The following is a 57,671-nucleotide window of genomic DNA, read 5'->3' as shown; positions in this document are numbered from 1 at the left end:
CTCAGCGCCAGGCCAAGACAGGCCGCGCTACGGCCCACAATGTGCTGCAGATCGGGCACGTTATAGAACTCAAGGCGCTGCACGATGCCGAAACGGTCGCGCAGCGGCGATGTTAAAGAACCGGCGCGCGTCGTGGCACCAATCAGGGTAAACGGCGGCAGATCGAGCTTAATCGAACGCGCCGCCGGACCTTCACCGATCATGATATCTAGCTGATAATCTTCCATCGCCGGATACAGCACTTCTTCCACCACCGGCGACAGGCGATGGATCTCATCGATAAACAGCACATCATGCGGTTCAAGGTTAGTGAGCATCGCCGCCAGATCGCCGGCTTTTTCCAGCACCGGGCCGGACGTGGTGCGCAGATTGACGCCCATTTCGTTAGCAACGATGTTAGCCAGCGTGGTTTTACCCAATCCCGGCGGGCCGAAAATCAGCAGATGATCGAGTGCATCGCCACGCAGTTTCGCAGCCTGAATGAAAATCTCCATCTGCTCGCGCACCTGAGGCTGGCCAACATATTCCGTCAGCAGCTTGGGGCGAATGGCACGGTCGAGCGTTTCTTCTTCATTAAAGGAACTGCCCGACACCAGACGATCGGCTTCAATCATGCTTTACCTCAAATAGCTGCGCGCAGGGCTTCACGAATCAGGGTTTCGCAATCCGCATCCGGTTTACCGACTTTGCTGATCATACGGCTGGCTTCCTGCGGTTTATAGCCGAGGGCCACCAGCGCTGAAACCGCTTCGGCTTCAGCATCGTTATTGTCTTGTGCGGCGGAAGGCGTGGTCAACGTGAAGGTTGAATCACCCCCAAACAGATCGCCGTGCATACCAATAAAGCGGTCTTTCATCTCCACAATCAAACGTTCGGCGGTTTTTTTACCCACGCCCGGCAGTTTGATCAGGGAGGCAATCTCTTGTCGCTCAACGGCGGTCACGAACTGCTGGGCCGACATGCCAGACAGAATCGCCAGCGCCAGTTTTGGCCCAACGCCATTCACCTTTACCAGCTCGCGGAACAGCGTGCGTTCCTGCTTGTTATTGAAACCGAACAGCAGCTGCGCATCTTCACGTACCACAAACTGCGTAAAGATGATCGCTTCCTGATTGATCTCCGGCAGCTCGTAAAAGCAGGTCATTGGCATGTGCACTTCATAACCGACACCGTGCGCCTCAATCAACACCAGCGGCGGCTGTTTTTCCAGAATGTTGCCTCGTAAACGACCAATCACCTGAGCAGTTCCTTAATCTGTTAGTAAGCCTGAGTTTATAGCATAAAAAAGGCTGGATGAATATCCAGCCTAACTTAGCGTTTCGTTTCCGCTAACCCGAACGCATGCGCCCGCGCGTCATCACCAATTTCGTATCGCTGATACGTGCCGCATTTTGGCTCATATGGCAATGCGTAATGGCGATGGCCAGCGCATCGGCGGCATCCGCCTGCGGATTGGCCGGCAGTTTCAGCAAGGTTCGCACCATGTGCTGCACCTGACTTTTCTCTGCGCCGCCGGTACCGGTGATGGTTTGCTTTACCTGGCGCGCCGCGTATTCAAACACCGGCAAATCATGATTCACTGCCGCGACAATCGCCGCGCCGCGCGCCTGGCCCAGCTTCAGCGCTGAGTCAGCGTTCTTCGCCATAAACACCTGCTCGATGGCGAAGTAGTCGGGTGAAAACTGCGTGATGATTTCGCTAACGCCCGCGTAGATCAGTTTGAGGCGCGTCGGCAAATCGGTGACGCTGGTGCGGATACAGCCGCTGCCCAGATAGGTAAGCTGGCGGCCGGTTTGGCGGATAACACCGTAACCGGTGACGCGCGAGCCGGGATCGATCCCGAGAATTATCGCCACAGCGCGTCTCCGGTGAGTGGGGTTTTAAGCAACGCCATTACAGCGTTTCTGCGATCTCATCAGAGATTTCACCGTTATGGTAAACTTCCTGCACGTCGTCACAGTCTTCCAGCATGTCGATCAGGCGCAGCAGTTTCGGCGCGGTTTCGGCATCCATTTCGGCTTTAGTTGACGGGATCATCGAGACTTCAGCCGAGTCCGCTTTCAGGCCGCCCGCTTCCAGCGCATCACGCACCGCACCCATCTCTTCCCACGCGGTGAAGACATCAATCGCGCCGTCGTCATAAGCCACAACGTCTTCTGCACCTGCTTCCAGCGCCGCTTCCATCACCGCATCTTCGTCCTGACCTGGCGCGAAGGAGATCACGCCCTTCTTGCTGAACAGGTAAGAAACCGAGCCGTCGGTACCGAGGTTGCCGCCGGTTTTGGTGAAGGCATGACGCACTTCGCCCACGGTACGGTTACGGTTGTCGCTCAGGCACTCAATCATCACCGCTGAGCCGCCCGGACCGTAACCTTCATAAATGATGGTTTCCATGTTGGAATCATCTTCACCGCCCACGCCACGTGCGATGGCACGGTTCATGGTGTCGCGCGTCATGTTGTTAGACAGCGCTTTGTCCATCGCTGCGCGCAGACGTGGGTTAGAACCCGCATCGCCACCGCCCAGTTTCGCGGCGGTGACCAGCTCGCGAATGATTTTGGTGAAGATTTTACCGCGCTTAGCGTCCTGAGCAGCCTTGCGGTGCTTGGTGTTCGCCCATTTACTGTGTCCAGCCATCTTACTTTATCTCCGATCTTATCAATCGCACGGGCTATCTTACTTGCGATCTCGGCTCCCGGCAGTGCTCGCAATCCTCACATACATAAGTACGCTCCGGTTGCTGTGCGCTGGCGGTAACCGACCTCGCTGCGACGATTACGCCCGACTGTTCAATTTTAGTGGTGCAGGTTTCACGTCCTGCTCCGGGTTTAAGGGACGAAGGAATAACTTCGTCGAATTCACGGAATTTAACTGAACTGCCACCGGAAAAACGCGCGGCGGCGAGCATTCAGATAAATTCTTCAATCGCCTGGCGGTTACTCCAGGACTTGGTGAGGGCTGCGGCAGCGGCGGGTTCGAGCCAGCGCGCGGCGAGATGCTCGGTGAGCAGCAGCTCGCGTTCTGCGGGTATGGCCAACCTAAACCAGTGTTCGCGATTGTGCGTGGTGCCCGGTGCGTAACGATGGCGATAGTGCGGGAAGATCTCAAACTCGATTTGCTTGTGGCAATCGTCCAGCACTAACTTTTCGTGCGCAATATCGATGGCGAGTTCTTCTAACACTTCGCGCTGAGCCGCCTGGCGCGGGGTTTCGCCCGCTTCCAGGCTGCCAGTGACCGATTGCCAGAAGCTGTCGTCATCACGTCGCTGCAGCATTAACACCCGGCCGGTATCGCGGGCAAAAATCACCACCAACACCGAAACCGGATGTTTAAAGCCCATTACTTGTTCTCTGTCTTTTCTTTCTTCGGCGCCACCAGAATGCCGAGGTCCAGCAGCGCAGCTGGATTGGCTTCGCTTGGGGCTTCGGTCATCATGCACGCTGCGGCGGTGGTTTTCGGGAACGCGATCACATCACGGATGTTATCGGTGCCGGTCAACAACATGGTCAGACGATCCAGACCAAATGCCAGGCCCGCGTGCGGTGGCGTACCGTATTTCAGCGCATCAAGCAGGAAGCCAAACTTCTCACGCTGCTCTTCTTCGGTGATACCGAGGATGCTGAATACCGTCTGCTGCATTTTACCGCTGTGGATACGCACGGAACCGCCGCCCACTTCGTAGCCGTTAATCACCATATCGTAAGCATTGGCCACCGCTTGAACTGGATCGGTTGCCAGCTGTTCTGCGCTCAGGTCTTTCGGCGAAGTGAACGGATGGTGCATCGCTGCCAGGCCGCCCTCTTCATCTTCCTCAAACATAGGGAAGTCGATCACCCACAGCGGCGCCCAGGCTTTATCATCGGTGATCTGCAGATCGCGGCCCACTTTCAGACGCAGCGCGCCCAGCGCATCCGCCACCACTTTGGCGCGGTCCGCACCGAAGAAGATCAGGTCGCCATCTTGTGCGCCAGTGCGGTTGAGAATGTCTTCAACAATTTCTGCGCTGAGGAACTTGGCAACCGGGCTCTGTACGCCTTCGAAGCCTTTCGCGCGTTCGTTGATTTTCATCCACGCCAAACCTTTGGCGCCGTAGATTTCAACGAATTTGCCGTACTCATCAATTTGCTTACGCGTCAGCGCAGCGCCGCCCGGTACACGCAGGGCAGCCACGCGGCCTTTGGCATCGTTGGCTGGACCGGCAAACACCTGGAACTCCACGTTTTTCAGCAGATCGGCAACGTCCACCAGCTCCATTGGATTACGCAGATCTGGCTTATCTGAACCGTAACGGTTCATCGCTTCCGCAAAGGTCATCTGCGGGAAGTCACCGAGATCCACACCTTTGATGTTGATCCACAGTTCACGAATCAGACGTTCCATCTTTTCACGCACCTGCTCGGCGGTCATGAAAGAGGTTTCCACGTCGATCTGGGTGAATTCAGGCTGACGATCGGCACGCAGATCTTCGTCTCGGAAACACTTAACGATCTGATAGTAGCGGTCAAAACCCGACATCATCAGCAGCTGTTTGAACAGCTGTGGCGACTGCGGCAACGCGTAGAATTTACCTTTATGCACACGGCTTGGCACCAGATAGTCACGCGCGCCTTCTGGCGTGGCTTTGGTCAGCATTGGCGTTTCGATATCGAGGAAACCCTGGTCGTCCATAAAGCGACGCACGAAGCTGGTAATTTTAGCGCGGGTTTTCAAACGCTGAGCCATTTCCGGACGACGCAGGTCCAGATAGCGATACGTCAGACGCGCTTCTTCGCTGTTGACCTGGTTAGAGTCCAGCGGCAGCGGTTCAGCGCGGTTGATGATGTTCAGCTCATGGGCAAACACTTCTACTTCGCCGGTCGCCATGTCGCTGTTTTTGTTCTTTTCGTCACGTGCACGCACGGTGCCGGTGATCTGGATACAGAATTCGTTACGCAGCTCAGATGCCAGCTGGAAAGCGTCCTGACGATCGGCATCAAAGAACACCTGTGCGATACCTTCACGGTCACGCATATCGATAAAAATCAGGCTACCCAGATCGCGACGGCGATTTACCCAGCCGCAGAGAGTGACTTGCTGACCCACGTGAGACAGATTGAGCTGTCCGCAATATTCTGTACGCATAACGTATCCTTTTAACTTCGCCGCTGCTGCCAGACAACATCAGGCCGCGTAACCTTCTGAGATGCTGTCGCAAAAAAGGCGGCTATTATAATGGAAAAACCCAGGCAGGATAAGTGGAGCCCGATCAAAGCGGACAAAACATTATGCTTTATCGCGCTGTTTTTCCTGCCGACATCAAAACAGGGTACATTAAGCCGCCCTTTCCCGCCCCTAAAGGATTCAGGAGTTCGCGTTGACACTTCGCATTGGATTACCGCAATGGCAGCACGCGCAATGGAAACAGTTCGGTATTGAGACCTTAGCCGACTACGCGCAGCTGTTTGGATGTGTGGAAGGCAATACCACGTTGTATGCGCTGCCAAAGCCGGAAGTGGTGCTGCGCTGGCGCGATATGACGCACGACGATTTCCGTTTCTGCTTTAAGTTTCCCGATAGCATCAGCCACAAAGCGGCGCTGCGCGACTGCGATGAGTTGCTGAATGAGTTTTTCCGCTTGCTCGATCCGCTGAGCACGCGTATTGGTCAATATTGGCTGCAGCTGCCGGCGGCGTTTTCTCCGGCTCAGCTCGGCGATCTATGGTCTTTTCTCGACAGTTTGCCACGCAATTTCCGCTACGGCGTTGAGGTGCGGCATCAGGCGTTTTTTGCCAAAGGTGACGCCGAACGCGCGCTGAATCGCGGTTTACTGGATCGCGGGGTGAATCGGGTGATTTTAGATAGCCGTCCGGTGCACGCCTCAACGTCACAAACCGCCGCTGCCGTGGATGCGCGATCGAAAAAGCCGCGCGTGCCGCCGCATGCGGTGCGCACCGGGTCGCAACCAATGGTGCGTTTCATCGGCAGCGATAGCGTGGCGGAGAGCGTGCCGCTGTTTCAGCCGTGGCACAGTAAGCTGCAAGCGTGGCAGCTGGATAGCGATCCGCTGCTGTTTATTCATACGCCGGATATGGGCGAGGTGTTTCCGCTGATTCAGGCATTGTGGCCACAGTTGCAGCAGCTGGAGCCTGGGTTACGCGATCTGCCCGACTGGCCGCAGCAATCGAGCCTGTTCTAGACGCAACGCAAAGGGTGCAGCCTGCCCGCGTTTCTGCCAAAATAGCGCCCTTTCCGTTTTCTCTCCGGACCTTTCATTATGTCTGATCGCGATACGCTATTTTCCGCGCCCATCGATAAGCTGGGCGACTGGACCTTTGACGAGCGCGTAGCTGAAGTTTTTCCCGATATGATTCAGCGCTCGGTGCCGGGTTATTCCAACATCATTTCGATGATTGGCATGCTGGCAGAACGCTTCGTTCAGCCGAATAGCCAGGTTTACGATCTTGGCTGTTCACTCGGTGCCGCCACGCTGTCGGTGCGCCGTAATATTCATGTGCCGGGCTGCCAGATTATTGCCGTGGATAATTCGCCGGCGATGGTGGAGCGCTGCCGTCGCCACATCGATGCTTTCCGCGCGGATACGCCGGTGCAGGTGATCGAAGCGGATATTCAGGATATCCACATTGAGAACGCCTCTTTGGTGGTGCTGAACTTTACTCTGCAATTCCTTGAGCCGCCGGCACGTCTTGAGCTGCTGAAGAAGATTGTTAACGGATTGAATCCGGGCGGCGCATTGGTGTTGTCGGAGAAGTTTAGTTTTGAAGATGCCGATGTCGGCGAGTTGCTGTTTAACATGCATCACGATTTCAAACGCGCTAACGGTTACAGCGAGCTGGAGATTAGCCAGAAACGCAGCATGCTGGAGAACGTGATGCTGACCGATAGCGTTGAAGCGCACAAAGCGCGCCTGAAAACCGCCGGTTTCAAACATGCGGAGTTGTGGTTCCAGTGCTTTAATTTTGGTTCGTTGGTGGCGTTGAAATGATTGAGTTTGGCCGTTTTTATCAGCAGATCGCCACCGGCCCGCTCGCCAGTTGGCTGGAAGTGTTACCGGCGCAAGTCGCCGCATGGCAGCGTGAGAATCTGCACGGTAAGTTCCGCGACTGGGAGAAGTCAGTTGATTATCTGCCGCTGCTGACGCCGCAGAAGCTGGATTTGTTGCACAGCGTGAGCGCCGATGTTGAGGATCTGACCGATCGTCAGCGTCTTGGCATTGAGAATCTGCTGCGCAATTTGATGCCGTGGCGCAAAGGTCCTTATTCGCTGTACGGTACCGAGATCGATACCGAATGGCGTTCCGACTGGAAATGGGATCGCGTGTTGCCGCACATTTCGCCGTTGCAGCATCGCACGGTGCTGGATGTCGGCTGCGGTAGCGGTTATCACATGTGGCGCATGATTGGCGCGGGCGCGAAGCTGGTGGTCGGCATCGATCCGATGCAGCTGTTTTTGTGCCAGTTTGAAGCGGTGCGTAAGCTGTTGGGCGACGATCGTCGTGCGCATTTGCTGCCGCTGGGCATTGAGCAACTGCCGGCGTTACAAGCGTTTGATACCGTGTTTTCTATGGGCGTGCTTTATCATCGCCGTTCGCCGCTCGACCACTTGATGCAGCTGAAAAATCAGTTAGTCAGTGACGGAGAGCTGGTGCTGGAGACGCTGGTGATTGAAGGCGATGAGAACGCGGTGTTGGTGCCGGGCGAGCGTTATGCGCAGATGCGTAATGTGTACTTTATCCCTTCTGCGGCGGCGCTGAAGAGCTGGCTAGAGAAGTGCGGATTTGTCGATGTGCGCATCGCGGATTACGCGGTGACGTCCGTGCAAGAGCAGCGTCGCACCAGCTGGATGACCAGCGAGTCGCTGGCCGAGTTCCTTGATCCGCATGACAGCAGTAAGACCGTTGAAGGTTATCCCGCGCCGTTGCGCGCCGTGTTAGTCGCGCGCAAGCCGTAATGTTTAACGCCGCGATAGCGCCAGCTTCGCGGCGAAGCCAATAAACACGCAGCCCGTCAGGCGATCCATCACTTTCAGCACCGCTGGGCGACGCAGATGCGTCGCAAAGTATTGGCTGCTGCCAATCAGTACCGCATTCCACACCAAGCCAATCACCATGTGCGTCATCGCCATCAGCGTACACCACAGCGGCACCGAAGCGCCCGCCGGAATGAACTGCGGCAGGAAGGTGACGTAGAACACGCCGACTTTGGGGTTTAACAGGTTGCCAAAGAGTCCTCGCGTAAAGCAGGCCACATAGCTTTGCTCTTTACTCTGCGCGCGCTGCCCTTCTTCCGCTTGGGTGCGTGGGTTGATGAGTAATTTGACACCGAGATAGAGCAGATAGGCCGCACCGATCCATTTCAGCAGGTTATACGCCATTTCCGAGGCCAGCAGCAGCGCGCCCAAGCCCAAACCCACCGCAACGCCCCACACCAGACAACCCAGCGTGACGCCAAATGCCGTGGCAGATGCACGTTTCCAGCCTTGCGCAGCAGCCGAGCGCAGCACTAACGCAGTATCAAAACCGGGCGTGAGCGTGAGGATGGTGATGGCGAAGAGGAATGAAAGGATGAGTGTCATGTACGGGCTCCCTGTTTGGTTCACTGCGTTCCAGGCAAAGAATCAGGGCCGCTCCGTAAAGGCGTCGTGAACACGTCCTTGTGGACTCTGCCGCCGCATCCTTGCGGCGGAAGCTTTACTCCGCGGCCCTGATTATTTGCCTTAATGTGGGTTTTGTGTAGTTTGCTTTAATCTTGTGCGGCGGTTTCGTTGGGTGCGTTCCAATATTGGTATTTATAAGCGGAGCTGAGATGGCGTTCAATGGTGCCTTTGGCGAACACTTCGGTTTCATGCAGATAACTGAGCGTGCAGTTGCCCACTTCATCCCACAGCTGACACTCATCCACCGATCGCAGCGTGCTGACTGGCGTGGTCGCGGTGCCGTTCAAACGCAGTTCCCGCCACTGGTTATCGTAGCTGTAAGTATCTTTGCTGCGCGCGCTGGTGGATGAGGTCACCAATCCTTGTGGATTCCAGCGCCAGCTGCTTTCGCCGTTGGTCATGCTATCACTGCCGCGCGCCACGCTTTTTTCCACTCTGAACTGTTTGTCATAGCGATACGTAGTGTCAGTAAAGCCATCTTTGCCCATGCTGGTGAATTTATCGGATGAGCTGACGATGTTGCCATGCTGCCCGATTTGCCAGCTGATGGTGCCCTGACGGTTATCGACCACTTCCTCTTGTCCCGCTTTGATCACTTTGACCATGTAGGCATATTCCGCCACCCAGCCGCGCTGAACGCGGGCGATATGCTGTTCCATCGTCAGCAGGACGTTGCCTTCATTTTTGTCGTAGGAGATATCGGCCACCATCAAATCGCCGCACTGATCAAACTGGCCAAGTACGCGCTTTTGCGAGTTCACATCTTTGCCAAATTCGCCCGCCACCACCTGACGCACTGCGCCTTTGGCATCGCCGCCCAGCATGATCCAGTTGTTGCTGCTGGTGATGTTTTTGCTCATCGGCGGACACGCCGTGCTGACCGCCAGCGCGACACCGCAGTACGGGAGAAGCAGCATTAAAACGGTACAAGGGATGGATTTCATGAAGGTTATCCGTACGAAGCCATAGCGTAATCAAAGCATCATTTACTCGATCACGCTATCTCCGCGGGAATGGCAGATAAAAAGAACCCCAGTTAGAAGAACTGGGGTTGGTACTTGCAAACATCACGTCGTTGGGACTGGCGTGCTGCGCGGCAAAATCGGGGTGAATTCAGGCTACCCGGACGGCGCTCAACTGCGTCATGCTTTTCATGGCTTCAACCACATCACCATCAACGCAATAGCGACTGAATTCATCGGTTTCCGCTTCGGAGCACATGGAAACACCGGCTTTACGGTAGCGCATCGGCGAAGCGACTAAACGGCTGGCGGAGCTGTGGACTTCCTGCAATCCACTGTCGATGAACTTCTGGATGTTGCTCAAACGTACGCCCGCACCGGCCATAATAATCGGACCTGTGCTGTGTTCATTTAGTTCCCGTAATAATGCAATTCCTGCTTCGGCGCTCTGTTGCTGGCCAGAAGTCAGGATACGCGCGATGCCTAAATCAGCCAGCACCTCAAGTGAGCGTTTCGGGCTGTGGCATAAATCAAAGGCGCGATGGAAGGTGACGTCCATGCCGTCACACAGCTTCATAATCTGCTGCATACGGTCGATATCGACATGCGCATCTTCATCCAGCATGCCAATCACTAAGCCGGGGAAACCGAGCTCACGCATTAGCGCAACGTCCGATTTCATCGACTCAAACTCATAGTTGGTGTAACAAAAATCGCCGCCGCGCGGACGGACAATAGGATGTACCGGGATCGAAATTTCACGTCGTGCCGCTTCCAGCACGCCGGCTGAAGGCGTCAACCCACCTTCGCGCGGTGCGCTGCACAGCTCCACGCGATCGGCACCGGACAGCTGCGCAGTCATTGCGCAGTCGATGCCGTAGCAACAAATTTCCAGTTTCGTCATACCATGCTCCTTCTCATGACTTCTGGCTCGGGATGAATGCTTCAGTTAGTCTACTTAATTGGACAGTTTACGTGGAACTCGCACTATGGCATTCGATTTTAATCAATGGATAGACCGTCGTCACAGCGATAGTTTGAAATGGCACAAATATGGTGATCGCGATGTGCTGCCGCTCTGGGTAGCAGACAGCGATTTCCGTTCGCCGCCGAGTGTGATTGAGGCCATTAAACAGCGCGCTGAGCACGGAGTTTTTGGCTATGGCGCAACGCCAACCGGATTGATTGATATCACCCTTTCGCGTTTAGCGCAGCGCTACAACTGGCAGATTGAGCCGGACTGGATTGTGTTATTGCCCGGCGTGGTGTGCGGTTTGAATCTTTCGGTCCGCGCATTCACGGAGGTTGGCGAATCCACCGTTTCCCCGACGCCGATTTATCCGCCGTTTCGTGGCGCAGCAAAGCTGGCTGACCGCGCGCAGGTAAATTTACCGCTGCGTTTACAAGACGATCGCTGGGTGATGGATCTGGATGATAGCGCGATGCAGGGCAATGAACGCCTGCTGATGCTGTGTAATCCACAAAATCCAGGCGGCACGGTTTATCGTCGTGACGAGCTGGAAGCGCAGCTGGCATTTGCGCAGCAGCATGATTTGATCGTCTGCTCCGATGAAATCCATTGCGATTTATTGCTGTCACCCGGCGCGCAGCACATTCCATTTGCGGCCTTAAGTGAAGATGCCGCACAGCGCAGCATCACGCTGCTATCGCCGTCGAAAACCTTCAATATTGCCGGATTGGGCGCGTCGCTGGCGATCATTCCCAATCCAGAGTTGCGCGCACGCTTTAATCGTGTGCGGGAAGGCATCGTGCCTGGCGTGGATATTCTGGCGCTGGTGGCGGCCGAAGCGGCGTGGCGCGATGGCGATGAGTGGCTGGCGGCGCAGCTGGATTATCTGCGTGCCAATCGCGACTGGCTGGTGGCGCAGGTCAATGCGCTGCCAGAACTGCAGATGGTCGCGCCGGAAGCGACTTATCTCGGTTGGATCGACGCCAGCAAGCTGGATGTCGCCAGCCCAATGGATTACTTCGAGCAGCACGGTCTCGGTTTTTCACCGGGCCACGATTTTGGCGACGATAATTTCGTGCGCTTCAACTTTGGCTGTACGCGCGCCACGCTGGAACAGGCGGTCGCGCGTTTGCAAAAAGCGGTCGCGGCGCGCCGTTAAGCCTGCTCGCTGGCGACGATCTCTTCCAGTCGCCACGGATGAAACTTAATCGTGGTTTGCCCGTCCGTCACCGCCAGCGTCGGATTGGGCAAACGCTCGTTATCGCCTTTGGGCGCGCTGGTTTTAAACGAGATGCCCGGCTGCGTCAGCGCATCATCTGAAAGCAGCGCCATCGCCCGCACACCCAGCGTTTCCGGTTCTCCACGCAGCACAATCTCCACGTGTTCCCAGCCTTCATGGCGATACAGCTTTTCGCCCGGCCACGGCAGTTCAACCACATCGATTTGCCAGCCCGCCAGGTTCAATGGCTGATGCAGTTTGAACAGGCAGATCGGGCGACCATTGATCATTGCCTCGGAAAACTGTGTGCCGATTTGCAACAAGCCCGCTTTCCAGCGTTCTGCTGTCGCAAACTGGTGGCAGCGCACCGCGACATGATCGGCTTCATGTTCAGTCAGGCTAAGGCCTAAACGTTCGGAAAATTTCAGCAGCGACTGCTCAAAACGAGCCATGTCTTGTTTTAAATCATCCAATTCCGTAGGAAAGTGAGTCTGCATCATGCCTTACCCCTAATTCAGTTTAAATTTACTAATCAATATGAAATTTGCTACCCATTGATTCCGCTTGACAAAATTGTCGGATTCATCCGATTTGATCGCCAAAAAGGCTGAAAACCGCATAAATAGACCATTCATTTAGGATTTATCGCCAAATCAGGTCCAGCAGTTACTTTATGAAAGTGACCTAACCATCTGTTATTAATCACAATAGTTAATACAATGAGATAACTCTTATTTAAGTTGCAAACAATTGCAGCTTGAAACCCTTTCTTATAAATTTGGGTTTCACAACTACAAGGAACGGCCTTATGTCTATGCTCATTGTTGTCGCGGTCCTGATTGCATTAATGGGATTTGCAATTTCCCGCCATTGGAAGGTGCGTGAAGACAAAAGCGTTAAAAATCCTCGTCGTCACCCACGGCGCCGTTAATCGGCGCTGAGGGCCCGATGTTGCCTGTCATCAGATACCGAATAGCTGACTCACTTTAACATTTCACGTATACTTCCCCTCTTATTTTTCCGTCCCGCCGCGCAGTTGCGGGATGACGACATCGGCTCGCCGCCTACAGGCGGGCCTTTTCAGCATATGAAGGTAACGCGGTGAATATTCAGGCTCTTCTTTCCGACAAAGTCAGTCAGGCAATGATTGCGGCGGGTGCGCCTGCCGATTGCGAACCTCAGGTTCGTCAGTCTGCGAAGGTACAGTTCGGTGATTACCAGGCAAACGGTATGATGGCCGTAGCGAAAAAGCTCGGTCAGGCACCGCGACAACTTGCTGAGCAGGTGATTCAGCATCTGGATCTTAACGGCATCGCCAGCAAAGTCGAAATCGCCGGTCCCGGCTTTATCAATATCTTCCTCGATCGTGCATGGCTGGCGGCGCAAACCGCGCAGGCGCTGCAGCTGCCGCGTCTTGGCGTGAGCGCGGTTGCGCCGCAAACTATCGTGGTGGATTACTCCGCGCCCAACGTGGCGAAGCAGATGCACGTCGGTCACGTTCGCTCCACCATCATTGGGGATGCGGCAGTGCGCACGCTGGAGTTCCTCGGCCATAACGTGATCCGCGCCAACCACGTCGGCGACTGGGGCACGCAGTTCGGCATGCTGATTGCCTATCTGGAAAAGCAGCAGAACGAACATCACGAAGAGATTGCGCTGGCTGACCTGGAAGCCTTCTACCGCGAAGCCAAAGTGACCTACGATGCCGACGAAGCTTTCGCCGAGCGCGCGCGTAATTACGTGGTGAAGCTGCAGGGTGGCGACGAATATTGCCGCAGCATGTGGAAGAAACTGGTCGATATCACCATGAGCCAGAACCAGCTGGTGTATGACCGCCTGAACGTGACGCTGACGCGCAAAGATGTGATGGGTGAAAGCCTGTACAACGACATGCTGCCGGGCATCGTCGCCGATCTGCGTGAAAAAGGCCTGGCAGTGACCAGCGAAGGCGCCACGGTAGTTTTCCTTGATGAGTTCAAAAACAAGGAAGGCGAACCGATGGGCGTGATCATTCAGAAGAAAGATGGCGGCTATCTCTACACCACCACCGACATCGCCTGCGCCAAATACCGTTTCGAAACGCTGCATGCCGATCGCGTGCTCTATTACATCGATTCCCGTCAGCATCAGCATCTGCAGCAGGCGTGGACCATCGTGCGTAAAGCCGGTTACGTGCCGGAATCGGTACCGCTTGAACATCACGCGTTCGGCATGATGCTGGGTAAAGATGGTCGTCCATTCAAAACCCGCAGCGGCGGCACTATTCGCCTCGCCGATTTGCTGGATGAAGCGGTAGAACGTGCGCATGCGTTGGTGAGCGAGAAGAATCCAGAGATGTCAGCGCAGGAGCTGAAAGATCTGTCGGAAGTGGTTGGCATCGGCGCGGTCAAATACGCTGACCTGTCAAAAAGCCGCACCACCGATTACATCTTCGACTGGGACAACATGCTGGCCTTCGAAGGCAACACCGCGCCTTACATGCAATACGCCTACACGCGCGTGCTGTCTGTGTTCCGCAAAGCCGGCATTGATGCCGATAGCCTGAGCGGCGACATCGTGCTGACCGAAGAGCGTGAAGCGCAGCTGGCCACGCGTCTGCTGCAGTTCGAAGAAGTGATTACTCAGGTCGCGCGCGACGGCACGCCACACGTGATGTGTGCTTACCTCTACGATCTGGCCGGCCAGTTCTCTGGCTTCTACGAACACTGCCCAATTCTCTCCGCCGAGGACGAGAATATCCGTCAGAGCCGCCTGCAGCTGGCCGCGTTAACCGCGAAAACGCTGAAGCAAGGTCTGGATACGCTGGGCATTAAAACCGTCGAACGCATGTAATATATCTGGCGGAGAGCGCCGCAACGGCTCTCCGCTGCTTTCCCTTCTGACAATATTCTGCTCTTCAGCCTGCTCTGAATAGCGCTTCTGCCCTGCCCAATACCCGCCATTTCTCAACCTCGACACGCTTTCTCATTTTTCCGACACAGCTCACCAAATAAACAAAACTCATACCTTCATAACCATTTTATGGCAGACAAACTCGCACGCCATCCCTAATTTGGTTATGGAAGCAAGAACACAAAAACATGCAACAAGCTGTTTTAAAAGCTAAAAACTATAAAACTTACCCCTGCAATCGGGTTAAAGTGATGCCCCCGGCCAATGTCAGGGCAGAAAAAAATCTCAACCCGATAACGTCATTAATAAAAAAATCAGAGCGTATCCTATGAGCAATCACGACATTATCGATGTAAAAGGCTGGATCGACGCCCGCCCGATCACCGGATACCAGTGGCTGACCCTCAGCCTGTGTTTCATCATCATCATGTTTGATGGCTACGACGCGGCAGCGATGGGTTTCATTGCGCCCGCGTTGATTGAAGACTGGGGCATCAGCCATGCGGAAATGGGGCCGATTCTCGGTGCCGCGATGTTCGGCGTGGCGATTGGCGCGCTGATTGCAGGTCCGTGGTCCGACAAATTTGGCCGCAAACGCGTGCTGCTGCTGTCGATTGCCGTCTTCGCGTGCTTCAGCCTGATGAGCGCTTTCGCCCGCACGCCGCTGGAGATGGGCGTATTACGTTTTCTCACCGGCCTCGGTCTCGGTGCGGTGATGCCGAACTGCGTCACGCTGGTGTCGGAATATATGCCGGAGCGCCGCCGCAGCCTGATGATCACCGTGATGTACAGCGGGTTTAATATCGGTTCCGGACTGGGCGGATTCATCGCCGCCGGCATGCTGCCGCACTTTGGCTGGCAAGCGGTGCTGGGTTTGGGTGGCTTGCTGCCGTTGCTGATGTTACCCCTGCTGCTGTGGCTGCTGCCGGAATCAGCGATGTACATGGTGGTGCGCAAAGTCAGTCGCGACAAGATTGCCACGGTACTCAAACGTCTGGGCGGCGAGTTCTCCGCTGGCACCGCCTTTGTGCTCAATGCGCCAATCATCCCGAAAAAGGCGCAGGTGCTGCAGCTGTTCAGCCGCGGCTATGCGGGCGGCACGGTGGTGTTATGGCTTACCTACTTCATGGGGCTGTTTGTCATCTACCTGCTTAACGGCTGGCTGCCAACCATCCTGCGTTCTGGCGGCGTAACGCTAGAGCGTGCGGCGATTGTGGCGGGCTTATTCCAGCTCGGCGGCACCTTTGGCGGCCTGATGGTCGGTGGGCTGATGGACCGTTTCAAAGCGAAATATGTGATTGCCCTGTTCTATCTGCTGGGCAGCTTCTGCCTGGTGTCGCAGGGCATCTGGAGCTTTGGCCCGAATGTGCTGGCGCTGCTGGTGTTCTTCGCCGGCGTCTGCATCAACGGTGCGCAAACCGGATTGCAGGCCTTCTCCCCGGCCTTTTATCCCACTGAAATGCGCGCCACCGGCGTGTGCTGGATGCACGGCATTGGTCGCAGCGGCGCCATTATCAGCTCGTCGCTGGGCGGCGTGCTGCTCGGCGTGTTCCCTGGGCAAACAGCCATTTTTATCGTTTTGTCGCTCCCGGCAGTTTTGGCGGCACTTTCCATCACCCGACATCACCCTGCACAGGTGGCCCGTCAGGTTAAAGGCATCGACCTTAACGACCTGCCGTCCCTGTCGCGTACCCTCAATAATCGATGAAGTAGAGGTCAAAAAAATTATGGCTAAAATCATAGGCGGTTTAGCGGTTTCCCATACGCCCACCATTGGCTTTGCGGTTGATCACAACAAGCAGCAGGAAGGCGCATGGGCCCCGATTTTCGATGGCTTTGCGCCGATGCAGCGCTGGCTGGAGGAGAAGAAACCGGACGTGCTGCTGTATGTGTTTAACGATCACGTTACCTCCTTCTTTTTTGATCACTACTCGGCGTTTGTGCTGGGCATTGATGACGAATATGCCGTTGCGGATGAAGGCGGCGGCCCGCGCGATCTGCCGCCGGTAAAAGGCCATGCGGCGCTGTCACAACATATTGGTGCCAGCCTGATGGCGGATGAGTTCGATATGTCATTCTTCCAGGACAAAGCGCTGGATCACGGCCTGTTTTCACCGCTGTCGGCGCTGGCACCGTGGCAAGGCGGCTGGCCGATGCAGGTGGTTCCGCTGGCGGTTGGCGTTTTGCAGTTCCCGATCCCGACGGCGCGTCGCTGCTATAAACTTGGCCAGGCGCTGAAGCGCGCGGTAGAGAGTTTCCCGGAGGATCTGAACGTTGCGGTGGTCGCGACCGGCGGCGTTTCACATCAGGTACACGGCGAGCGCTGCGGCTTCAACAACCCCGAATGGGATGCGCAGTTTATCGATCTGTTGATCAACGATCCTGAGCGCCTGACCGAAATGACGCTGGCTGAATACGCCACGCTCGGCGGTCTGGAAGGTGCGGAAGTGATTATGTGGCTGATCATGCGCGGTGCGCTGTCGGCCAACGTCGAGAAACTGCATCAGGATTACTATCTGCCTTCGATGACCGGGATCGCCACGCTGATCCTCGAAAATCAGTCACGCGAAGCGCCGGTCGATGTGCATCAGCGTCAGCGCGATAAGATCAACCTGCAGCTCAGCGGCGTGGAAAAACTGCCCGGCACCTATCCGTTCACCCAGGCGCGCAGCCTGAAAGCGCTGCGCATCAACCGCTTCCTGCACCGCATGATTCAGCCAGAGTGGCGTAAGCGTTTCCGCGAAGCTCCGCAGGTGCTGTATCAGGAAGCCGGGCTAAGCGCTGAAGAGCAAACGCTGATTACCCAGCTCGACTGGCGCGGCATGATCCATTACGGCGTCAGCTTCTTCCTGCTGGAAAAACTGGGTGCGGTGGTGGGCGTCTCTAACCTGCATATCTACTCGGCGATGCGCGGTGAAACGCTGGAACAGTTCCAGCAGACGCGCAATCAGCAGGTGCTCTACTCGGTAGCGGGGAAAGCAGACTGATGTTTACGCAACCGGTCATCGATTGTCATCACCACGTATTTGATCCCGTAAACTTTCCCTGGGCGCCCGAGAGCGCCTATAACCCGGACGGACACGAGCTGGCGACGCCGGATTACTATCGCGCCGTGATGCAGGCGTACAACATCCGCCACTCGCTGATTGTCGGCCCGACGTCGGGATATAACACCGATAACCGCTGCCTGCTGGATACCATCAAGCGCGGTGAAGGACGTTTTAAAGGTATTGCCGTCACGCCGCGTGACGTGGATAGCGACACGCTCGCCAGCCTGAAAGATCAAGGCATCGTCGGCATTGCGCTTAACGTGGCGATGCTGGGCACCGAGCCGTTTATAAAGCTTGATGCCCTGATGGGCAGGCTGGCGGAGCTGGATCTCTTTGCCCAGATTCAGGTGCAGAACGACCAGCTGCTGGCGCTGATGCCGCTGCTGTCACGCACCCGCACGCGTTTGCTGATCGATCACTCCGGTCGGCCAGACGTCAGCGCGAGCGTAGCGCAACCGGCCTTTCAGGCGCTGCTGTCGCTGGCCGGTCAGCAGCGCACCAGCGTTAAGCTGTCCGGGCTGGCGAAATTCTCCCGACAGCCGTATCCCTTCAGCGATGGTCATCCTTACCTGCTGGCCTTGCTGGACGCTTTCGGCGCGGAAAATTGCATGTGGGGTTCGGACTGGCCCTTCCTGCGTGCCACTGAACGCATGGATATGGGCACGCAACTGCTGCTGATCGAACAGCTGATCCCCGATGAAAAGAGCCGCCGTCAGGTGCTTTGGCACACGCCACAGCGGCTGTTTGGTTTTACTGAATTACAGGAGTCACGATGAGAAGCATCTATGTACTGAACGGCCCGAACCTCAATCTGCTGGGCACCCGCGAGCCAGAAACCTACGGCTCCGATACGCTGCAAAGCGTCGAAGCGCTGTGCCGCGCCACGGCGGAAGAGCTGGGCGTGGCGATTGAGTTTCGCCAGACCAATCACGAAGGGGAAATGATCGAGTGGATTCAGCAGGCACGGCTGGAGGCGCAGGCGCTGGTGATCAACCCAGCGGCGTGGACACACACCTCGGTGGCGATCCGCGATGCGGTCACCGGCGTGGCGTTGCCGCTGTGGGAAGTGCACATCACTAACGTGCACAAGCGTGAGCCGTTCCGTCATCACTCCTATCTTTCCGACGTCGCGCAGGGCGTTATCTGCGGCTACGGCATTCGCGGTTACCGCTATGCGTTGATGGAAGCGGCGCGCGTCGGCTGATTACTCATCCTGCCCGCACACTTCACGCAGGCAGCGGATCAACGCATCCGCTGCCGGTGAGTGCAGACAGCCCGCACGCACCGTCAGCCCGATGGCGCGATCGGTATCCGGTAACGGCACCGGCAGCGCCACTAGCGCGCCGGACGCCAGCTCCACTTCCAGCTGGTGAGCGGAGACCGCCGCCAGCATATCCGACTGCATCAGCAAGCCGCGCACCAACGCCAGATCGCCGGTCTCCACCACCGGATCGGGCGCCGGAATGCCCATCGCCTGAAAACTGTTATTCAGCAGATAACGCGCCGGCGTGGCCGAACGCGGCAGCACCCAACGCGCAGCGCGCAGATCATCGGTAGAAAGCTCACGTCCCACCAGCGGATGATCGTGACGCGCCAGCAGCACCATACGTTCGGAGAACAGCGTCTCGCGCGTGACGTCCAGCGCATCTTCATCGCGGCGCAGCGCGCCAAAGATAAAATCGATATCGCCCGAGCGCATCTCCGAAGCCAGCACGCCAAAGGCGCTTTCACTGGTCACCACGCGTACGCCCGGATAACGCGCCGTCAGCATCACAATCGCCTGCGGCAAGATGCGCGTGCGGCCCAGCGGCAATGCGCCAACGCGCACCGTTCCCTCGAGTATCCCGCTGCGAGCGGCAATATCGGCCGGAATGTGGCGCAGTTCATTGAGCGCACGCCGCACGTTGGCTTCGATTTCACGCCCGGCCAGCGAAGGCATCATGCCGTGCGGCGTGCGCTCCAGCAGCGCGATGCCCGCGCCGTTTTCCAGCACGCGCAGCGCGGCGCTCACCGCCGGCTGGCTGAGTCCGAGACGTGCCGCCACCGTCTGCATATGCCGCGTCTGACACAGCGTGATAAAAATTTGCAGCCGACGCACGTTAAACAGCCACAGCGGTTCCGCGTCGCTGCGCTGCGCACCGCGTCCCTGCAATTTAGCCAGCCGCTGCGGCACCTGATGCAGCTCCTCAATCGCCCGCAGCGCGCGCGGCAGCACACATTTACCGAAGTCAGTCAGCATCATGCCACCGGCGTGACGTTCAAAAAGCGTCACGCCTAACGTGAGCTCAAGGTCGCGAATGGCGCGGGTGATTGCTGACTGGGTGCGAAATAATTCATCTGCCGCCCGTGAGACACTGCCTTGTGCCACCACCTGACTAAATGCCCTGATTTGCATCAGATTTGTCAGCTCCTGCGTGCCCTTTTCCGCCATCTTTCCCTGCCTGTTTTCGCCACCGATCGATGTCGCAATATAAATAAAACGCATACCCGCTGCAATTAAATTAATTATCGCCGCCAGGTTGGCGGTGACAGCATGGAAAAAAACAGCGGAGGAGTATGCCATGACTAACAACACCCCAAAAAAAACCGCGCTGGTGGTCAGCGCTCACTCAGCAGATTTCGTCTGGCGCGCCGGCGGTGCCATTGCGCTGCACCATGCGCAGGGCTATGACGTCCACGTTGTCTGTCTTTCATTTGGCGAGCGCGGCGAGTCGGCCAAGCTGTGGCGCAAAGGGGAGATGAGCGAGGCGAAAGTCAAAGCCGCTCGCCGCAGCGAGGCGCAAGCCGCCGCCGAGATTCTCGGTGCCAGCATCGAATTTTTTGATCTCGGCGATTATCCGCTGCGTGCCGATAAAGAAACCCTGTTCCGCCTGGCGGACGTCTATCGCCGGGTGCAGCCGCACTTTGTTCTGACTCACTCGTTGCAGGATCCCTACAACTACGATCACCCAATGGCCACGCATCTGGCGCAGGAGGCGCGCATTATCGCCCAGGCCGAAGGCTACCGCCCGGGCGAAAAAATCGTCGGTGCGCCGCCGGTGTACTGCTTCGAACCGCACCAGCCTGAGCAGTGCAACTGGAAGCCGGATGTGCTGCTGGATATCACCTCGGTGTGGGACAAAAAATATCAGGCGATTCAGTGTATGGCCGGGCAGGAACATCTGTGGGAATACTACACGCGCGTGGCACAGCAGCGCGGTGTGCAGGCCAAGCGTAACGTCGGGATTACCACCAGCCGCGACATCATTTATGGCGAAGGCTATCAGAGCATCTTCCCGCGCGTAACGGAGGATCTGGCATGAGCATCATCGCGAAAAAAGGCGTCGCGGTGCGTAACATTCCGCGCGCGGCAGCCGCAGATATCGACGCGCTGGCGCGCTTTGGCGTCGCCACCGTGCATGAAGCGCAGGGGCGCAAAGGCTTGCTCGATCCCGCCCTTCGCCCGATTCAGCAGGATTGTGCCATCGCTGGCAGCGCGGTCACCGTGCTGGTGGCGCCGGGTGATAACTGGATGTTTCACGTCGCGGTGGAACTCTGTCAGCCGGGCGATGTGCTGGTGGTCGCGCCGACCTCGCCGTGCAGCGACGGCTTCTTCGGCGATCTGCTGGCGACCTCGCTGCAGGCGCGCGGCGTGCGCGGGCTGGTGGCGGATGTCGGTGTGCGCGATAGCCGCACGTTGCGCGAGATGGGCTTTGCCGTCTGGTCGCGTGCGGTGTATGCGCAGGGCACGGTGAAAGAGACGCTCGGTTCGGTAAATGTGCCGCTGGTATGTGCCGGGCAGCTGATCTGGCCGGGTGACGTTATCGTGGCTGATGACGACGGCGTGGTGGTGGTGGCACGCGATGAAGCCGCCAGCGTGGCGGCCAAAGCGCGTCAGCGTGAAGAGCTGGAAGAGAGCAAACGCCTGCGTTTAGCGGCCGGTGAGCTGGGCCTCGATATCTATCAGATGCGTCCACGCCTGGCGGAAAAAGGACTGCGCTATCTCGACACGCTCGATCAACTGGAGGAGTAAATCATGCGCCAGCGTCGCATTCCCTGCTTACTGATGCGCGGCGGCACCTCGAAAGCCGCCTGCTTTCTGGCACAGGATCTGCCAGCAGATCCGGCAGCCCGCGATCGGGTGCTGCTGGCGGTGATGGGATCGCCCGATATCCGTCAAATTGATGGCCTCGGCGGGGCCGATCCGCTCACCAGCAAAGTGGCGATCGTCAGCGCTTCGCGGCGGGACGATGCCGATGTCGATTACCTGTTTGCCCAGGTCAACGTCGATCAAGCCCGCGTCGATTACGGGCAAAACTGCGGCAATATCCTCGCCGCCGTCGGGCCTTTCGCCGTCGAACGCGGGCTGGTCAAGGCAGGCAGCGAACGCACCCGCGTGCGCATTTTCATGCAGAACACCGGGCAGATTGCCGAGGCGGCGTTCGCCACACCCGACGGTGAAGTCGACTATGACGGTGATCTGCGCATTGATGGCGTGCCGGGCAGCGCAGGCGAGATCGCCCTCACCTTCAAAGATATTGCCGGTTCGAGCTGTGGCGCGCTGTTGCCGACCGGTCAGCCGCGCGATCGTTTTGATGGCATCGACGTCACCTGCATCGACAACGGCATGCCGGTGATTCTGGTGCGCGCGGCGGATGTCAATCGCAGCGGCTATGAAAGCCGCGACGCGTTGGATAACGACAGCGAGCTCAAGCAGCGGCTGGAGTCGATCCGCCTGCAGGCCGGGCCGCGTATGAATCTGGGTGATGTCAGCCAGCGTACAGTGCCCAAAGTCACGCTGCTGGCCGAAGCGCGTCACGGCGGCGCAATCAGCTCACGCACCTTTATTCCGCACCGCTGCCACGCCTCGATTGGCGTGCTTGGCGCGGTCAGCGTCGCCAGCGCCTGCCTGATCCCCGGCAGCGTCGCCGACGGACTGGCACGCACCAGCCAGCAACCTCAACAGCGCCTGAGCGTGGAACATCCCAGCGGCGAATTCAGCGTGTTGCTGCAGCGCGAAGGCGATAACCCGCTGGCGGGCTGCGGTCTGCTGCGCACCGCACGCGCCATTTTCGCCGGTGAGGTCATGATTCCGGCGGCGGTCTGGCCATTCAGCAAGGAGTAATTGATGAACATCACCTTTATCGGTTTTGGCGAAGCGGGCGGCATTCTCGCCCATGATTTACAGGCGCAGGGCAATGCGGTGACGGTATGGGATCGCAAAGCCCTCGCGGCAGAAACCCTGCCCGCGCTGCAGCAAAAAGCGCAGCAGAGCGGCGTGCGGCTGGCCGCTTCGCTGGCGGATGCATTGCAGGACGCCGCGCTGGTGTTCTCCACCGTTACCGCGTCGCAGGCATTCAAGGTGGCGCAGCAGGCGGCAGCGCTGTTACAGGCTGGGCAGCATTTTCTCGATCTCAACTCGGTGGCACCGCACACCAAACGCGCCGCGGCCGAAGTGATTCACGCTGCGGGTGCCAGCTATATCGACGTGGCGGTGATGGCGCCGGTGCCGCCCAAGCGGCTGGCGACACCGCTGCTGATTGGTGGCGCTCAGGCTGAACAGGTGCAACCGCTGCTGCAACAGCTGGGTCTTAACAGCCGCCTGCTGGGTGACGAAGTGGGTGAAGCGTCGGCGATTAAGATGTGCCGCAGCGTGATGATCAAAGGCCTCGAAGCGCTGACCACCGAATGCCTGAGCGCGGCGCGCCAGTATGGCGTAGAGCAAGCGGTGCTCGACTCGCTGCACGCCAGTTTCCCGTCGCTGGGCTGGAACGATCAGCTGCCGCACTACCTGATTAGCCGCGTGGCGGAGCACGGCCAGCGACGCGCTGAAGAGATGCAGGAAGTGGTGAAAACGCTGCAGGACGTCAAGGTACCGGCCGCCATGAGCGCAGCGATTGTTGCCACGCAGCAAGGGCTGATTGATGCGTTAAACGCCCGTTCCCTGCGCTATCAACAACTGACGCCGTTCGTCTGGCAACAGACGCTGGATAAGATCTATCCACCTCAATGAGTTATACGCATAGAGGTATGCGTTTTGTTTATCGGCAATTGTTTACATTTTTGCAACAGCGTAGCGTAAGCGAGACGAGAAGCACGTTTTAAAACAATAAATATCGGAAGCAAAACATGAAGATTAGAGCATCTGTCGCCCTTTCCCTGCTGCTGGCAGCGGGTATTGGCCAGGCCAGCGCCGCCGCGCTGGACGCCAGCCACACCAACCAGGTGATGACCAGTGTTAAAAACAGCATCAGCGCGCAGCACAGCACCGGCTGTGTAGCAGTGGTTGATGCCAGCGGTACGCTGCTGGCCTTCCAGCGCCTTGACGGCGCATCGCCGGGCTGCGTCGATGCCGCCATTGGCAAAGCGCGCACCTCGGCGCTGTATCACGCCCCTTCCCTGAAATTTATGCAGCGTCTGCAGAGTGGCGAAACCACGGTTCTCGCCATCCCGCACGCTGTGGCGCTCGGCGGCGGTTTCCCGCTCACGCTGCAGAATGAAGTGGTCGGCGCCGTCGGCGTCAGCACCCCCAAACAGGATCTGGATAACCAGGCTTCAGAGGCTGCCGCTCAGGCGCTGAAATAACTCTCGGGAATTTCCATGATGACTCTTTCACGCCGCCGGTTGCTGACCGGCACGGGGGGGCTGTTGGTGGCTGGCGTCCTGGCGCAGGCGCTTCCCGGCAGCCTGGCTTTCGCCTCGCCACCGCTGGCCGCCGCAGTGGCACCGTCCGCCAGTTTCACGGCGATTTCCACCCGATTAACCGGACTGGACCAGCCGGATGCCCTGCTGGCGCAGCGCCTGTACAGCTGGCTGCACGCACATTTCCCGCAGCTGGATAACCAGCTCGATACGCTCAGCGCGCTGCTGCAGCAGCAACCCGCCGCCAACGGCAGCAGCCTGCTGGCGCTGCTGAGTAGCCAGCCCAAAGCCCTGAACGATCTTTATCAGGCGCTGGTTTCCGGCTGGTATCTCGGTGTCGTCGGGCCGCTGCCGCGTCCGCAATGTATCGCCTTTGAAAATATCGTCAGCTACCAGCTGGTGCGTGATTCCCTGTTACCACCGAGTTACGCGCCGGGGCAACCTAACTTCTGGACACAGCCGCCTGCAAGGAGAGCACATGTCTGATTCATTAAGCGCCGATGTGGTGGTGATTGGCGCCGGCATTGCCGGTTCACTGGCGGCGCTGAAGATGGCCAAAGCGGGCGCATCGGTTTTGATGCTGGAGTCCGGCCCGGAGATTAAGCGCGATCAGGCGGTGGAGTATTTTCGCAATTCGCCGTTTAAGGGCGACTTCACCGAACCGTATCCGCCGCAGCCGTGGGCACCGCAGCCAAAATTCATCCCCAGCGATAACAATTACCTGATCCAGAAAGGCCCGGATCCCTATCGCGCCCAATATCTGCGCGGCACCGGCGGCACCACATGGCACTGGGCTGGACAGGCGTTCCGCCTGTTGCCGAACGATATGCGCATTCAGTCGCTGTACGGCGTTGGCCGCGACTGGCCCATCAGCTATGACGAGCTGGAACCCTATTACTGCGACGCTGAATACCAGATGGGCGTATCTGGCGACAGCGATCTGGCTTCGCCGCGTTCGCGCCCTTACCCGCTGCCGGGCATTCCGCTGCCGTACGGCTTCGATCGTCTGAAGCAGCGACTCGGTCCGTTGGGTTATGAGGTGGGCATCGGTCCGCAGGCGCGTAACAGCATCGCCTATGACGGCCGCCCGGCCTGCTGCGGCAACAACAACTGCATGCCGGTTTGTCCGATTGATGCGCAGTATCACGGCGGCATTGCCGCACGTAAGGCGCTGGATGCCGGTGTCAAAATCGTCACCAATGCGGTGGTGTTCCGCATTGAAGCTGACGACAAAGGCACCATTCAGGCGGTGCACTATCTCGATCAGAACAAAGCGCGCCATCGCGTCACCGGCAAACAGTTTGTCCTGACCGCCAACGGCATCGAAAGCCCGAAAATCCTGCTGCTCTCCACCAGCGATCGCTACCCGGACGGCATCGCCAACAGCTCCGGCATGGTGGGCCGCAACCTGATGGATCATCCCGGATCGTCAGTGGAGTTCTACGCTGATGAGCCGGTGTGGTTTGGCCGTGGGCCAATGCGTCCCGGCAGCATCAACAATATGCGCGACGGCGATTTCCGTGGTGAGCGCTCGGCGCTGCGTATCGACCTCGCGAACACCTCGCCGGTGCGCTATCTCACCGAACGTCTGGTGCGTCAGGGTTATTACGGCAAGGCGCTTAACGACAAGCTGGCCTTCCAGGCCGAGCGTTTTGTTCAGTTGAAGTGTCTGCTGGAGATGCTGCCGGAGCCGCAGAACCGCGTCACGCTGAGCAAAACCGAGAAGGATGCCTGGGGCATTCCCCGCCTCGAGGTTTACTACAGCTTCCCGGACTACGTGCATCGCGGCTATGACCAGTCAATGATCGACTTCCAGCGCATGGTGAAAGAGATGGGCGGAACCGAGGCGGTTTACAGTAAGCGCGGCGTTTACGACAACAACCAGCACATTACCGGCACCATGATCATGGGCAGCAATCCGCAGGATTCGGTGGTGGATGGTCACTGCCGCACCCACGATCACCCGAACCTGTTTATCGCCGGCACCGGCATTATGCCGTCGGCCTCGACGGTTAACTCAACGCTGACCGGAACCGCGCTGGCGCTGCGTATGGCCGATAGCGTTCTGGCAAGCTTGTAAGGAGCACCCGATGAAACCTGTATTTATTCAGGCCGCTATCGCGGTGGTCCTGATGCAGTGCGCCGTGGCGCAGGCGGCAGACAATGCCGCTCAGATTAAGCGCGGCGAATATCTGGCGCGCGCCGGTGACTGTACCGCCTGTCATACCGCCACCAACGGCCCGCTGTTTGGCGGCGGCTTTGCGGTCAGTACGCCTTTCGGCCAGATCTGGGGCAGCAATATCTCCTCCGATAAGCAGTACGGTATCGGCAGCTGGAGCGACGATCAGTTTGTTGCGGCAGTGCGCGACGGCATTGGCAAAAACGGCGAGCAGCTCTACCCGGCGATGCCGTATGACTCCTTTACCAAAATGAAGCGCGAGGATGTGCTGGCGATCAAAGCCTATTTGCTGTCGATGCCGCCGGTGCATCAGGCTTCACCGCAAACCGACCTGCCGTTCCCGTTCAACCAACGCTGGGGCATGCGCTTCTGGAAGTGGTTTAACTTCGACAAAGGCGAATTGCAGAACGATACGCAGCAGAGCGCGCAGTGGAATAACGGCCGCTATCTGGTTGAAGCCCTGGCGCACTGCGGCACATGCCATACGCCGCGTAATCTGACCATGGGCATGGACAACGATAAAACGCTGGCCGGTGGCGATCTCGGCGGCTGGATGGCGTACAACATCACGCCGGATAAGCAGGCAGGCATCGGTGACTGGAGCCAGCAGCAACTTGTGACTTACCTGAAAACCGGGTTTGTCGCCAACAAAGCCAGCGCCTCCGGGCCGATGGCCGAAGCAATTGAGCACAGCCTGCAATATCTGCCCGAAAGCGATCTGCAGGACATCGCCACCTATGTGCGCAGCGTTAAGCCACTGCCGGACGCGCAGCAAACCCGGGCGCGCGACAGTTGGGGACAACCTTCCACCGCGCTGATTGCTCTGCGCGGTGCCGATGATGCCACCCTCAACGCCCAGCCCGGTGCGGTGGTGTTTGCCGGTAACTGTGCCAGCTGTCACGGCGCGGAAGGTGCGGGATCGGGCAGCGGTTTCCATGCCTATCCGTCGCTGTTCCATCACACCAGCACCGGCGCGGCAGATGCGCTAAACGTGGTATCGGTGGTCCTCAACGGTGTGCATCGCCATATGCGCGAAGGCGAAGTCTTTATGCCGCCTTTTGCCGCTGAACTGAGTGACCAGCAGGTGGCGGACGTCAGTAACTTTGTTACCCAGCAGTTTGGTAATCCGGCGGCGGCCAAAGTGGATGCGAAGCAGGTGAAAGGGTTAAGAGAGGATGCAAAACTGGCTTCACCGCCAATTTACGGTCAGGGAGATAAGCCTTAATCCATGCACTCGGCGGCGCAGGGCGCGTCGCCGAGGTAGCACGCGTTACTGATAATTCACCGTCACTTCACTGCTCACCACGCGCAAGCCCGGTGGCAATGCGCCCTTCCCCTGAAAGCCAAACGCCAGATGCAGCGTCTCTTCCGCCGCCACGTTGGCTAAGCCGCGCGTACTGCCGCTGGCGCCTTCGATTTCCACACAACGATCGCCCGCACACAAACGCACCACCAAACCCGAGGGCGCAGGACGGCTGAGCTGATAACGCCAGTTCACCACGGAAATATTGCCCGGCGCGCTGGAGGGCGCACGCAGCGCAGGCGTCATCAGCCAGTTACCGCGCACGCCAAGGCTTGGGCCGCTGGCGTTGGCGCTCCAGGCACCGCTGGCCGCATCAGCAGCGAGCGGCAGCGCCATCATTGGCAACATCATCAATGCCCAGCACCAGCGACGCATTACTTGCCTCCAATGGTGGCGGTCATGCGGATTTGACGGTTGTCGGTCAGCTCCATATTCGACAGCACAATCAGCTGCGGCAGATTGCGGCGCAGGAAACGTGCCAGCAGCGCACGTAGCGGATGATTGACCAGCAGCACCGGCGGCGCGCCCGCCATCTCTTGCTGCTGCAGTGCGCCTTGCGCCTGCACCAGTAAGCGATCCGCCAGCCCCGGCTCGAGTCCGCCGCCGCCCTGCAGCGCCTGCAGCAGCAGACGTTCCAGCGTGGCATCGAGGCCAATCACCTGCACTTCGCCGTTGCCAGGGAACCACTGTTGGGTAATCGCCCGTCCCAGCGCCACACGCACTACGCTGGTGAGCTCTTGCGGATCGTTCTGCACCGGCGCATGTTCCGCCAGCGTCTCAATAATGGTGCGCATATCGCGAATCGAGACGCGCTCGGTCAGCAGGTTTTGCAGTACTTTGTGCAGCGTGGTCAGCGTGATGACGCCCGGCACCAGATCTTCGGTCAGCTTCGGCATCTCTTGCGTAACGCGATCCAGCAGCTGCTGCGCTTCCTGACGGCCAAACAGCTCGCTGGCGTATTGGCCAATCAGGTGATTGAGGTGCGTCGCCACCACGGTGCTGGCTTCCACCACGGTAAAGCCCTGAATCTGCGCCTGCTCTTTCAATGCGCTGTCGATCCAGATCGCCGCCAGACCAAAGGCCGGATCGACGGTTGGCTCGCCCGGCAGCGAACCAGCGGCGGTGCCAGGGTTGATCGCCATCCAGCGGCCCGGATAAGCATCGCCGCTGCCAATTTCTACGCCTTTCATCAGGATGCGGTAACGCGCGGGCGGCAGCTCCATGTTGTCACGGATATGCACCACCGGCGGCAGGAAGCCGACCTCTTGTGCCACCTTCTTACGAATACTGCGGATACGTCCCAGCAGTTCGCCGTTTTGCAGGTGATCGACCATCGGAATCAGGCGATAACCCACTTCCATGCCGAGGGAATCTTCCAGCTGCACATCGGTCCACGACGCTTCCACCGTGGCCGGCGTCTCCTGGGTTTTCACCAGACTGGAGGCTTCCGCCGGTTTCTTCGGCTGCATTTCGCGACCGCGCAGCCACCAGGCCAGGCCCAGCAGCGCAGCGGTAAACAGCAGGAAGACGAGGTTTGGCATGCCCGGCACCAGGCCGAGCAAACCAATCACGCCGCCACTCAGCATCAGCACGCGCGGGTTCTTGAACAGCTGGGTCACCATCTGCTCGCCGACGTCCTGATCGGTGCCCACGCGCGTCACAATGACACCCGCGGCGGTGGAGATCACCAGCGCCGGGATCTGCGCCACCAGGCCGTCACCGATGGTCAACAGCGTGTAGGTTTCACCGGCGTGACCGAGATCCATGCCGTGCTGCACCACGCCGACCAACAGGCCGCCGATGATGTTGATCACCATGATCAGGATGCCGGCGATGGCATCACCACGGACGAACTTACTCGCACCGTCCATCGAACCGTAGAAATCGGCTTCCTGCGTCACTTCGGTACGGCGCTGCTTGGCTTCCTGTTCGCCGATCAAGCCGGCGTTGAGATCGGCATCAATCGCCATCTGCTTACCTGGCATTCCGTCCAGCACAAAACGCGCGCCGACTTCGGCGATACGTCCCGCACCCTTGGTGATAACCATGAAGTTGATGATGACGAGGATAATGAACACCACGATACCGATGGCGAAGTTACCGCCAACGAGGAAGTGACCAAAGGCTTCCACCACGCGTCCGGCGGCATCGGCGCCGGTATGGCCTTCCAGCAAAATGATACGGGTTGAGGCGACGTTCAGCGCCAGACGCAGCAGCGTCGAGAACAGCAGAATGGTCGGGAATGCGGCGAACTCCAGCGTGCGCTGGGTGAACATCGCCACCAGCAGCACCATGATCGACAGCGCAATGTTAAAGGTGAACAGCAGGTCAAGAATGAATGCGGGTAACGGCAGCACCATCATCGACAGGATCAACATGATCAGTACTGGGCCCGCCAGTACCTGCCATTGCGTGTCTTTAAAGTTGCCCGGTAAACGCAGCTTCTCGGCTAAATTAGCCATCGTTAGTGTTCTCTCCTGCAAAGTCCATGTCTGCCGGAACCGGCAGGTTTTTTGGTTTGTTTGGAATCAGGCCGCCTTCGCGCTTCCAGCGTCGCAGCTGCCAAACCCAGGCCAGCACTTCCGCTACCGCGCCATACAGCGCGCCGGGGATGAACTGACCAATTTCTGTGTGTCGATACAACGCACGCGCCAGCGGCGGTGCTTCGAGAATCGGGATGCGGTGCTCTTTGGCGAGCTCACGAATCTTCAGGGCGATATCGCCAGCGCCTTTGGCCACCACTTTCGGCGCGCTCATCTTGCCTTCCTGATACTTCAGCGCCACCGAGTAGTGCGTCGGGTTAGTGACGACAACGTCGGCTTTCGGCACATCGGCCATCATGCGACGGCGCGCCGCCGCGCGCATCGCCTGGCGAATACGCCCTTTAACGTGCGGGTCACCTTCGTTCTGTTTATGTTCGTCACGGATCTCCTGGCGCGTCATCTTCAGCTTTTTGAAGTAGCTGTAGAGCTGCCAGAACACGTCAAAACCCACCATCGGGAACAGGCCCAGCATGATCAGCCCGCAGCAGGCGGCGATCATCGACAAACCGTGGTGCAATGCGTTGATCGGCGATTCGCTCATCAACCGCAGCATCTCTTCCCAGTGGCTCCAGATGTACCAACCGGCAACAAGGCCCACCAGCACCGCTTTCATGATCGATTTCACCAGCTCCGCAGCGGTTTGGCCGGAGAACATGCGGCCGATACCGGTTAACGGGTTGAGCTTTTTGAGATCGAACTTGATGGATTTACCGCTGAAGTTCAGGCCGCCCAGCGCCATCGGACCGGCAATCGCCACCACCACTAAGCCGCCCATCAGCGGCAGCAGTGCGATCACCGCTTGCTTAATCAGGCTGCCGATATGACCAATGATCACTTTGTCATCGCTGACCATGCCGTGGTCAAAACGAAATCCGGTGGCGACCATGCTGGCCAGACGCTCCGCCATGCTGTTGCCGCCGACCCACAGGATCAGCAAGCCAATCAACAGCATCATCACTGAAGTCAGCTCGCGCGAACGCGGAATCTGCCCCTCTTCACGCGCTTTTTCAAGTCGGTGGGGCGTGGGCGATTCTGTTTTGTCCTCGTTACTCTCTTCAGCCACGACATACCTCAGCTGGCAGGAATTCTGAGCATAGAATGCCAAAACCCTGTCAGGCTAAAGCGCGGATTAAAGGGGGGAAATGTGAGCTTATTTAGCCATAAGTGAAATTGCGGGCTGAAGGCTGGGTATTTGCGCGCGTCGGATGGCGATAAAACTGCACCACGTCGCCAACCAGCAATAAGGCCGGTGATTGCGCGTGTTGCTGCTGCACGGTATGCGCCAGCTCGGCCAGCGTGGTGATCATCACCCGCTGATCGGCCCGCGTGCCATTCTCGATAATCGCCACTGGCGTCTGCGCGCTGCGGCCGTGCGCCTGCAGCTGCGCGCTAATACTGGCGCTCCACTTCAGGCCCATATAAAACACCAGCGTTTGGTTGGCGGCGGCGAGGCTGGCATCAGCCAGCTGCGGTTCGCCGCTTTTGCCATGACCGGTAATCAGACGCAACGACTGCGCGCAATCGCGATGGGTCAGCGGAATACCGCTGGACGCCGCACAGCCCGCAGCGGCGGTGATGCCCGGCACAATCTGGCATTCAATGCCCGCCTGCTGCAAAAACACCATCTCTTCGCCGCCGCGCCCAAAGATGAAAGGATCGCCGCCTTTCAGGCGCACCACGTGCCGCCCGCTGCGCGCTAAATCCACCAGCAGCTGATTAATCTGTTGCTGCTTCAAACCGTGGCTGCCGGGCTTTTTACCCACATCAATCGCCAGCGTGCGATCCGGCACTTCCGCCATGATCGCCTCGCTCACCAGCCGGTCATACACCACCACATCAGCGCGGTTGATCAGCCGCCACGCTTTCAGTGTCAGCAACTCCACGTCGCCCGGCCCGGCACCCACCAGCCACACGCTGCCTTGCGGTTGCTCGCCATCCTGCGGGTTGAACAGTTTATCGAGGGAAGCCGTTATCTGCGTCATGACAATCTCCGCTACTGCGCCACGCGCAGTGATGAAAGCAGTTGTTTCAGCTCCGGAAGACAAGAGCCACAGTTGGTGCCGCATTTCAGCGCCGCGCCCAGCGCGGCCGTGGAATCACAGCCTTGTTCGATGGCGCGACGAATCGCCTCTTCGCCCACGCCAAAACAGCTACACAACGTGCGCCCCTGCACCGCGCCCTGCGTTGCTCGCCCGCCCAGTAAGGCATGGCGCTGTGACGAGGATCGCGGAGTGGCGCTGAAGGCCTGCGCGACAAATTGATGGTCGATTTCCGGCAACCACGGCGCGGCATAAAAGGCGCAGGCCAGCTCACCATCGCGCCATCCCAGCATGTGGATCTGCTGCCCGGCGCGCGCCTGCTGCCATTGCAACGCAGGCATCTGCGGCAGTTGCATCAGCCATGCTGCGGCATCCTTTGCTCCTGCCAGCACATAGCGCTGCACGCCGGGCTGTGGCGCGCGAGACCAATACAGCAATGACGGCGGCGTGATGATGTGTGGCAGCCACAGCCAGCCTTGCCATGCGGGACGCAGCGGCTGCAAACGCACGGCAGTTTGCTTCAACGCCGGTTGTCCGGAGTGCGGGCAGGCGTTCGCCGCCACTAAACTATCCACCGTGGCCTGGCCGCTGAACTGACGCGTCCAGTGCATCGGCACAAACAGCTGACCGCGTTTGAGGCCGCTATCAATGATCACCCGCCCGCTCCACCAACCCAGCGCCGACTGCACGCGCGTGACGTCGCCCTGACCCAAGCCGTGTGCCGCCGCATCATGCGGGTGCAGCGCGACAAAGGGTTCATCGTAGTGCTGCATCAAACGCGGCACGTTGCCGGTGCGCGTCATGGTGTGCCACTGATCGCGGATGCGTCCGGTGTTCATCAGCAACGGATAATGTGAATGGTTGAGGTTTTTAACCGGCATCGCCGGCGGCAGCAAACGCGCTTTGCCGTCGGCATGGTAGAAGCGACGATCGGCGAACAGCCGCGCGGTGCCGTTGGGTGCCTGCGCGGTGATCGGCCATTGTATCGGAGTAAGTTGGTCGTACTGTTCACGGCAGAGGGTCGCCAGCGCGCTGATATCAAAGGCGCGCGTGCCGTGATTTTCAAAGCCCGACAGCGCGGCGTGTTCGGCGAAAATTTCGCAGGGATGCTGCCATGCAAATGCCGCGCCAAAGCCAAGTCGCTGCGCCACCTGCGCCAGCCACCACCAATCGGCTTTGGCTTCTCCGGCAGGCGCGATAAAGCTGCGCTGGCGTGAGATGCGGCGCTCGGAGTTGGTCACGGTGCCGTTCTTTTCGCCCCACGCCTGCGCGGGCAGCAGCACATCCGCCCACTGCGCGGTATCGCTGAGGGCACTGACTTCCGACACCACCACCAGTTCACATTTCGCCAGCGCCTGCGCCACGCGATTGCCTTCGGGCATCGACACCGCAGGATTGGTGCCCATGATCCACACCGCTTTGACTTCGCCGCGTTCGATGGCATTAAACAGATTTATCGCGGTGAGTCCGGGCTGCGTTGCCACGCGATCGCTGCCCCAGAAACGTCCAACACGGTCAACCTCTTCAGCGCTGAATCCCATGTGCGCCGCCAGCTGATTGGCTAAGCCACCCACTTCACGTCCGCCCATGGCATTAGGCTGCCCGGTCAGCGAAAACGGGCCGCTGCCGACGCGCCCGATTTTGCCGCTCAGCAAATGCACATTGAGGATGGCGTTATTGTTGTCGCTGCCGGTTTGCGACTGATTAATGCCCATACACCACAGCGTCAACACGCGCGGCTGTGCAGCAAACTGCTGCCAGAACGCCAGAATCTCGTGCTCGCTGAGCTGACACGCTGCCGCCACCGCCGCCACGTCCCACGCTTCGCAGGCAGCCAAAGTGGCTTCGACATTGCTGAGATGCGGCAACATGCTGGCATCCATGCCGCCGTTTTGTGCTAACCAGTTCAGCAGCCCGGCAAATAGCGCACTGTCGGATCCCGGTTGCAGTGCCAGATGCATATCGGCGATATCACCGCTGGCAGTGCGACGCGGATCGATCACCACTAACTGCATCTCAGGACGTTCCGATTTGGCCTGCACCACGCGCTGCCACGCCACCGGATGCGCCCACGCAGCGTTGGAACCGACCAGCACCACCAGATCCGCCTGCTCAAGATCGTCATAGCAGCACGGCACAGCATCGGCTCCAAAGGCGCGTTTGTAGCCGACCACCGCCGACGCCATACACAGCCGCGAGTTAGTATCGATATTCGCCGCGCCGATATAGCCCTTCATCAGCTTATTGGCGACGTAGTAATCTTCGGTCAGCAACTGGCCCGAAGCGTAAAACGCCACTGCTTGCGGCCCGTGCTGATCGATCACCCGGCGAAAACCCGCCGCCACCTGATCCAGCGCGGCCTCGATGTTGACGCGCTGGCCGTTGACCTGCGGCCACAGCAAACGTCCTTGATGCGACAAGGTTTCCCCCAGAGCTGAGCCTTTCACACACAGCCGACCAAAATTAGCCGGATGCTGAGGATCGCCACTCACCGGCGCATCTGCGGCTTTCACCTCGACGCCACAGCCGACGCCACAATAAGGACAGGTGGTTTTCATGAGGCAGCAGCCAGCGCTAACATCGGCTGCTGACCGAGCCACACTTTGCCGCCGTCAATTCGCACCGGCCAGCAGCGCAATTGGTGCTCGGCGTTATCCAGGCTTTGTCCATCGCGCAAGCGCACGCGCTGCTTGTAGAGCGGCGAAATCACCACTGGCTCCCCCGCCACGTCGCCGAGCAGCCCGCGCGACAGCACGCTGGCCTGGGTGCCGGGTTCAAGATCCTCCAGCGCATAAATCGCCTCGCCGAAGCGGAACAGCGCCACGCGCTGCCCGCCTAAACGCGCACCGATCCCCGCCGACGGCGGAATGGCATCGGCATCGCAAATGGCGCTCCAGGGTTCAGCAGGCAAAGTGATGGCCGGGATTATCTCCTGTGGCGCGGGTTGGCGTTGACCGCGCACCTGCACGTAATGGAGGGTTTCATCCGCCTGATCGCTGTTCACCGTGGCGCTAAACAGTGCGCGGCGTGAAGCATCTTGCAGAGTGCTGTGCCATTCGCACTGATAGCTCTCCACCACTGACTGCATTTCCTGCTCCAGCACCACAGCGATGCCCAGCGTATCCTCAATCACCACCTGACGCAGATAATCCAGCCCGCCTTCCATGTTATCCATCCACACGCTGGTGCGTTGCAGACGATCGGCGGTGCGCACGTAGAACATCAGAATGCGGTCGACGTAGCGCAGCAAGGTTTCATCATCCAGATCGCTGGCGAACAGATCGGCATGGCGTGGTTTCATGCCGCCGTTGCCGCACACATACAGATTCCAGCCTTTATCGGTGGCAATCACGCCAATGTCTTTGCTCTGTGCCTCCGCACATTCTCGCGTGCAGCCAGAGACTGCCATTTTGATTTTGTGCGGTGCGCGCAGCCCTTTGTAGCGGTTTTCCAGCGCGATGGCGAAAGCGGTGGAATCCTGCACGCCATAACGACACCAGGTTGAACCGACGCAGGATTTTACCGTGCGCAAGGATTTGCCGTAGGCGTGGCCGGTTTCGAATCCGGCGGCGATCAGCTGCGCCCAAATGTCCGGCAGTTGATCGAGTCGTGCACCAAACAGATCGATGCGCTGCCCGCCGGTGATTTTGGTGTAGAGATCGTATTGCGCCGCCACTTCGCCAATCGCAATCAGCCCTTGCGGGGTGATTTCACCGGCTGGCACGCGCGGCACCACCGAATAGGTGCCATCTTTTTGTATATTGGCAAAGTAACGATCGTTGGTGTCCTGCAGCGGTAAATGCGCCGGTTTGAGCAGATATTCGTTCCAGCAGGATGCCAGTAGCGAACCAACCAATGGCTTACACACTTCGCAACCGTGGCCGCGCCCATGACGATGAATGACGTCGTCGAAGGTGGTGAGGTTACCGATGCGGATCAGGTGATACAGCGCCTGCCGCGAATAAGCGAAGTGCTCGCAGATATCCTTTTTCACTTCCACGCCCTGGCGGGCGAGCTGGAACTCCATCACCTGTTTGACCAAGGCGCTACAGCCGCCGCAGCCGGTAGCGGCTTTGGTGCAGCTTTTGATCGCCGCCATATCGCCACAGCCGCTTTGCACCGCACTGCATATGTCGGCTTTCGAGACGTTGTGACACGAGCAGATTTGCGCCGTTTCCGGCAGCGCCGCCACGCCCAATGCTTTGGCTGGCGCACCGGCCAGCGCGGGCAAGATCAGGCTTTCGGGCTCATCGGGCAGCGGCAGTTTGTTCAACATCATCTGTAGCAGCGTGGCGTAGTCGCTGCTGTCGCCCACCAGCACGCCACCCAGCAGCGTTTTGCCCTCTTTACACACCACCAGCTTTTTATAGATGCCTTTGGGATTATCGGTCCACTGATAGCTTTGGCTGTCAGGTGACCGGCCATGCGCATCACCAAACGAGGCCACTTCCACACCGAGCAGCTTGAGTTTGGTGCTCATATCCGCGCCGGTAAAGGCGAGCGATTCCTGCGCCAATTGCGCCGCCAGCACCCGCGCCATTTGATAGCCCGGCGCAACCAAGCCAAAAATCTGAGCTTGCCACAGCGCGCACTCGCCGATGGCATAAATATCCGTGGCGCTGGTGGCGCAGGCATCATTGATCTGAATGCCACCGCGTTCGCCGAGCTGGATACCCGCCGCTCGCGCCAACGCATCACGCGGGCGGATCCCGGCAGAGAACACCAGCAGATCGGTTTCCAATACGCTGCCATCGGCAAAACGCAGTTGCAGGCTGCCATTGGGCAGGCTCTCAATCGCCTCGGTTTGTTTACTGGTATGCACCTGCACGCCAAGCGCGCTGATTTTACCGCGCAGCATCTGCGCGCCGCCGTCGTCCAGTTGTACCGCCATCAGACGCGGCGCGAACTCGACCACATGCGTCTCCAGCCCCAGCTGTTTCAATGCGTTGGCGGCTTCCAGACCGAGCAACCCGCCGCCAATCACCACCCCGCGCCGCGCCTGTTTGGCGCAATCCGCGATGGCATCAAGATCGGCCAGCGTGCGATAGACAAAACAGCGCGCATCATCGTGGCCCGGCACCGGCGGCACAAACGGCACCGAGCCGGTTGCCAGCACCAGCTTGTCCCAGGCCAGTTCGGCCCCGCTGGCATCGCGCAAGCTGCGCTTTTCACTGTCAATCGCCACTACTTCACAACCGCTGCGCAGCTCAATGCCGTGCTGCGCAAAGAAGTTTTCACTCACCAGCGACAAATCCTCAGCGCTTTTACCGTTGAAATAGTCGGTGAGATGCACGCGATCGTAGGCCATCTGCGGCTCATCGCCGTACACCACAATCTGGTATTGCTGATGCAGTTCACGACTGACCAACTGCTCTAAAAAATGGTGGCCGACCATGCCATGACCGATCACCGCGAGAAGAGGTTTACTCATCACATTGCTTCCTGCAGCGCCTGGCTGCGTTGGGTTGTCGTCAAGGCCGAACAGCGCGTTGAATCCCACGCGTGCGGCCTGTTGAAGTTGTGGCAGCAGCGTGTTGGCCGCCTGGCTGTCGCCAAACAGCAGCACGCCGCGCAGTGCGCCATCGCGTAAGAACAGACGCCGATAGTGCTGATGGACGGAATCGAAACTGCTGATGGATTCGCCTTCGCTGATGTCGCCCGCGCTGAACATCTCAATGCCGCTGACTTTTAGCCGCGTACCGTTCTCCTGATAGTGAAAATCGGCGATGGGAGCATTGGCGAGCTGCGCCGCCAGCACGGCGGCCTGCGCCAGACACGGCGCGATCAGGCCAAAGGTTTCGCCGCTGATTTCGCAGCATTCACCCAGCGCATACACATCCGGCAGCGCGGTTTGCAGTTGACGATTGACCAGAATGCCGCGCTGACAGGGCACGCCCGCCGCCTGCGCCAGCGCGATTTCCGGCTGCACGCCGATGGCAATCACCACCTGTTCGGCCGCGATCACCGCACCGTTGCTGAGGGTGACGCTGCCGCTATTGATGGACTGCAATGCCACGCCGAGCCGACACTCGATGCCGCACTGCGTCAGATGCTGCTGTAACAGCGAACCGGCTTGCGCATCCAGCTGGCGGTCAAGCAGCCACGGCCGGTGATGCAGCAGCGTCACGTCGCGTCCGCGCTGGCGCAGTGCCGCCGCCGCTTCGACGCCGATAAACCCACCGCCCAGCACCACCACCGCACCGCGCCCATCCAGCATGCGATGCACATCGTGGACGGTGCGAAAACCTTGCACCTGCGGCTGCTCGATGCCAGGCAGATCCGGCATGCGCGGCTGCGAACCGCAGGCGAACACCAGCTTGTCCCAGTGCAACGTGCGCCGATCGGTACGCACCGTGCGTGCGTCGAGGTCCATCGCGACAGCCTCTTCACCCCGCAACAACTGCACCTGATGGGCGGCATACCATTCAGGGGTGTGGATCAGCGTGTCAGCAAAGGCTTTTTCCCCTGCCAGCACCGGCGATAACAGCACGCGGTTGTAATTGCCGTGCGGCTCACGGCCAATCACCGTGATGGCAAGCGCAGGTGCGTATTGCAGCAGGGTTTCCACCATGCGCATCGCTGCCATTCCGTTTCCAATCACCACCAGCTGTTGCACCATGTTCCGCTCCTTACGCCACGGCCGTTTGCTTTTCATACAGGAAGTGCAGAATCTGCTGGCGCAGCTGGTGGTAGCGCGGCTCGTCGGCCAGGGCCACGCGCGAGCGCGGACGCGGCAGATCAATCGCCAGGATGTCGCCGACCTGCGCCGCCGGGCCGTTGGTCATCATCAGCACGCGATCCGACAGCAACACCGCTTCATCCACATCGTGGGTGATCAAGACGATGGTGGTGTTGAGTTCCTGCTGGATACGCATCACGCTGTCTTGCAGATGGGCACGCGTCAGCGCATCCAGCGCGCCAAACGGCTCATCCAGCAGCAGCACGCGCGGTTTCATCGCCAGCGCACGCGCAATGCCCACGCGTTGTTTCATGCCGCCGGAGATCTCACTCGGGCGCTTGTGCATGGCATGGCCCATTTGTACGCGATGGAGATTGTGCTCAATCCACTCGCGCATCTCGCCTTTACTCATCTGGCCTTTGAACACTTGCTCAACGGCCAGCTCGACGTTTTGGTAAGCCGTCAGCCACGGCAGCAGCGAATGGTTCTGGAACACCACCGCACGTTCCGGGCCGGGGCCGCTGATTTCCCGGTTGTCACACAGCAAGACGCCACTGCTGGGCTGGGTTAAACCGGCGATGAGGTTGAGCAGCGTGGATTTGCCGCAGCCGGAGTGACCAATCAGGCTCAGCGTTTCGCCTGGGTGAATATCAAAACTGACGTTGTCGAGCGCGAGGAATTCACCGCCGGCGGTGTTGAAGCGCTGGCTGACCTGTTGTACGCGAATAATGGGGTTCATCTGTGACTCCGGATCAAACTGTTTATTCCGGTCACCATGAATGGCGACCCTACGTGTGAATACTCATGCTTCAGTTGCCATGAATGGCGACCCTACGTGTGAATGCGCTACTTATCCCAGCTGAAGCGGCGCGCCAGTAGCATCAGCGCTTGTTCAAGCAGCAGCCCGATCACGCCAATCACCACGATGGCAATCAGGATGTTTTCCACATTGAGGTTGTTCCACTCGTTCCAGATCCAGAAGCCAATGCCGAGGCCGCCGGTGAGCATTTCGGCGGCGACAATCACCAGCCACGCGATGCCCATGGATAAGCGCATACCGGTTAACACCGCAGGCAGCACCGCCGGAAAAAGAATGCGGCGCATCACCGTCCACTCATTCAGGCGCAGCACGCGCGCCACGTTGAGGTAATCCTGCGGGATGCGCTGCACGCCTTCGGCGGTGTTGATCACCATCGGCCAGATTGAGCAGATGAAAATGGTCCAGCTTGAGGCGGTTTCGGCGCGCTGAAACAGCAGCAAACCAATCGGCAGCCAGGCGAGCGGACTCACCGGACGCAGCAGCGCGATGATTGGATTGAGCATGTGGGCGACAAAGCTGAAACGGCCAATCAGAAAACCGGCGGGAATGCCCACCAGCGCGGCCAGACTAAAGCCGATCGCCACCCGTTGCAGCGAGGCGAGCACGTTCCAGCCAATGCCCTGATCGTTGGGACCGTTGTTGTAGAACGGATCGGCAAACAGTGTCAGCGCGGCTTGCCAGGTGGCGTACGGCGTGGGGAAGCCCTGGCTCGACATCGATGCCAGTTGCCAGATAAACAGCAGCAAAATAATGCCGCAGCCCGCCGGTATCAGCCGTTGCAGCAGCGGACGGAGCCAACGCTGACGCGGGCGCGGTGCCGGCGTGACCTTAAGCGCAATCACCTGCGCCGGTTGCGCGGCTCTCGGATCGGCATGGAGCTTGCGTGCTTCAGATTTCATCATGACCTCGCTTAACTGCGTTTAAGGGCAAAACTGTCGGCATAGGCGGCCGGATTGCTGCCGTCCCACACTTTGCCGTCGAACAGCGTGCTGCTGCGCATCTCGCTGGCAGGCAGGTTGATGCCGCCAACCGCGCTGGCGGCCTGCTTGTAGATATCAATACGGTTGATTTGACGGGCCACGGCGGCGTAATCCGGCGCGGTTTTCACCATGCCCCAGCGCTTCATTTGCGTTAGGAACCACATGCCGTCGGAGAGCCACGGGAAACTCACTTCACCGTCGCGGAAGAAGCGCATGCCGTGCGCATCCTGCCAGCGCTGGCCGAGCCCGTTTTCATACTGGCCGAGCATCCGCCCTTTCAGCGTCTCCACTTTGGTGTTGATCCACGCGCGACCGGCCAATACCTGCGCAGTCTCTTTGCGATTGTCGTCAGAGGCGTCGATCCAGCGTGCGGCATCCAGTACCGCTGCGGTCAGCGCCCGCGCAGTGTGGGGATTTTCTTTGACCCACTCGGCACGGGTGGCAAGGATTTTTTCCGGATGATCCGGCCAGATCTGTTGTGTAGTGGCGGCGGTGAAACCGATGTTGTCGCTGATGGCGCGCTGATTCCACGGCTCGCCAACGCAGAAGCCGCTCATGTTGCCCATCTTCATGTTCATCACCATTTGCGGCGGCGGCACCACCACGGTGCGCACATCCTCAAACGGATCGATACCGGCGTTGGCGAGCCAGTAATAGAGCCACATGGCGTGGGTGCTGGTCGGGAACGTGTGGGCAAAGGTGAACGTACCTTTCGCCTGGGTGGCGATCAATTTTTGCAGGCTGGCTGCATCCGTGACCTTTTGTTCTTTGAGCTGATTGGCCAGCGTGATCGCCTGTCCGTTATTGTTCAGCGTCATCAGATTAGCCATGTCATGCTGCGGCCCGGCAATGCCCAATTGCAGGCCATAAATCATGCCGTACAGTGCATGCGCGGCATCCAGTTCGCCGGAGGTGAGTTTGTCGCGCACCGCCGCCCAGCTGGCTTCTTTACTGGGTTGCAGCGTCAGGCCATATTTTTTGTCGAAGCCTTTCACGGACGCCATGACCACGGGCGCGCAATCGGTGAGCGGAATAAAGCCCACACGCACGCTGCTTTTCTCTGGCGCATCGGAACCGGCGGCCCATACGGCATTGCGTAAACCCGGCACTAAATAGCTGCCGCCTATCACCGCGCTACCCAGCAGGAACTGACGTCGTGACACTGTAAACCGCGTTTTGCTCATCATGCTCATCCTGAAAAAAAGCCATAAAAAAAGGCGTCCTCGCATGTGTAAACATGCGTAGGACGCCTTTATCCAAAGCACTCGCTTCACCGCCGTTGGCAAAACAAATGCATAATGTCAGTAAGGTATTGCAAAGCCTGTGCCAAAAAAATTTCGTTGTTTTATCAAGCCTGACGGCAAAGCCTGCCTGCGGATGCGGGGATTTTGCACTGTGCTGACGCACTTTACGCACAAGCGTTGTGCAGCTACCTCGTTCGGGTTAAGGCTTTAATGTCGCCGCCACCGCCAGCACCGCCTGCGCAATATCCAGCATGCGTTTGTTCTGATTCATCGCGCTTTTGCGCAGCGCCTGCCACGCATCCTGCTCGCTAAAACCGTGCTGCTGCATCAGCCAGCTTTTGGCTTGATCGATGGTTTTGCGTTCATCCAGCGACGCGCGCATGGTGGCAAGTTCATCGGCCTGCAACTGTAAACGCTGCGACTGCTCGCGGATCAGCGTCAATACCGATCGGCCCAGCTGTGGCGCGAGGCCATCGCTGTCGAGCGTGGTTTCCGGTGCCGACAACCAACTGGCGCCAGCGATATACAGCGAAAAGCTGGCATCTTCCGCGCTGGCGATGGCCGGATGATCGGTGTGCTGCGTGGCGGCGATGGCGCGCTGGCAACGGCGCATCAGCGTGGCACACAGCGCGTCCTCTATCTGCTTCATATGATCAAGGCGCGTGCTGAGTAGCGTGAACCATTGCAGTACACCGTTTTCGCCGCACTGCGCGCCGGTACAGGCAATGCGGCGCAACCGTTCAATCTGACTACCGGCATCCGCCATGGCATGCCAGCGTTGCAGATTCTCCGCATCAGCAAACTGGCTAAAGGTGGCAAAACTCTGCTCCTGCGCATCAATCAATACCTGAATGCGCTGGCGTTGGGCGGGCGTAAACTCGCCTGCAGCAAAACCCGCCGAACCGGTGGCGCGTTCTTGTCCTGCCAGCTCTTTGCCCTGCATAAAGCTAAACAGTGCAATCAGCGCGCGCGAGATATCCGGCTCGCTGGCGGTGTCGGCGGCTTCAAACACCAGATTGAGTAACGTGCAGATGATGTGATTAAAGGCCTCCATCGCCTGCGCCTGCGACAAACCTTGCTGGCGCACCTGCTGACGCAGCGCTGGCAATCCCTCTAATGCTTGCAGCGCGGCGGCGATCAACATGCAAAAGCGGCTGAAGCCCGGCTGTGCCTCCGCTTCTGGCAGCACCGCCATGGCGTTTTGCTGTTGACGTTCAACCTCAACGGCACGCTGTTCAAGCTCCTCGCCAAAAAGCCTCCCCGCTGAACACAGCCAGATATTGCTGGCGCCACGTTCGCGTTGCAGCACATGGATCAGTTCACTGATGGCGGTGATTTGTTCGCCGGTACGCAGCAGCCGTTGCAGGCTGGCGATCTCACTGGCGCGGCTGGCGCGCAGATATTCCAAAGCCCGACTCATGTTTTTCTCCTGCTCTTGAGCGGCCAGAACAGGTGATTAAGCAAAAGCCATGCCGTACTGATTATAAAGCGGGCAGAATTACGCCCGGAAATTCCGAAATTAATAAAATTGTTTCGTTGGGCAATCTTTTTTCTCGCAGCGAAATAGATTAATCTTATTTACCATTTCTGAATGGTACTATCAGTGGCTAAAAGCCGCTGCGCCACCATACAACGCTAACTCAAGCAAATAAATTAACTGAGCTTATCTATCACCGTGACTATGTGTTTTATATCATCGGCCTGCGCCCGTTTTTAACCCGGTAGCACGGGATTTATCAGGGTGCAATGGTTTGAATTCTCAAAAGTCTTAGGTAGACTTAGTTCAGCACTATCTTTATGTAATCTGACTGTTTTTTTGATGGCTTTCTCGCTGCCTAATCTGCCTGCCTAACGGGCCCTTGCCGCAGATTACTCTGCAGCTAATCTGATGAAATTTGAGGATCATGGTGAATAAGAGTCTCGTGCTTACATTGCTGGCAGTTTTGACGTTGGCCGGTTGTAAAGCGCCACCGCCGCCGGTTACGGATGACACGCTGGTGACCAGTGAGGTGAACGGCGTCAAATTGGTTCATCGTCATGCGGTGGCAGCACCAGCCGAATTCACACCGGTTAATGAGAGCTATCGTGCGCTGTATGCCGCATCCGTTATGACCACACCCGATTTTGGTGGCAAGGTGGTGCGCTATCTTGATAACGCCAAACCGTTTGAAGTGCTCGGCCGGGTTGAACACAGCTGGCTGGCGGTGGCCGATGAGCCAAACGGCCAGTTGATTGGGTATATTCCGCCGAAAGCCGGCGTGGAGAGCAGCCGTTATGACGCGACTATTCGTAGCGATCGTCCGCGCCCCCGCCGCAACAGCAAACAGGTCTGCGTGGCCGTTGGCGGCGCCAGTAAGGCTTGTCGCACTAACGATACCGCGACCTGGATTTTAGACTGATAATGCAATCCGGCGCACAATGCCCGCAGAAGCTCTTGCTCTGCGGGCTGTGATTTTCGCCCTTGCCTGGATAACCAAGATTTAATGACTCAGGATTCCCTTGCTCGCGATGGCATTGTCGCGGGCAATGATAACCTTTTGCTTAATGCCGCAGCACCTATCCTGAATGCCGTGGTACGTATACGGCAGGCCGCGACACATGACGATCCTGCCGGATTGCGCCAGTTACTGATCGAAGAGATCCGCCAGTTCGAACAACGCTGTAAACAAGCGGGCTTACCTTTTGAGATGATTATCGGCGCGCGCTACTGCCTGTGCAGCGTGCTGGACGAAGCCGCAGCGCAAACGCCGTGGGGCACGCGCGGCGTGTGGTCCGGTAACGGCATGCTAGTCACTTTTCATAACGAAAGCTGGGGCGGCGAGAAAGTGTTCCAGCTGTTGTCGCGCGTGTCGCAAAGCCCGCAGCAGCATCTGTGGCTGCTGGAACTGATCCACTATTGCCTGTTGCTCGGTTATGAAGGCCGCTACCGCGGCAGTGACAGCGGCCGCGCGCAGTGTGAAGCCATCCGCAAACGTCTGGCGCAGCTGATTACGGAACATCGCCCGTCGAGCGCTAATCCGGCGGTGCCGCTAGTGGAAGTGCATCCGCTGGTCAGCACTTTAACACGTCCGATGGTGCCGCTTTGGGCCTGCGTCACCCTGGCCACGCTGGTGGCGAGCCTGATTTACAGCGGACTGAACTGGCGACTCGGCAACGCCGCCGAACCGCTGTTGCGCACCATCTACCAAACCCCGCTGCCGCAAATCACGCCAGGACGTCGCCCTACTTCACCTCAGGCACTGCTCGATCTGCATCAACGTCTGAACGATGTGATTGCGGCTGGACAGCTGGAAGTGAGCGACGGAGCGTTCGGCAGCAAAGTGATCATCCCCGCTGACAAACTATTCTCCAGCGACGGTACGGTGGTGAATCAGGTGGGACGCGCGCTGCTGGCGCATGTTGCCAGCGCGATGAAAACTGTTAAAGGCACGGTTTTGGTGTCGGTGTATACCGATAACAGCCCGGTGGATGGCCGTTTCGCCTCCAGCTACGAATTCTCCTTTGCCCGCGCACGCGCCATCACGCAGCTGCTTAATCCGCAGCTTGCCGAAGGGCACAGCGTAAAAGCGGAAGGTCGCGGCGACAGCAATCCGCTGCTGCCGAACGACAGCAATGAAAACCGCGCCCGCAATCGTCGGGTGGAAATCACCCTGTTTGTGACACCGGAAACCCTCGGCAATCATCAGGGAGGCCAATGATGCGCGCATCACTGCAACATCTGTTAACCCATCGCCTGCTGTGGAGCCTGATTGGCGTCACGGCATTGAGCTGCGTGCTGTGGATGCTCGGACCGCTGTGGAGCTGGGGCGATACGCGCCCGCTTGAGCCGGTATTGCCACGTCAGTTAGCGGTCGGTTTGCTCTATCTGCTCTGGCTGCTGTTCCAGTTTATCCCTGCGCTGTGGCGCGGCTGGTTTAACAGCAAGCTGCTTAATCGTTTGCAGCAGATGAGCCAGGAAGAGTTGTCCGATCGTCAGGCCACCGAAACCCTGCTGGCGCAGCGCTTCAGTGAAGCGGCGCTGCGTTTAAAGCGCACCCAGTTTGGTCGTCGCCATCAGCAGAGCTGGCTGGCACGTTTTCAAAGTCACTATCTTTATCAGCTGCCGTGGTACGTGATGATTGGCGCGCCGGGCGCCGGTAAAACCACCGCGTTGCTGAATGCTGGCCTGGAATTCCCGCTCACCGACAGCCTCGGCAAAGCGGCGATTCGCGGCGTGGGCGGCACGCGCCACTGCGACTGGTGGTTCACCGACAGCGCAGTGCTGATCGATACCGCCGGGCGTTACGCATTGCAGGAGAGCCAGCGCGCGCGTGACGGCGCGGAGTGGCACAGTTTTCTCAATCTGCTGAAGCGCTATCGCACCCGCCAGCCGATCAACGGCGTGATCATGACCATCAGCGTCTCCGATCTGTTGACCGATTCAGCCGAAGCGCGCCATGCGCAGGCCAGCGCGCTGCGTGAGCGCATGGCGGAGCTGCATCAGCACACCGGCATTCACTTCCCGGTGTATGTGATGGTGACCAAAACCGATCTGCTGAAAGGGTTTATGAGTTTCTACGGCACGCTCAGCAAGCCGCAGCGCGATGCCATTTGGGGCTTCACTTTCCCGTGGGAACCGGGCAAACCGCATAAAGATGACTGGCATCGTAGCTTCAGCCAGCAATATCAGCACGTAGAGCAGCGTTTACAGCAGCAGTTGGCCGACGTCATGGCCGGTGAACGCGATCTTACTCAGCGCGCCGACAGCTTCCTGTTCCCGCAAGAGTTCAGCTCGCTGCGTCCGCTGCTGAATGAGTATCTCGATGTGGTGTTCTCCAGCCATCAGGAGCCGATCGCCTGGTCGGCGCGCGGTCTGTTCTTCACCAGCGGCACGCAGGAAGGTTTGCCGTTTGACCGCATCATGGGCGAGCTGAACCGCAAACTGCAGCTGCCGCATACCGGTGAAAGCAGCCTCGCGGCCTGGGATAGCGTCAATCGCAGCAGCCCGATCCCCGGCAACAAAGGACAGAGTTTCTTTATCCGCGATCTGCTGAGCGATTTAGTGTTCCGCGAAAGCGGCCTGGCGGGCAGCAATCGCCATTGGGAATACCGCAACCGCCTGTTCCACTGGATCGGCTATGGCGTGCTGACCGGCGCGCTGCTGCTGCTCTCGTGTTTGTGGCTTACAAGCTATATCCAGAATCAGCGCTACCTGGGGCAGGTTGCCGAGCGCATCGGGCCGATCACCACGCAAAGTCAGCAGGTGACCCATCAGCCCGCCGATAATATTTTTGATCTGCTACCCTTCTTAAATAACCTGGTGAAACTGCCGCTCTCCGAGCGTTTTTCCCTCGACAATCCTCCGCTTACCATGCGCGTTGGCTTGTATCGCGGCACCCAGGTCAGCGATGCGGCGTGGGCGCTTTATCAAAATGCGCTTAAGTCTTTACTGTTGCCGCGCGTGGCGCAGCAGATCACCAATTTGCTGCGTGACGATCCCGGCACCGATAACGATTACAGTCGCAATGCGCTGCGGGCCTATCAGATGCTGTATCAGCCGCGCAATTATGACGGCGAGTTTCTGCGTGGCTGGCTGATGCAAAACCTGCAGCGTACGCTGCCGGAGGATGTCAGCGCGCGCGATTTGCAGCAGCTTGACTGGCATCTGAGCCAGCTGCTGGATCAGCAAATTCAGTCTTCGCCGTATGCGCGTGACAATGCGTTGATGATGCGCAAGCTTGCGGAGAATCTGAAAAATGCCGGTGACAGCAGCAACACGCTGGCGATTGCGCCGCACGTTGTTTCGCAGCGATTGACCAGACACAGTGAGTAATGGTGAGGTAATCATGCCGACACACACTGCGCCGGGCTGGTACGGCAAGTTACCGGCCACCGGCGATTTTTTGCGCCAGCGTCTGAGCGAAAATACCGTGACGCCGTGGAGCCACTGGTTTCAGCAAGGATTACTGCACTGGCATCAGCAAGCCGATGCCAGCACCGCACAGTTTTTACGTGCGCCGGTGTGGAATTTTGTGTTACCGCTTTCGCCGCTGCGTCAGCAGGTGCAGATGGGCTGCCTGCTGCCGTCCTGCGATCGCGTGGGCCGCAGCTGGCCGCTGCTGGCGCTGCGCAGCTTCCCGCTGAGCCACTGGCACAGCGCGCAGCTGGCGATGTCCGGCGACTGGTTTCAGGAGCTGGGCGCGCTGCTGCTGGACGCGGTGCGCGATCGGCTCAATCCCGATGCGCTGGAGCAGCAGATGCAGCGTCTTTCGCCGCTGCTGGTGCCGGATACGCAGCGCAGCGACATCATGGATGTGATTGGTTTTGATGATTTACCCTGCACGCTGAGCTGGCGTGAAGTGGCTGACAGGTTCGATCCGCAGCAGCACATGAGCTACTGGTGGAGTAATCGCAGTGACGGTTTTAGCCATGCCACCCATAAACACAGTGGCCCGCTGACTGCGCAACTTTTTTCATTATTGTTTAACCCGGCGTCTGGTGCTCCGCCGGGCCGCAACGGCCTCTATCCACCGATGTTTGAATAGGCCGTGGCGTTTGCCTTGTTAACGGGATGACTCATGCAATTTACCATTGTGCAGTGCAATACGGATGTGCCCGCCAAGACGGTAGCCTTTAAACCGCCCGGCGGCACCATCGGCCGCAGTCAGGATAACGATCTGGTGCTGCCTGACGAATCGCGCGCCATATCGCGTCTGCAGGCGCTGGTGCACCTTTCGCCGGAAGGCGAGTGCCGCCTGACCAATCAGGGCAGCGTGACGTCGGTGGTATTGAACGGCGTCGCGTTGCAACGCGGCTCGCAAGTGGCGTTGCAGGATGGCGACACGCTGCAAATTGGTGAGTACGGGCTCGAAGTACGCGATCCCAATAATCTCAAAACCCGTCAGGACGATCCGCTGGCGTTTTTTGCTGACAGCAGCGACGACCCGCTCGGCATGATGCAGGAGCCCGAGGTGATTCCTGAGCCGGTTGCGCGTCAGGAGCGCCGCAACGATCCGCGTCTGGCGATTGATCCGCAGAGCGACGCGCCGACGCTGCCAGCTACGTTGCCGGGCGTTTCTCAGGACAAACTGATTGCCGCGCTGCTGGAAGGCATGGGGCTGAACAACGGCCATCAAACCACCATCACCGAAGAGCAGATGCGCGTAACCGGTCGCATGCTGAGTCTGTTTTCGCAAGGCACCGTCGCCCTGCTCTCCTCGCGCTCAATCCTCAAGCGCGGCGTGAAAGCTGACATGACGATGATCCTCAATGAGGCGAATAACCCATTCAAAATTCTGCCGTCCGGTAAAACCGTATTGATGCAGATGTATCAAAGCCAGATGCCAGGTTTTATGCCGCCGGAACCGGCGGTGCGCGATGCGCTGGTGGATTTGCAGGCGCATCAGCTCGGCATGATTGCCGGTATCCGCGCCATTATCGCCGCCATGCTGCAATCGTTTAACCCGCAGCGCTTAGAAGAAGAAGCGCGCAAAGATGGCGTGCTGCCAAAAATGGCGTTCAGCACCGGACGCAAAGCGGCGCTATGGGATTACTTCTCACGCCACTATCAGCGTACCGCTGGCGAAATTGAGGATGACTTCCACACGCTATTCGGCGAAGCCTTCCTGCATGCCTATGATATGGAAGTGAATCAATACAAAGATTCTCAAACGCGGACCGAAGACGCATGAAGATGATGTTTGCCAGCCGCTGCCAGCAAGGCATGCGCGACGAAAATCAGGATCGCACCGGTGCCGAGCTGGACGATCACAAAGCCTGTTTTCTGGTATGTGACGGCGTCGCCGGTTTGCCCGGCGGTGATATCGCCGCACAGCTGGTGCGCGATACGCTGCTGACGCAATTACAGCACAGCGTGACGTTCACGCCGGAAAGCACGCGCGCTGCCATCGAACACTGCCAGCAGGTGCTGATTGAGGCACAGGGAAACAATCCGAATTTTTCACGGATGAGCACCACACTCGCCGCACTGTTTATCGACCGCGAAAAACAGCTCGCATGGTGGGCGCACGCTGGCGACAGCCGGGTTTATCACTTCCGTCATGGGGTGCTGAATCAGGTGACGCGTGACCACAGTCTGGCCCAACAGTTACGCGAGGCAGGCTATGAAAATACCGGCATTAACAGTAATTTACTCTATAATGCGCTCGGTGTTGAGCCTGCCCGCCCGGCCACTTTTAGCGAGGTGATTGCGCTGGCCGATGGCGATGCGTTTCTGGTTTGCAGCGATGGATTCTGGCTCAATCTCACCACCCACGAAATGGAACTGGCCCTGCGCATGGTGAATGCCTGCGAAGAGTGGCTGACTTTGATGGAACAAGCCGTTAACCGCAGTGTAAAAAGCGACAATCTCAGCGCTCTGGCCGTCTGGATTGGCGAACCGCAGGAAGCGACGCTGCTTTATTCCCAGGCTGATGCGGCACGTTTTCTGCCGTCACGTTATTGATCCAAGGATTCTTATGAAAGTGTGGTTGACGGGCTTCGCAACCCTGTTGCTGGCCGTAAATGCGCAGGCAGAAGATTATCGCGTGGTGTATTCACCGAGCCTGTCATTGGAAGTCTACATTGATGACGTGGCGAGCAAAGCGCCCAACGACTGGTGCAAAGAGACGCTGCCGCTGCGCATCGTTTCGGGCAAAAGCACCGACTCCAGCATTCTGACCAGCTTTCTGCCGCGCGTCGGTACGCTGCTGGCGAATCAGTGCGGCCTGCTGGATGAACTGCCGTGGCAGATGACCAATAAAGAGGGCAGCGTGCTGGCTAACGGCAGCGCGGCCAAATTACAGAACTGGCGCCCGATCGTGCTGAACGATGCCACCGCCAGCGCCACCACCAGCAACGCCGCGCCGCTCGACCTGTCGCGCCCGGCGGATAGCACGCCGCTGCAGCACTTTGCCTTGCCGGGCGGCTGCCATTTCCGTACCTGGTGGGATGACAAAGGTGAATCGCTGTTTATCCCGGATAACCCGAATCAGCACTGCTCCACCGAAGGCTGGCTGGAAGGCCCGAGCGAAATGACGCTGATGAGCGCTGGCAAAACCCATAATCTGGCGCTGAACTTCTATCAGGGCTACCCGATTGCAGATTTGAAAATGAGCGGTCCGCCGCTGGAAGTGGTCTCGGTGAATAACCAGCGCATGATAGTTACGCGTCCGGATGCCGATGATAGCTGGTTAGTGCTGCCGTTTGATGCACAACAGCATGTGTGGCGCTTCAGCGGCACACTTCTGGTGAAGATGGACAAAACCGCCGATCAGGACAGCGATGTGCTGAAAAAGCGGGTTGAGACGTTACGCGGCGTTTGGTCGCCGCAATTTATGCCACAGCAAAAAGTGACTGTGTTACTGATTGACACCCTGCATGCGGATCTCGCCGATCCGGCGATTGGTGCCTGGCGTAACATTAATTAATTAGCGGTCGTTGCCTGCCGTCATCGTGATGACGGGGCGCTACAGGACGTGTTCAGAGAGTTCACTATGTCGGCAAACGAAAACCATACACCTAACGCCCTCCCTGCGGGCTACCGGTTTAATGAATTTGAAATCAAGGAAGTGATTGGCGGCGGCGGCTTCGGCATTGTTTATCGTGCCTGGGACCATCAGCTGGAACGCACCATCGCGATCAAAGAGTACATGCCCGTCTCGCTGGCGGTGCGTGCGGCGGATATGTCGCTGGAACTGCGCGGAGAGCGTTTCCATAAGCTGTTTACCGCCGGTCGCAATAGCTTTATTCAGGAGGCGCGCCTGCTGGCACGCTTCAATCATCCCGGCTTGCTGCACGTGTTGCGCTTCTGGGAAGAGAACGGCACCGCCTACATGGGCACGCTCTATTACAGCGGCATGACGCTGAAAGAGTGGCAGATCACCAGTCCGGACAGCATTGATGAGAGCTGGATCCGTCGTCTGCTGCCACCGCTGTTTGGCGCCATTGACACCATTCACGCCGCCGGTTATCTGCATCGCGATATCTCGCTGGATAATATCCAGATTCAGGAAAATCAGCTGCCGGTGCTGCTCGATTTTGGCTCGGCGCGCAAAGAGATCGGCAATCTCTCGGATGAAACCGAGATCATGCTGAAGCCCGGCTTTGCGCCGATTGAGCAATACAGCGAAGAAGGCGAAATCGAGCAAGGTCCGTGGACCGATATCTATGCGCTGGGCGCGGTGCTGCACAACCTGATCACCGGCCATGCGCCGCCGGTGAGCGTGGTACGCTGCATTGAGGATAACTATCAGCCGCTGGTGGAGCGCAAGCCGGAAGGCTATTCGCTGCCGCTGCTGCACGCCATTGACTGCGCGTTAGCCATGAAGCCAGCAGATCGTCCGCAAAGCATTGATGCCTTTGCCAGCTTGATCGATCTGCCGGTAAGCGATGTTGAAGCGCTCTCCACCACCATTCCTGTGGTAGCCGAGCCGGTTGTGCCGGTGGAGCCGATGGTTGCAACGCCGGAACCGCAAGTGTTGGCGGTCAATCATGCCGCTGCCGCCGTGGAACCTTTGACGCCGCGCAACGTGCGTCGTTTGTCGCCAGGTTTAGTGGTGGCGGCGGCGATTGCGGTGCTGGCGGTTGTGGTGGTGGTGTGGAAAGCGAATCGTCACAGCGAAGTACCGCCGGTCGCCGCCAGCACCACGCCCGCTGCGCCTGCCGCAGCAGGCAATAGTGTAGCGAGCAGCGCACCGACGGTGGCGACGGTTTATCTGCGTTTGCAGGCGGGTGAGAATGTGATGCTGAATGGCGAAGCCCGCGATGTGAAGCCCTCCTCCAGCGGATTTGCTTCACTGAATCTGGCGGCGGGGAACTATCGCATTGAGGTGCGTAACGGCAACCAGGTGCATAGCCAATCGCTGACCATCGATAAGCCGGGAACCTGGCTGATTAATCCGGCTCAGTAATCCGTATCAGCGCGCTGCCGAATGGCTCTGCAGCGCTCTGACTTCTGCCGCCAGGCGCGTCAACGCCGCTTCCTGCATGCCACGTTTGCCCAACTCCTGCTCCAGCGCATAGAGATACTGGGCATTGGTGCCGAGCGGACCGCTGGCCTGTGCAATCAACGGCGCAATGGTGCTGCGGCAGGAGTCGGTTTCATACAGCGGATGACGCGGGTCCATGATGAACACCAGCGCGGTGACGTTGCGTCCATCCTCCAACTCCAGTTCACACCAGGTTGGCAGATAGCAGCCGGTGATCATCTCACGCTTCCACAGCAGCTCCAGCTCATCATGCAAACGCGATTCCGGTAAACGGAACGCCAGTCCGCTGGTGGATCCGCCCTCTTTCAACGCCAGCATACGGCCAGGCGCGGTTACGGTGCCGCGACCGGCAATCAGACGCAGACAGAACGCGCGGTGCCAGCCTTCTAAACGACCCGGCGCCACTTCGGCCGCTTCAAAAATTGGATTCCACATCAGCGAGCCGTAGCCAAAAATCCACACCGGGCTTTGGTCAGGACGACAGGCAAGCGTCGCTGACAGCGATGCCGCACGCTTTTCACAGCTCCAGAACAGCGCTTCATCAATATCGCCAAACGATGTTTTACAATCTGCTTTTAACAAAAATTCCCGCGTTAACACTGTTGTCTCCTCTACTGCGCTGACATCTTGCCGGTGTGGTTCCTTAAAACTGATGTCTACAGGCGACGCTCATTGCATCGTCTTAAGAGAAGACATTAATTCATTTTTAACAAAACATTCAAGATTGACCCCGATCACAAAAGGGAAATTCTGTGTAAATAGCATCGGCTGCCTGGTGAGGAACTTGAATGGCGATGGGAAAAGTGCGAAGCGGGCCGCACTGGCCGGCATGACAAACTAGGGTTTAGGGTGCCACTTGTCATCGTCACCTTTCGAGTACTCATGCTTGACCGCTGCCCAGGCGACTTTGTGGGCGACCTCTTCGCGCGACTCATCACCCCGCCGGTCGTCGGGATCTTTGTATTGCTCCCAGGCGCTGTTAAAGGCTTTTTGATAAATGGTTTGCGCGTGAGCTGGCAGGACATGACGCACGCTGTCTGGCAGCTCTTTGTTTGATGAATAAGGCATATTTCCTCCTGTTTCATGCTCAGGGTTTAAGCCTGGATCATCTGGGTTAAAACGCAAACTCGCACTTTCACTGGTAGATTGCCTAAAACAGGATTAAACCTTCATAAACTTACCCATATACGTCGATTAACCAGACCAATCTCAACTTTAATTTATGGAATGAATCATGCAACATAATGAATACAGGCGTTAATCCAGCGATAACACACTCTTTTGCCGTGTTATGCATAATAAACGCTTTTGGTAAAATCGCGTAAAGTCACAGCAGCACAGCTGATGAAAAGTTACACTGCGTTGCGTCAGAAAACTCATTATATTTATCAGGCAATGATTGCCTGCTTTGTACTTTTTCCGGAGAGGATGGTAAATGCCTGGACATGAGAAAACCCGCCATACCGAGTACTCACTGATTTTCCCCGTTGCTGCGCTGGCGGTGCTGAGCTTCTTCGGCAACCAGACAGCGCTTCTGCCGGTTATCGGCATCAACCTGTTGGCCTTAGTTGCCATTCTCTTTAGCGCCTTCAGCGTGGTGCGTCACGCCGACGTGCTGGCACACCGTTTAGGCGAACCTTATGGCTCGCTGATTCTCAGTCTTTCCGTCGTCATACTCGAAGTGAGTCTAATCTCTGCGCTAATGGCGACCGGCGATGCCGCGCCCGCGCTGATGCGCGACACGCTCTACTCGATTATTATGATTGTGACCGCCGGTTTAGTGGGCTTTGCCCTGCTGCTGGGCGGACGCAAGTTTGCCACGCAGTACGTTAATCTGGCGGGCGTAAAACAGTACATGATCGCCATTTTCCCGCTGGCGATTCTGGTGCTGGTGTTTCCCAATGCATTGCCGGGCGGTAACTTCACGACCACCCAGGCGCTGATCATCGCGGCGATTTCTGCGGCCATGTACGGCGTGTTCCTGCTGATCCAAACCAAAACCCACCAAAGCCTGTTCGTTTATGAGCATGAAGATGATGGCGACGATCCGCATCACGGTAAGCCTTCTGCGCACAGCTCGTTGTGGCACACCGCATGGCTGATCGTGCATCTGATTGCGGTGATTACCGTGACCAAGATGAACGCCAATCCGCTGGAGAGCCTGCTGACAGAACTGAACGCCCCGGCGCAGTTTACCGGCTTCCTGGTGGCGCTGTTGATCCTGTCGCCGGAAGGTTTAGGTGCAATCAGAGCGGTGCTGATGAATCAGGTGCAGCGCGCAATGAACCTGTTCTTCGGTTCGGTGCTGGCGACCATTTCACTGACGGTGCCTGCCGTCACCATTATCGCTACTCTGACCGACCAGCAATTGGTGTTTGGCCTTGAGCCGCCGCAGATGGTGATCATGAGCGCCGTGCTGATTCTGTGCCACATCTCGTTCTCCACGGGCCGCACCAACGTGTTGAACGGTGCCGCGCATCTGGCGCTGTTTGCCGGATATTTGTTGACGATTATGCTGTGAGTGACAGGTCGCCATGAATGGCGACCAGCCAATAAAAAAGGCGCCATCGGCGCCTTTTTCACATCTGAAAACAATCAGTTGCTGGTATCCAGCTCTGGGAAGCTCTTCACCAGATCGTCGATCGCTTTCATCTGCACCAGGAATGGCTCCAGCTTATCCAGCGGCAGCGCGGATGGGCCGTCGCATTTGGCGCTGTTTGGCTCTGGGTGCGCCTCGATGAACAGGCCCGCAATGCCAACCGCCATGCCAGCACGCGCCAGCTCGGCGACCTGCGCACGACGACCGCCAGATGCAGCACCGAACGGATCGCGCGTTTGCAGCGCGTGGGTAACGTCGAAGATCACTGGGCTATTTTGGGTGACGTTTTTCATCACGTTGAAGCCGAGCATATCGACAACCAGGTTGTCATAGCCGAAGTTGCTGCCGCGGTCGCACAGGATAACCTGATCGTTACCGCCTTCGACGAATTTGTCGTAGATGTTACCCATCTGGCCTGGGCTAACAAACTGTGGCTTCTTGACGTTGATCACCGCACCGGTTTTCGCCATCGCTTCCACCAGATCGGTCTGACGGGCGAGGAATGCCGGCAGCTGAATCACATCAACCACGTCCGCCACTGGCTGCGCCTGCGATGCTTCATGCACGTCGGTGATGATTTTCACGCCGAACGCCTGCTTCAGCTCCTGGAAAATCTTCATGCCCTCTTCCAGGCCCGGACCACGATAGGATTTGATTGAAGAGCGGTTCGCTTTATCAAAAGAGGCTTTGAATACGTAAGGAATACCGAGTTTGTCGGTGACCTTAACGTAGTGTTCGCAGATGCGCATGGCGAGATCGCGCGATTCCAGCACGTTCATGCCGCCGAAGAGAACGAATGGCAGATCGTTTGCGACCTTGATATCGCCGATATTCACTACTTTCTGTGTCATGCCTTTTCTTTCCTTTTATCGGGTAACGCTTAGTGCAGCGTTACCTGTTTCTGTTCAATTGCGTGAATCTGCACTTTAATCATCTCGCTGACCGGATCTTCAGGACACTGTTCAACGAAATAGGTCAAATCAGTCAGTGCGATGTGTTCACACTCTAATTGCGCGTAAATCAAACCACGGTCGCGAATCTCGTAAGGATCGTCAGGATCGATCTGCAGCAGCACCTTGCTGACGTTCAGCGCCAGCTCCATCTGCTTCTCTTCCATCAGCGCGGATTTCAAAGTATCGAGCATCTTGCGCATCACGTTGATGGTCTTGGCTTCGTCGAGATCGTCGTTGTACAGCTTGGCGGTTGGGCTGATGTTGCCTTTCAGCCACACTTCCAGCGTATGCGTATCCAGCGTTTCACCGTTGAACGGGTTGATCAGCCACATTTCGCCATCTAACCAGTCGGCACGCAAAATCAGCTGTGTCGGGAAAATCACCGGCATCAGCGGCAATTCCAGCTCATCGGCGATGTGCAGCAGAATCACGCCCAGCGACACCGCAGTGCCCTGACGGCTCTTCAATACTTTGTCGATCCACAGCGCGTCAGAGAGATTGTAGACGCCGCTGGCGCCGCCAAATCCCCACTGACGATAGAACAGCTCCAGCAGCTTACCCAGCTGCAAATCGGCGTCCTGTTCGCTGCTGACGAACTCACGGGCTTCATCTACCAGCGCCGCCAACTGTTGTTGCACAGAAGGCGCGGAAAAATCATTGCGTATGGCGCATGTGGCGCCAATCACCGCTTCACTCAACGGTGTTTCACTGTAATCGAGTTGCTCTGGCGAGGTCATACAATCCCCAATAACGGCATTTTGGTCATCGCCAGCTTAATCACAAACAGCAAAGCTACGATTGCAATCAGGAAGGCGATCCAACGTGTCCCCATTTTACGTGGGCGACGGCTCAATGCCACGGAACCTAAGGCGATGTAGATAATAACCGCTAACAGCTTCTCCGTCAGCCAGCTTCCTTGCGGTGTGAACGGATAAAAGTGCGTAATCATCACCAGCAGCGCACCGCTTAACAGCAAAAAGGTGTCGTTAACGTGCGGCG

Annotated in this window: 53 protein-coding genes (2 of these 53 cut by a window edge); 27 read left to right on the top strand and 26 right to left on the bottom strand. The window is 58.1% G+C overall.

The genetic code is table 11. From position 1 onward, the window contains the following. The 6 genes from ruvB to aspS form a co-directional block, all read right to left on the bottom strand. Positions 1 to 614: the 5' portion of a Holliday junction branch migration DNA helicase RuvB gene (ruvB, locus tag HX773_RS12465; protein WP_007889560.1), read on the bottom strand. It extends 391 nt beyond the left edge of the window; the window shows 614 of its 1,005 coding nt (coding positions 1-614); its start codon is at positions 612 to 614; the stop codon falls past the left edge of the window. Between the two features lie 8 nt (positions 615 to 622). Then, positions 623 to 1,237, bottom strand: a complete 615-nt coding sequence (ruvA, locus tag HX773_RS12460; protein WP_007889559.1) for a Holliday junction branch migration protein RuvA — start codon at positions 1,235 to 1,237, stop codon at positions 623 to 625. 91 nt (positions 1,238 to 1,328) lie between these two features. Further along, entirely contained in the window at positions 1,329 to 1,856 is a 528-nt protein-coding gene (gene ruvC / locus HX773_RS12455) for a crossover junction endodeoxyribonuclease RuvC (protein ID WP_176971745.1), read from the bottom strand. A gap of 37 nt (positions 1,857 to 1,893) precedes the next feature. Continuing rightward, positions 1,894 to 2,637, bottom strand: a complete 744-nt coding sequence (locus tag HX773_RS12450) for a YebC/PmpR family DNA-binding transcriptional regulator (protein ID WP_007889557.1) — start codon at positions 2,635 to 2,637, stop codon at positions 1,894 to 1,896. Positions 2,638 to 2,908: 271 nt separating this feature from the next. Further along, a complete protein-coding gene (nudB, locus tag HX773_RS12445) occupies positions 2,909 to 3,340 on the bottom strand; it encodes a dihydroneopterin triphosphate diphosphatase (protein WP_176971744.1) in 432 nt (143 codons plus the stop codon). Beyond that, positions 3,340 to 5,121, bottom strand: coding sequence for an aspartate--tRNA ligase (gene aspS, locus HX773_RS12440; RefSeq protein WP_176971743.1), 1,782 nt, complete (start codon positions 5,119 to 5,121; stop codon positions 3,340 to 3,342). Before aspS ends, nudB begins: the two co-directional genes overlap by 1 nt. Positions 5,122 to 5,353: 232 nt before the next feature. On the opposite strand from aspS, the gene HX773_RS12435 reads away from it, so the two are divergent. The 3 genes from HX773_RS12435 to cmoB all read left to right on the top strand — a co-directional run bounded on the left by HX773_RS12435 (position 5,354) and on the right by cmoB (position 7,947). Further along, positions 5,354 to 6,175 carry a DUF72 domain-containing protein gene (locus tag HX773_RS12435; protein WP_176971742.1) on the top strand — a complete coding sequence of 274 codons (822 nt, stop codon included), beginning with the start codon at positions 5,354 to 5,356 and terminating at the stop codon, positions 6,173 to 6,175. A 78-nt stretch (positions 6,176 to 6,253) separates the two neighbouring features. Next, positions 6,254 to 6,982: a carboxy-S-adenosyl-L-methionine synthase CmoA gene (cmoA, locus tag HX773_RS12430; protein ID WP_097097065.1), complete on the top strand. Its 729-nt coding sequence runs from the start codon at positions 6,254 to 6,256 to the stop codon at positions 6,980 to 6,982. Further along, complete coding sequence (gene cmoB, locus HX773_RS12425) at positions 6,979 to 7,947, top strand: tRNA 5-methoxyuridine(34)/uridine 5-oxyacetic acid(34) synthase CmoB (RefSeq protein ID WP_176971741.1); 969 nt, start codon at positions 6,979 to 6,981, stop codon at positions 7,945 to 7,947. The genes cmoA and cmoB overlap by 4 nt, the downstream gene beginning before the upstream one ends. A 3-nt stretch (positions 7,948 to 7,950) precedes the next feature. On the opposite strand, the gene HX773_RS12420 is transcribed toward cmoB, so the two are convergent. The 3 genes from HX773_RS12420 to cutC all read right to left on the bottom strand — a co-directional run bounded on the left by HX773_RS12420 (position 7,951) and on the right by cutC (position 10,518). Continuing rightward, a complete protein-coding gene (locus tag HX773_RS12420; RefSeq protein ID WP_176971740.1) occupies positions 7,951 to 8,571 on the bottom strand; it encodes a LysE family translocator in 621 nt (206 codons plus the stop codon). Between the two features lie 167 nt (positions 8,572 to 8,738). After that, positions 8,739 to 9,596: a hypothetical protein gene (locus HX773_RS12415; RefSeq protein ID WP_176971739.1), complete on the bottom strand. Its 858-nt coding sequence runs from the start codon at positions 9,594 to 9,596 to the stop codon at positions 8,739 to 8,741. Between the two features lie 169 nt (positions 9,597 to 9,765). After that, a complete protein-coding gene (gene cutC, locus HX773_RS12410) occupies positions 9,766 to 10,518 on the bottom strand; it encodes a copper homeostasis protein CutC (RefSeq protein WP_176971738.1) in 753 nt (250 codons plus the stop codon). An 85-nt stretch (positions 10,519 to 10,603) separates the two neighbouring features. Here cutC and HX773_RS12405 point away from each other — a divergent pair, with 85 nt between their 5' ends. Further along, positions 10,604 to 11,743 (top strand): MalY/PatB family protein, encoded by a 1,140-nt coding sequence (locus tag HX773_RS12405; protein ID WP_176971737.1) that lies wholly within the window; start codon positions 10,604 to 10,606, stop codon positions 11,741 to 11,743. Here HX773_RS12405 and HX773_RS12400 read toward each other — a convergent pair. Then, positions 11,740 to 12,300, bottom strand: coding sequence for a VOC family protein (locus tag HX773_RS12400; RefSeq protein WP_176971754.1), 561 nt, complete (start codon positions 12,298 to 12,300; stop codon positions 11,740 to 11,742). The two genes, HX773_RS12405 and HX773_RS12400, sit on opposite strands and share 4 nt — an antisense overlap. A 311-nt stretch (positions 12,301 to 12,611) precedes the next feature. On the opposite strand from HX773_RS12400, the gene HX773_RS25930 reads away from it, so the two are divergent. The 6 genes from HX773_RS25930 to aroQ all read left to right on the top strand — a co-directional run bounded on the left by HX773_RS25930 (position 12,612) and on the right by aroQ (position 18,949). Further along, positions 12,612 to 12,734 (top strand): hypothetical protein, encoded by a 123-nt coding sequence (locus HX773_RS25930; protein WP_007889544.1) that lies wholly within the window; start codon positions 12,612 to 12,614, stop codon positions 12,732 to 12,734. A gap of 170 nt (positions 12,735 to 12,904) precedes the next feature. Then, positions 12,905 to 14,635 (top strand): arginine--tRNA ligase, encoded by a 1,731-nt coding sequence (gene argS / locus HX773_RS12395; RefSeq protein WP_176971736.1) that lies wholly within the window; start codon positions 12,905 to 12,907, stop codon positions 14,633 to 14,635. A gap of 388 nt (positions 14,636 to 15,023) precedes the next feature. Further along, positions 15,024 to 16,403 (top strand): aromatic acid/H+ symport family MFS transporter, encoded by a 1,380-nt coding sequence (locus HX773_RS12390; protein WP_176971735.1) that lies wholly within the window; start codon positions 15,024 to 15,026, stop codon positions 16,401 to 16,403. 19 nt (positions 16,404 to 16,422) lie between these two features. Then, positions 16,423 to 17,682 (top strand): gallate dioxygenase, encoded by a 1,260-nt coding sequence (locus HX773_RS12385; RefSeq protein WP_176971734.1) that lies wholly within the window; start codon positions 16,423 to 16,425, stop codon positions 17,680 to 17,682. Next, positions 17,682 to 18,521 (top strand): amidohydrolase, encoded by an 840-nt coding sequence (locus HX773_RS12380; RefSeq protein ID WP_176971733.1) that lies wholly within the window; start codon positions 17,682 to 17,684, stop codon positions 18,519 to 18,521. Before HX773_RS12385 ends, HX773_RS12380 begins: the two co-directional genes overlap by 1 nt. After that, positions 18,518 to 18,949: a type II 3-dehydroquinate dehydratase gene (aroQ, locus tag HX773_RS12375; RefSeq protein WP_176971732.1), complete on the top strand. Its 432-nt coding sequence runs from the start codon at positions 18,518 to 18,520 to the stop codon at positions 18,947 to 18,949. The genes HX773_RS12380 and aroQ overlap by 4 nt, the downstream gene beginning before the upstream one ends. Here aroQ and HX773_RS12370 read toward each other — a convergent pair whose 3' ends face one another. Further along, positions 18,950 to 20,176, bottom strand: a complete 1,227-nt coding sequence (locus HX773_RS12370) for a LysR family transcriptional regulator (RefSeq protein ID WP_176971731.1) — start codon at positions 20,174 to 20,176, stop codon at positions 18,950 to 18,952. A gap of 130 nt (positions 20,177 to 20,306) precedes the next feature. Between HX773_RS12370 and galB the strand changes: the two genes are divergently transcribed. From galB to HX773_RS12330, 8 genes are all read left to right on the top strand, one after another. Then, positions 20,307 to 21,047, top strand: coding sequence for a 4-oxalmesaconate hydratase (gene galB, locus HX773_RS12365; RefSeq protein ID WP_176971730.1), 741 nt, complete (start codon positions 20,307 to 20,309; stop codon positions 21,045 to 21,047). Beyond that, positions 21,044 to 21,757 (top strand): 4-carboxy-4-hydroxy-2-oxoadipate aldolase/oxaloacetate decarboxylase, encoded by a 714-nt coding sequence (locus HX773_RS12360; protein ID WP_176971729.1) that lies wholly within the window; start codon positions 21,044 to 21,046, stop codon positions 21,755 to 21,757. The genes galB and HX773_RS12360 overlap by 4 nt, the downstream gene beginning before the upstream one ends. A gap of 3 nt (positions 21,758 to 21,760) precedes the next feature. Further along, positions 21,761 to 22,849 (top strand): 4-oxalomesaconate tautomerase, encoded by a 1,089-nt coding sequence (locus tag HX773_RS12355; RefSeq protein ID WP_176971728.1) that lies wholly within the window; start codon positions 21,761 to 21,763, stop codon positions 22,847 to 22,849. Between the two features lie 3 nt (positions 22,850 to 22,852). Then, positions 22,853 to 23,737, top strand: a complete 885-nt coding sequence (locus HX773_RS12350; RefSeq protein WP_176971727.1) for an NAD(P)-dependent oxidoreductase — start codon at positions 22,853 to 22,855, stop codon at positions 23,735 to 23,737. A 116-nt stretch (positions 23,738 to 23,853) separates the two neighbouring features. Next, complete coding sequence (locus tag HX773_RS12345; RefSeq protein WP_101764138.1) at positions 23,854 to 24,309, top strand: heme-binding protein; 456 nt, start codon at positions 23,854 to 23,856, stop codon at positions 24,307 to 24,309. Between the two features lie 15 nt (positions 24,310 to 24,324). After that, entirely contained in the window at positions 24,325 to 24,852 is a 528-nt protein-coding gene (locus HX773_RS12340; RefSeq protein WP_176971726.1) for a sugar dehydrogenase complex small subunit, read from the top strand. Continuing rightward, positions 24,845 to 26,446 (top strand): GMC family oxidoreductase, encoded by a 1,602-nt coding sequence (locus tag HX773_RS12335; protein WP_176971725.1) that lies wholly within the window; start codon positions 24,845 to 24,847, stop codon positions 26,444 to 26,446. Before HX773_RS12340 ends, HX773_RS12335 begins: the two co-directional genes overlap by 8 nt. Before the next feature lie 10 nt (positions 26,447 to 26,456). Beyond that, the gene (locus HX773_RS12330; protein ID WP_176971724.1) at positions 26,457 to 27,770 is read left to right on the top strand and encodes a cytochrome c; all 1,314 of its coding nucleotides are present in this window, start codon (positions 26,457 to 26,459) and stop codon (positions 27,768 to 27,770) included. 45 nt (positions 27,771 to 27,815) lie between these two features. Here the strand turns inward: HX773_RS12330 and HX773_RS12325 are convergent, their stop codons facing one another. The 10 genes from HX773_RS12325 to HX773_RS12280 all read right to left on the bottom strand — a co-directional run bounded on the left by HX773_RS12325 (position 27,816) and on the right by HX773_RS12280 (position 43,573). Continuing rightward, positions 27,816 to 28,223, bottom strand: a complete 408-nt coding sequence (locus HX773_RS12325) for a flagellar protein FlhE (RefSeq protein ID WP_176971723.1) — start codon at positions 28,221 to 28,223, stop codon at positions 27,816 to 27,818. Further along, entirely contained in the window at positions 28,223 to 30,310 is a 2,088-nt protein-coding gene (gene flhA, locus HX773_RS12320) for a flagellar biosynthesis protein FlhA (protein ID WP_101764133.1), read from the bottom strand. The genes HX773_RS12325 and flhA overlap by 1 nt, the downstream gene beginning before the upstream one ends. Beyond that, a complete protein-coding gene (gene flhB / locus HX773_RS12315) occupies positions 30,303 to 31,454 on the bottom strand; it encodes a flagellar biosynthesis protein FlhB (RefSeq protein WP_176971722.1) in 1,152 nt (383 codons plus the stop codon). The genes flhA and flhB overlap by 8 nt, the downstream gene beginning before the upstream one ends. Before the next feature lie 91 nt (positions 31,455 to 31,545). Then, positions 31,546 to 32,373 carry a uroporphyrinogen-III C-methyltransferase gene (gene cobA / locus HX773_RS12310; RefSeq protein WP_176971721.1) on the bottom strand — a complete coding sequence of 276 codons (828 nt, stop codon included), beginning with the start codon at positions 32,371 to 32,373 and terminating at the stop codon, positions 31,546 to 31,548. Positions 32,374 to 32,384: 11 nt separating this feature from the next. Continuing rightward, positions 32,385 to 34,988: a nitrate reductase gene (locus HX773_RS12305; RefSeq protein WP_176971720.1), complete on the bottom strand. Its 2,604-nt coding sequence runs from the start codon at positions 34,986 to 34,988 to the stop codon at positions 32,385 to 32,387. Next, on the bottom strand, positions 34,985 to 39,049 hold the full coding sequence (gene nirB / locus HX773_RS12300; protein ID WP_176971719.1) for a nitrite reductase large subunit NirB: 4,065 nt from the start codon (positions 39,047 to 39,049) through the stop codon (positions 34,985 to 34,987). The genes HX773_RS12305 and nirB overlap by 4 nt, the downstream gene beginning before the upstream one ends. Before the next feature lie 10 nt (positions 39,050 to 39,059). After that, complete coding sequence (locus HX773_RS12295) at positions 39,060 to 39,848, bottom strand: ABC transporter ATP-binding protein (RefSeq protein WP_176971718.1); 789 nt, start codon at positions 39,846 to 39,848, stop codon at positions 39,060 to 39,062. Positions 39,849 to 39,955: 107 nt separating this feature from the next. Beyond that, positions 39,956 to 40,828 (bottom strand): nitrate ABC transporter permease, encoded by an 873-nt coding sequence (ntrB, locus tag HX773_RS12290; RefSeq protein ID WP_176971717.1) that lies wholly within the window; start codon positions 40,826 to 40,828, stop codon positions 39,956 to 39,958. 11 nt (positions 40,829 to 40,839) lie between these two features. Continuing rightward, positions 40,840 to 42,096 (bottom strand): CmpA/NrtA family ABC transporter substrate-binding protein, encoded by a 1,257-nt coding sequence (locus tag HX773_RS12285; RefSeq protein ID WP_370463601.1) that lies wholly within the window; start codon positions 42,094 to 42,096, stop codon positions 40,840 to 40,842. A gap of 256 nt (positions 42,097 to 42,352) precedes the next feature. After that, positions 42,353 to 43,573, bottom strand: coding sequence for a nitrate regulatory protein (locus tag HX773_RS12280; protein WP_176971715.1), 1,221 nt, complete (start codon positions 43,571 to 43,573; stop codon positions 42,353 to 42,355). Between the two features lie 484 nt (positions 43,574 to 44,057). Between HX773_RS12280 and HX773_RS12275 the strand changes: the two genes are divergently transcribed. The 8 genes from HX773_RS12275 to HX773_RS12240 all read left to right on the top strand — a co-directional run bounded on the left by HX773_RS12275 (position 44,058) and on the right by HX773_RS12240 (position 53,042). Beyond that, positions 44,058 to 44,552 (top strand): SH3 domain-containing protein, encoded by a 495-nt coding sequence (locus HX773_RS12275; protein WP_176971714.1) that lies wholly within the window; start codon positions 44,058 to 44,060, stop codon positions 44,550 to 44,552. 84 nt (positions 44,553 to 44,636) lie between these two features. Further along, positions 44,637 to 45,851, top strand: a complete 1,215-nt coding sequence (gene icmH / locus HX773_RS12270) for a type IVB secretion system protein IcmH/DotU (protein ID WP_176971713.1) — start codon at positions 44,637 to 44,639, stop codon at positions 45,849 to 45,851. Continuing rightward, entirely contained in the window at positions 45,851 to 47,965 is a 2,115-nt protein-coding gene (gene tssM, locus HX773_RS12265) for a type VI secretion system membrane subunit TssM (protein WP_176971753.1), read from the top strand. Before icmH ends, tssM begins: the two co-directional genes overlap by 1 nt. 13 nt (positions 47,966 to 47,978) lie before the next feature. Continuing rightward, the gene (gene tagF, locus HX773_RS12260; protein WP_176971712.1) at positions 47,979 to 48,677 is read left to right on the top strand and encodes a type VI secretion system-associated protein TagF; all 699 of its coding nucleotides are present in this window, start codon (positions 47,979 to 47,981) and stop codon (positions 48,675 to 48,677) included. Positions 48,678 to 48,710: 33 nt separating this feature from the next. Beyond that, a complete protein-coding gene (gene tagH, locus HX773_RS12255; protein ID WP_176971711.1) occupies positions 48,711 to 49,823 on the top strand; it encodes a type VI secretion system-associated FHA domain protein TagH in 1,113 nt (370 codons plus the stop codon). Continuing rightward, positions 49,820 to 50,596, top strand: coding sequence for a PP2C family serine/threonine-protein phosphatase (locus HX773_RS12250; RefSeq protein WP_176971710.1), 777 nt, complete (start codon positions 49,820 to 49,822; stop codon positions 50,594 to 50,596). The genes tagH and HX773_RS12250 overlap by 4 nt, the downstream gene beginning before the upstream one ends. Positions 50,597 to 50,609: 13 nt before the next feature. Then, positions 50,610 to 51,560 carry a hypothetical protein gene (locus tag HX773_RS12245; RefSeq protein WP_176971709.1) on the top strand — a complete coding sequence of 317 codons (951 nt, stop codon included), beginning with the start codon at positions 50,610 to 50,612 and terminating at the stop codon, positions 51,558 to 51,560. A 66-nt stretch (positions 51,561 to 51,626) separates the two neighbouring features. Beyond that, entirely contained in the window at positions 51,627 to 53,042 is a 1,416-nt protein-coding gene (locus HX773_RS12240; protein WP_176971708.1) for a serine/threonine-protein kinase, read from the top strand. Between the two features lie 6 nt (positions 53,043 to 53,048). Here HX773_RS12240 and HX773_RS12235 read toward each other — a convergent pair whose 3' ends face one another. Then, entirely contained in the window at positions 53,049 to 53,720 is a 672-nt protein-coding gene (locus HX773_RS12235; RefSeq protein ID WP_176971707.1) for a gamma-glutamylcyclotransferase, read from the bottom strand. 237 nt (positions 53,721 to 53,957) lie between these two features. After that, positions 53,958 to 54,188 (bottom strand): putative cation transport regulator ChaB, encoded by a 231-nt coding sequence (gene chaB / locus HX773_RS12230; RefSeq protein WP_176971706.1) that lies wholly within the window; start codon positions 54,186 to 54,188, stop codon positions 53,958 to 53,960. A 367-nt stretch (positions 54,189 to 54,555) separates the two neighbouring features. Between chaB and chaA the strand changes: the two genes are divergently transcribed. Next, positions 54,556 to 55,641: a sodium-potassium/proton antiporter ChaA gene (chaA, locus tag HX773_RS12225; protein ID WP_176971705.1), complete on the top strand. Its 1,086-nt coding sequence runs from the start codon at positions 54,556 to 54,558 to the stop codon at positions 55,639 to 55,641. A gap of 74 nt (positions 55,642 to 55,715) precedes the next feature. On the opposite strand, the gene kdsA is transcribed toward chaA, so the two are convergent. The 3 genes in view from kdsA to HX773_RS12210 are tightly spaced (at most 29 nt apart) and all read right to left on the bottom strand, a layout consistent with a single transcriptional unit that may run on beyond the window. Then, positions 55,716 to 56,570 (bottom strand): 3-deoxy-8-phosphooctulonate synthase, encoded by an 855-nt coding sequence (gene kdsA / locus HX773_RS12220; RefSeq protein WP_176971704.1) that lies wholly within the window; start codon positions 56,568 to 56,570, stop codon positions 55,716 to 55,718. 29 nt (positions 56,571 to 56,599) lie between these two features. Then, positions 56,600 to 57,409: an invasion regulator SirB1 gene (sirB1, locus tag HX773_RS12215; protein ID WP_176971703.1), complete on the bottom strand. Its 810-nt coding sequence runs from the start codon at positions 57,407 to 57,409 to the stop codon at positions 56,600 to 56,602. Beyond that, on the bottom strand, positions 57,406 to 57,671 hold the 3' portion of the coding sequence (locus HX773_RS12210) for a SirB2 family protein (RefSeq protein ID WP_101764112.1). It continues 133 nt past the right edge of the window; the window shows 266 of its 399 coding nt (coding positions 134-399); the start codon falls outside the window, past its right edge; its stop codon occupies positions 57,406 to 57,408. The genes sirB1 and HX773_RS12210 overlap by 4 nt, the downstream gene beginning before the upstream one ends.

It is taken from the genome of Pantoea sp. B9002 (assembly GCF_013385945.1).
In the GTDB taxonomy this organism is placed as follows: Bacteria; Pseudomonadota; Gammaproteobacteria; order Enterobacterales; family Enterobacteriaceae; genus Pantoea.
This window is presented reverse-complemented; position numbering and strand designations above follow the sequence as displayed.

Bases quoted from the DNA above. Each gene is read 5' to 3' on its own strand.
- HX773_RS12450 (WP_007889557.1), bottom strand. From the start codon at position 2,637: ATGGCTGGACACAGTAAATGGGCGAACACCAAGCACCGCAAGGCTGCT.
- nudB (WP_176971744.1), bottom strand. From the start codon at position 3,340: ATGGGCTTTAAACATCCGGTTTCGGTGTTGGTGGTGATTTTTGCCCGC.
- aspS (WP_176971743.1), bottom strand. From the start codon at position 5,121: ATGCGTACAGAATATTGCGGACAGCTCAATCTGTCTCACGTGGGTCAG.
- cmoA (WP_097097065.1), top strand. From the start codon at position 6,254: ATGTCTGATCGCGATACGCTATTTTCCGCGCCCATCGATAAGCTGGGC.
- cmoB (WP_176971741.1), top strand. From the start codon at position 6,979: ATGATTGAGTTTGGCCGTTTTTATCAGCAGATCGCCACCGGCCCGCTC.
- HX773_RS12420 (WP_176971740.1), bottom strand. From the start codon at position 8,571: ATGACACTCATCCTTTCATTCCTCTTCGCCATCACCATCCTCACGCTC.
- HX773_RS12415 (WP_176971739.1), bottom strand. From the start codon at position 9,596: ATGAAATCCATCCCTTGTACCGTTTTAATGCTGCTTCTCCCGTACTGC.
- cutC (WP_176971738.1), bottom strand. From the start codon at position 10,518: ATGACGAAACTGGAAATTTGTTGCTACGGCATCGACTGCGCAATGACT.
- HX773_RS12405 (WP_176971737.1), top strand. From the start codon at position 10,604: ATGGCATTCGATTTTAATCAATGGATAGACCGTCGTCACAGCGATAGT.
- HX773_RS12400 (WP_176971754.1), bottom strand. From the start codon at position 12,300: ATGCAGACTCACTTTCCTACGGAATTGGATGATTTAAAACAAGACATG.
- HX773_RS25930 (WP_007889544.1), top strand. From the start codon at position 12,612: ATGTCTATGCTCATTGTTGTCGCGGTCCTGATTGCATTAATGGGATTT.
- HX773_RS12390 (WP_176971735.1), top strand. From the start codon at position 15,024: ATGAGCAATCACGACATTATCGATGTAAAAGGCTGGATCGACGCCCGC.
- HX773_RS12385 (WP_176971734.1), top strand. From the start codon at position 16,423: ATGGCTAAAATCATAGGCGGTTTAGCGGTTTCCCATACGCCCACCATT.
- HX773_RS12380 (WP_176971733.1), top strand. From the start codon at position 17,682: ATGTTTACGCAACCGGTCATCGATTGTCATCACCACGTATTTGATCCC.
- aroQ (WP_176971732.1), top strand. From the start codon at position 18,518: ATGAGAAGCATCTATGTACTGAACGGCCCGAACCTCAATCTGCTGGGC.
- HX773_RS12370 (WP_176971731.1), bottom strand. From the start codon at position 20,176: ATGGCGGAAAAGGGCACGCAGGAGCTGACAAATCTGATGCAAATCAGG.
- galB (WP_176971730.1), top strand. From the start codon at position 20,307: ATGACTAACAACACCCCAAAAAAAACCGCGCTGGTGGTCAGCGCTCAC.
- HX773_RS12360 (WP_176971729.1), top strand. From the start codon at position 21,044: ATGAGCATCATCGCGAAAAAAGGCGTCGCGGTGCGTAACATTCCGCGC.
- HX773_RS12355 (WP_176971728.1), top strand. From the start codon at position 21,761: ATGCGCCAGCGTCGCATTCCCTGCTTACTGATGCGCGGCGGCACCTCG.
- HX773_RS12350 (WP_176971727.1), top strand. From the start codon at position 22,853: ATGAACATCACCTTTATCGGTTTTGGCGAAGCGGGCGGCATTCTCGCC.
- HX773_RS12345 (WP_101764138.1), top strand. From the start codon at position 23,854: ATGAAGATTAGAGCATCTGTCGCCCTTTCCCTGCTGCTGGCAGCGGGT.
- HX773_RS12340 (WP_176971726.1), top strand. From the start codon at position 24,325: ATGATGACTCTTTCACGCCGCCGGTTGCTGACCGGCACGGGGGGGCTG.
- HX773_RS12335 (WP_176971725.1), top strand. From the start codon at position 24,845: ATGTCTGATTCATTAAGCGCCGATGTGGTGGTGATTGGCGCCGGCATT.
- HX773_RS12330 (WP_176971724.1), top strand. From the start codon at position 26,457: ATGAAACCTGTATTTATTCAGGCCGCTATCGCGGTGGTCCTGATGCAG.
- HX773_RS12325 (WP_176971723.1), bottom strand. From the start codon at position 28,223: ATGCGTCGCTGGTGCTGGGCATTGATGATGTTGCCAATGATGGCGCTG.
- flhA (WP_101764133.1), bottom strand. From the start codon at position 30,310: ATGGCTAATTTAGCCGAGAAGCTGCGTTTACCGGGCAACTTTAAAGAC.
- cobA (WP_176971721.1), bottom strand. From the start codon at position 32,373: ATGACGCAGATAACGGCTTCCCTCGATAAACTGTTCAACCCGCAGGAT.
- HX773_RS12305 (WP_176971720.1), bottom strand. From the start codon at position 34,988: ATGAAAACCACCTGTCCTTATTGTGGCGTCGGCTGTGGCGTCGAGGTG.
- nirB (WP_176971719.1), bottom strand. From the start codon at position 39,049: ATGGTGCAACAGCTGGTGGTGATTGGAAACGGAATGGCAGCGATGCGC.
- HX773_RS12295 (WP_176971718.1), bottom strand. From the start codon at position 39,848: ATGAACCCCATTATTCGCGTACAACAGGTCAGCCAGCGCTTCAACACC.
- ntrB (WP_176971717.1), bottom strand. From the start codon at position 40,828: ATGAAATCTGAAGCACGCAAGCTCCATGCCGATCCGAGAGCCGCGCAA.
- HX773_RS12285 (WP_370463601.1), bottom strand. From the start codon at position 42,096: ATGATGAGCAAAACGCGGTTTACAGTGTCACGACGTCAGTTCCTGCTG.
- HX773_RS12280 (WP_176971715.1), bottom strand. From the start codon at position 43,573: ATGAGTCGGGCTTTGGAATATCTGCGCGCCAGCCGCGCCAGTGAGATC.
- HX773_RS12275 (WP_176971714.1), top strand. From the start codon at position 44,058: ATGGTGAATAAGAGTCTCGTGCTTACATTGCTGGCAGTTTTGACGTTG.
- icmH (WP_176971713.1), top strand. From the start codon at position 44,637: ATGACTCAGGATTCCCTTGCTCGCGATGGCATTGTCGCGGGCAATGAT.
- tssM (WP_176971753.1), top strand. From the start codon at position 45,851: ATGCGCGCATCACTGCAACATCTGTTAACCCATCGCCTGCTGTGGAGC.
- tagF (WP_176971712.1), top strand. From the start codon at position 47,979: ATGCCGACACACACTGCGCCGGGCTGGTACGGCAAGTTACCGGCCACC.
- tagH (WP_176971711.1), top strand. From the start codon at position 48,711: ATGCAATTTACCATTGTGCAGTGCAATACGGATGTGCCCGCCAAGACG.
- HX773_RS12250 (WP_176971710.1), top strand. From the start codon at position 49,820: ATGAAGATGATGTTTGCCAGCCGCTGCCAGCAAGGCATGCGCGACGAA.
- HX773_RS12245 (WP_176971709.1), top strand. From the start codon at position 50,610: ATGAAAGTGTGGTTGACGGGCTTCGCAACCCTGTTGCTGGCCGTAAAT.
- HX773_RS12240 (WP_176971708.1), top strand. From the start codon at position 51,627: ATGTCGGCAAACGAAAACCATACACCTAACGCCCTCCCTGCGGGCTAC.
- chaB (WP_176971706.1), bottom strand. From the start codon at position 54,188: ATGCCTTATTCATCAAACAAAGAGCTGCCAGACAGCGTGCGTCATGTC.
- chaA (WP_176971705.1), top strand. From the start codon at position 54,556: ATGCCTGGACATGAGAAAACCCGCCATACCGAGTACTCACTGATTTTC.
- kdsA (WP_176971704.1), bottom strand. From the start codon at position 56,570: ATGACACAGAAAGTAGTGAATATCGGCGATATCAAGGTCGCAAACGAT.
- sirB1 (WP_176971703.1), bottom strand. From the start codon at position 57,409: ATGACCTCGCCAGAGCAACTCGATTACAGTGAAACACCGTTGAGTGAA.